Annotated in this window: 53 protein-coding genes and 1 other RNA gene (1 of these 54 only partly in view); 31 read left to right on the forward strand and 23 right to left on the reverse strand. The window is 64.2% G+C overall.

Annotated elements, in window-relative coordinates; genetic code table 11:
* On the reverse strand, positions 1-740 hold a 740-nt coding region (locus tag MTR66_RS03550), incomplete at its 3' end, for a TPM domain-containing protein (protein ID WP_243918004.1).
* Between the two features lie 4 nt (positions 741-744).
* Positions 745-1,365: a LemA family protein gene (locus MTR66_RS03555; RefSeq protein WP_243918005.1), complete on the reverse strand. Its 621-nt coding sequence runs from the start codon at positions 1,363-1,365 to the stop codon at positions 745-747.
* 146 nt (positions 1,366-1,511) lie between these two features.
* Between MTR66_RS03555 and mscL the strand changes: the two genes are divergently transcribed.
* Together mscL and ssrA are read left to right on the forward strand one after the other, a co-directional pair.
* Entirely contained in the window at positions 1,512-1,955 is a 444-nt protein-coding gene (mscL, locus tag MTR66_RS03560; RefSeq protein WP_243918006.1) for a large conductance mechanosensitive channel protein MscL, read from the forward strand.
* A 45-nt stretch (positions 1,956-2,000) separates the two neighbouring features.
* Positions 2,001-2,360, forward strand: a transfer-messenger RNA (tmRNA) gene (gene ssrA / locus MTR66_RS03565).
* Positions 2,361-2,731: 371 nt separating this feature from the next.
* Here the strand turns inward: ssrA and MTR66_RS03570 are convergent.
* Positions 2,732-3,010: a hypothetical protein gene (locus MTR66_RS03570; RefSeq protein ID WP_243918007.1), complete on the reverse strand. Its 279-nt coding sequence runs from the start codon at positions 3,008-3,010 to the stop codon at positions 2,732-2,734.
* Between the two features lie 279 nt (positions 3,011-3,289).
* On the opposite strand from MTR66_RS03570, the gene MTR66_RS03575 reads away from it, so the two are divergent.
* Both MTR66_RS03575 and MTR66_RS03580 read left to right on the forward strand, forming a co-directional pair.
* On the forward strand, positions 3,290-5,404 hold the full coding sequence (locus MTR66_RS03575) for a malate synthase G (protein WP_243918008.1): 2,115 nt from the start codon (positions 3,290-3,292) through the stop codon (positions 5,402-5,404).
* Between the two features lie 130 nt (positions 5,405-5,534).
* Positions 5,535-6,734: an NHL repeat-containing protein gene (locus tag MTR66_RS03580; protein ID WP_243918009.1), complete on the forward strand. Its 1,200-nt coding sequence runs from the start codon at positions 5,535-5,537 to the stop codon at positions 6,732-6,734.
* 1 nt (position 6,735) lies between these two features.
* Here MTR66_RS03580 and rsmA read toward each other — a convergent pair whose 3' ends face one another.
* From rsmA to MTR66_RS03600, 4 genes are all read right to left on the reverse strand, one after another.
* Complete coding sequence (rsmA, locus tag MTR66_RS03585; protein ID WP_243918011.1) at positions 6,736-7,554, reverse strand: 16S rRNA (adenine(1518)-N(6)/adenine(1519)-N(6))-dimethyltransferase RsmA; 819 nt, start codon at positions 7,552-7,554, stop codon at positions 6,736-6,738.
* Positions 7,555-7,681: 127 nt separating this feature from the next.
* Positions 7,682-8,695, reverse strand: coding sequence for a 4-hydroxythreonine-4-phosphate dehydrogenase PdxA (gene pdxA, locus MTR66_RS03590; protein ID WP_243918012.1), 1,014 nt, complete (start codon positions 8,693-8,695; stop codon positions 7,682-7,684).
* A gap of 23 nt (positions 8,696-8,718) precedes the next feature.
* Positions 8,719-10,080, reverse strand: coding sequence for a peptidylprolyl isomerase (locus tag MTR66_RS03595; protein ID WP_243918013.1), 1,362 nt, complete (start codon positions 10,078-10,080; stop codon positions 8,719-8,721).
* A 226-nt stretch (positions 10,081-10,306) separates the two neighbouring features.
* Entirely contained in the window at positions 10,307-12,604 is a 2,298-nt protein-coding gene (locus tag MTR66_RS03600) for an LPS-assembly protein LptD (protein WP_243918014.1), read from the reverse strand.
* Positions 12,605-12,699: 95 nt separating this feature from the next.
* Between MTR66_RS03600 and MTR66_RS03605 the strand changes: the two genes are divergently transcribed.
* The 5 genes from MTR66_RS03605 to MTR66_RS03625 all read left to right on the forward strand — a co-directional run bounded on the left by MTR66_RS03605 (position 12,700) and on the right by MTR66_RS03625 (position 16,399).
* Entirely contained in the window at positions 12,700-14,163 is a 1,464-nt protein-coding gene (locus MTR66_RS03605; protein ID WP_243918015.1) for a leucyl aminopeptidase, read from the forward strand.
* Positions 14,164-14,186: 23 nt separating this feature from the next.
* Entirely contained in the window at positions 14,187-14,624 is a 438-nt protein-coding gene (locus tag MTR66_RS03610; RefSeq protein WP_243918954.1) for a DNA polymerase III subunit chi, read from the forward strand.
* 401 nt (positions 14,625-15,025) lie between these two features.
* Positions 15,026-15,448 (forward strand): nucleoside-diphosphate kinase, encoded by a 423-nt coding sequence (gene ndk / locus MTR66_RS03615; protein ID WP_243918016.1) that lies wholly within the window; start codon positions 15,026-15,028, stop codon positions 15,446-15,448.
* Between the two features lie 363 nt (positions 15,449-15,811).
* Complete coding sequence (locus tag MTR66_RS03620; protein WP_243918017.1) at positions 15,812-16,057, forward strand: hypothetical protein; 246 nt, start codon at positions 15,812-15,814, stop codon at positions 16,055-16,057.
* 87 nt (positions 16,058-16,144) lie between these two features.
* On the forward strand, positions 16,145-16,399 hold the full coding sequence (locus MTR66_RS03625) for a YdcH family protein (protein ID WP_243918019.1): 255 nt from the start codon (positions 16,145-16,147) through the stop codon (positions 16,397-16,399).
* A 41-nt stretch (positions 16,400-16,440) separates the two neighbouring features.
* On the opposite strand, the gene purN is transcribed toward MTR66_RS03625, so the two are convergent.
* Complete coding sequence (gene purN / locus MTR66_RS03630; RefSeq protein WP_243918021.1) at positions 16,441-17,403, reverse strand: phosphoribosylglycinamide formyltransferase; 963 nt, start codon at positions 17,401-17,403, stop codon at positions 16,441-16,443.
* Positions 17,404-17,557: 154 nt separating this feature from the next.
* Here purN and MTR66_RS03635 point away from each other — a divergent pair, with 154 nt between their 5' ends.
* Positions 17,558-18,643, forward strand: a complete 1,086-nt coding sequence (locus MTR66_RS03635; protein WP_243918023.1) for an AI-2E family transporter — start codon at positions 17,558-17,560, stop codon at positions 18,641-18,643.
* 147 nt (positions 18,644-18,790) lie between these two features.
* Here MTR66_RS03635 and purM read toward each other — a convergent pair whose 3' ends face one another.
* Positions 18,791-19,894: a phosphoribosylformylglycinamidine cyclo-ligase gene (gene purM, locus MTR66_RS03640; RefSeq protein ID WP_243918025.1), complete on the reverse strand. Its 1,104-nt coding sequence runs from the start codon at positions 19,892-19,894 to the stop codon at positions 18,791-18,793.
* A 69-nt stretch (positions 19,895-19,963) separates the two neighbouring features.
* On the opposite strand from purM, the gene MTR66_RS03645 reads away from it, so the two are divergent.
* From MTR66_RS03645 to MTR66_RS03660, 4 genes are all read left to right on the forward strand, one after another.
* Complete coding sequence (locus MTR66_RS03645; RefSeq protein WP_243918027.1) at positions 19,964-21,250, forward strand: heavy-metal-associated domain-containing protein; 1,287 nt, start codon at positions 19,964-19,966, stop codon at positions 21,248-21,250.
* Between the two features lie 8 nt (positions 21,251-21,258).
* Complete coding sequence (locus MTR66_RS03650; RefSeq protein ID WP_243918029.1) at positions 21,259-21,882, forward strand: HdaA/DnaA family protein; 624 nt, start codon at positions 21,259-21,261, stop codon at positions 21,880-21,882.
* 77 nt (positions 21,883-21,959) lie between these two features.
* Complete coding sequence (epsC, locus tag MTR66_RS03655) at positions 21,960-22,667, forward strand: serine O-acetyltransferase EpsC (protein WP_243918031.1); 708 nt, start codon at positions 21,960-21,962, stop codon at positions 22,665-22,667.
* Positions 22,668-22,672: 5 nt separating this feature from the next.
* On the forward strand, positions 22,673-23,047 hold the full coding sequence (locus MTR66_RS03660; protein ID WP_243918033.1) for a DUF2794 domain-containing protein: 375 nt from the start codon (positions 22,673-22,675) through the stop codon (positions 23,045-23,047).
* 8 nt (positions 23,048-23,055) lie between these two features.
* Here the strand turns inward: MTR66_RS03660 and MTR66_RS03665 are convergent, their stop codons facing one another.
* Complete coding sequence (locus MTR66_RS03665; RefSeq protein ID WP_243918035.1) at positions 23,056-23,730, reverse strand: DUF4328 domain-containing protein; 675 nt, start codon at positions 23,728-23,730, stop codon at positions 23,056-23,058.
* A gap of 74 nt (positions 23,731-23,804) precedes the next feature.
* Positions 23,805-24,710: an SDR family NAD(P)-dependent oxidoreductase gene (locus MTR66_RS03670; RefSeq protein ID WP_243918038.1), complete on the reverse strand. Its 906-nt coding sequence runs from the start codon at positions 24,708-24,710 to the stop codon at positions 23,805-23,807.
* Positions 24,711-24,928: 218 nt separating this feature from the next.
* On the opposite strand from MTR66_RS03670, the gene purS reads away from it, so the two are divergent.
* Positions 24,929-25,165 carry a phosphoribosylformylglycinamidine synthase subunit PurS gene (gene purS / locus MTR66_RS03675; RefSeq protein ID WP_067736312.1) on the forward strand — a complete coding sequence of 79 codons (237 nt, stop codon included), beginning with the start codon at positions 24,929-24,931 and terminating at the stop codon, positions 25,163-25,165.
* Positions 25,165-25,842, forward strand: a complete 678-nt coding sequence (purQ, locus tag MTR66_RS03680; RefSeq protein ID WP_243918040.1) for a phosphoribosylformylglycinamidine synthase subunit PurQ — start codon at positions 25,165-25,167, stop codon at positions 25,840-25,842. The genes purS and purQ overlap by 1 nt, the downstream gene beginning before the upstream one ends.
* A 73-nt stretch (positions 25,843-25,915) precedes the next feature.
* Here the strand turns inward: purQ and glmS are convergent, their stop codons facing one another.
* The 3 genes from glmS to MTR66_RS03695 all read right to left on the reverse strand — a co-directional run bounded on the left by glmS (position 25,916) and on the right by MTR66_RS03695 (position 29,247).
* Positions 25,916-27,739 carry a glutamine--fructose-6-phosphate transaminase (isomerizing) gene (gene glmS, locus MTR66_RS03685; RefSeq protein ID WP_243918042.1) on the reverse strand — a complete coding sequence of 608 codons (1,824 nt, stop codon included), beginning with the start codon at positions 27,737-27,739 and terminating at the stop codon, positions 25,916-25,918.
* A gap of 237 nt (positions 27,740-27,976) precedes the next feature.
* A complete protein-coding gene (locus MTR66_RS03690; RefSeq protein ID WP_243918044.1) occupies positions 27,977-28,270 on the reverse strand; it encodes a hypothetical protein in 294 nt (97 codons plus the stop codon).
* A gap of 149 nt (positions 28,271-28,419) precedes the next feature.
* Positions 28,420-29,247: a TIGR00266 family protein gene (locus tag MTR66_RS03695; RefSeq protein ID WP_243918045.1), complete on the reverse strand. Its 828-nt coding sequence runs from the start codon at positions 29,245-29,247 to the stop codon at positions 28,420-28,422.
* A 385-nt stretch (positions 29,248-29,632) separates the two neighbouring features.
* On the opposite strand from MTR66_RS03695, the gene MTR66_RS03700 reads away from it, so the two are divergent.
* Positions 29,633-30,355, forward strand: a complete 723-nt coding sequence (locus MTR66_RS03700) for a tetratricopeptide repeat protein (RefSeq protein WP_243918048.1) — start codon at positions 29,633-29,635, stop codon at positions 30,353-30,355.
* A 30-nt stretch (positions 30,356-30,385) separates the two neighbouring features.
* Here the strand turns inward: MTR66_RS03700 and glmU are convergent, their stop codons facing one another.
* Positions 30,386-31,753 (reverse strand): bifunctional UDP-N-acetylglucosamine diphosphorylase/glucosamine-1-phosphate N-acetyltransferase GlmU, encoded by a 1,368-nt coding sequence (gene glmU / locus MTR66_RS03705; protein WP_243918050.1) that lies wholly within the window; start codon positions 31,751-31,753, stop codon positions 30,386-30,388.
* 59 nt (positions 31,754-31,812) lie between these two features.
* Between glmU and MTR66_RS03710 the strand changes: the two genes are divergently transcribed.
* The gene (locus MTR66_RS03710) at positions 31,813-32,484 is read left to right on the forward strand and encodes an HAD-IA family hydrolase (RefSeq protein WP_243918052.1); all 672 of its coding nucleotides are present in this window, start codon (positions 31,813-31,815) and stop codon (positions 32,482-32,484) included.
* An 861-nt stretch (positions 32,485-33,345) separates the two neighbouring features.
* Positions 33,346-34,221 (forward strand): isocitrate lyase/PEP mutase family protein, encoded by an 876-nt coding sequence (locus MTR66_RS03715; protein ID WP_243918054.1) that lies wholly within the window; start codon positions 33,346-33,348, stop codon positions 34,219-34,221.
* Positions 34,222-34,228: 7 nt separating this feature from the next.
* Here the strand turns inward: MTR66_RS03715 and MTR66_RS03720 are convergent, their stop codons facing one another.
* Both MTR66_RS03720 and purC read right to left on the reverse strand, forming a co-directional pair.
* Positions 34,229-37,078: a M16 family metallopeptidase gene (locus MTR66_RS03720; RefSeq protein ID WP_243918056.1), complete on the reverse strand. Its 2,850-nt coding sequence runs from the start codon at positions 37,076-37,078 to the stop codon at positions 34,229-34,231.
* A gap of 190 nt (positions 37,079-37,268) precedes the next feature.
* Positions 37,269-38,051, reverse strand: coding sequence for a phosphoribosylaminoimidazolesuccinocarboxamide synthase (gene purC / locus MTR66_RS03725; protein ID WP_243918058.1), 783 nt, complete (start codon positions 38,049-38,051; stop codon positions 37,269-37,271).
* A 170-nt stretch (positions 38,052-38,221) separates the two neighbouring features.
* Between purC and MTR66_RS03730 the strand changes: the two genes are divergently transcribed.
* The gene (locus MTR66_RS03730; protein WP_243918060.1) at positions 38,222-38,809 is read left to right on the forward strand and encodes a GNAT family N-acetyltransferase; all 588 of its coding nucleotides are present in this window, start codon (positions 38,222-38,224) and stop codon (positions 38,807-38,809) included.
* On the opposite strand, the gene MTR66_RS03735 is transcribed toward MTR66_RS03730, so the two are convergent.
* The gene (locus tag MTR66_RS03735; RefSeq protein ID WP_243918062.1) at positions 38,806-39,285 is read right to left on the reverse strand and encodes a low molecular weight protein-tyrosine-phosphatase; all 480 of its coding nucleotides are present in this window, start codon (positions 39,283-39,285) and stop codon (positions 38,806-38,808) included. The genes MTR66_RS03730 and MTR66_RS03735 overlap by 4 nt on opposite strands.
* A gap of 275 nt (positions 39,286-39,560) precedes the next feature.
* Between MTR66_RS03735 and MTR66_RS03740 the strand changes: the two genes are divergently transcribed.
* The 4 genes from MTR66_RS03740 (at position 39,561) to MTR66_RS03755 (ending at position 44,078) form a co-directional block, all read left to right on the forward strand.
* Complete coding sequence (locus MTR66_RS03740) at positions 39,561-41,552, forward strand: Tad domain-containing protein (protein ID WP_243918064.1); 1,992 nt, start codon at positions 39,561-39,563, stop codon at positions 41,550-41,552.
* The gene (locus tag MTR66_RS03745) at positions 41,552-42,169 is read left to right on the forward strand and encodes a TadE/TadG family type IV pilus assembly protein (protein WP_243918066.1); all 618 of its coding nucleotides are present in this window, start codon (positions 41,552-41,554) and stop codon (positions 42,167-42,169) included. The genes MTR66_RS03740 and MTR66_RS03745 overlap by 1 nt, the downstream gene beginning before the upstream one ends.
* Positions 42,169-42,825, forward strand: a complete 657-nt coding sequence (locus tag MTR66_RS03750) for a TadE/TadG family type IV pilus assembly protein (protein WP_243918068.1) — start codon at positions 42,169-42,171, stop codon at positions 42,823-42,825. Before MTR66_RS03745 ends, MTR66_RS03750 begins: the two co-directional genes overlap by 1 nt.
* Before the next feature lie 158 nt (positions 42,826-42,983).
* Complete coding sequence (locus MTR66_RS03755; protein WP_243918070.1) at positions 42,984-44,078, forward strand: TauD/TfdA family dioxygenase; 1,095 nt, start codon at positions 42,984-42,986, stop codon at positions 44,076-44,078.
* Between the two features lie 323 nt (positions 44,079-44,401).
* Here MTR66_RS03755 and MTR66_RS03760 read toward each other — a convergent pair whose 3' ends face one another.
* Positions 44,402-45,232, reverse strand: a complete 831-nt coding sequence (locus tag MTR66_RS03760; RefSeq protein ID WP_243918072.1) for an oxidoreductase — start codon at positions 45,230-45,232, stop codon at positions 44,402-44,404.
* A gap of 182 nt (positions 45,233-45,414) precedes the next feature.
* Here MTR66_RS03760 and MTR66_RS03765 point away from each other — a divergent pair, with 182 nt between their 5' ends.
* From MTR66_RS03765 to MTR66_RS03795, 7 genes are all read left to right on the forward strand, one after another.
* The gene (locus MTR66_RS03765) at positions 45,415-46,359 is read left to right on the forward strand and encodes a ribokinase (protein ID WP_243918074.1); all 945 of its coding nucleotides are present in this window, start codon (positions 45,415-45,417) and stop codon (positions 46,357-46,359) included.
* A gap of 39 nt (positions 46,360-46,398) precedes the next feature.
* A complete protein-coding gene (locus tag MTR66_RS03770; protein WP_243918075.1) occupies positions 46,399-47,523 on the forward strand; it encodes an LLM class flavin-dependent oxidoreductase in 1,125 nt (374 codons plus the stop codon).
* Complete coding sequence (locus tag MTR66_RS03775; protein WP_243918076.1) at positions 47,516-48,166, forward strand: cysteine hydrolase family protein; 651 nt, start codon at positions 47,516-47,518, stop codon at positions 48,164-48,166. The genes MTR66_RS03770 and MTR66_RS03775 overlap by 8 nt, the downstream gene beginning before the upstream one ends.
* The gene (locus MTR66_RS03780) at positions 48,163-49,398 is read left to right on the forward strand and encodes an MFS transporter (RefSeq protein WP_243918077.1); all 1,236 of its coding nucleotides are present in this window, start codon (positions 48,163-48,165) and stop codon (positions 49,396-49,398) included. Before MTR66_RS03775 ends, MTR66_RS03780 begins: the two co-directional genes overlap by 4 nt.
* A 34-nt stretch (positions 49,399-49,432) precedes the next feature.
* Complete coding sequence (locus MTR66_RS03785) at positions 49,433-50,833, forward strand: zinc-binding metallopeptidase family protein (RefSeq protein ID WP_243918078.1); 1,401 nt, start codon at positions 49,433-49,435, stop codon at positions 50,831-50,833.
* 119 nt (positions 50,834-50,952) lie between these two features.
* Positions 50,953-53,322 (forward strand): acetamidase/formamidase family protein, encoded by a 2,370-nt coding sequence (locus tag MTR66_RS03790; RefSeq protein ID WP_243918079.1) that lies wholly within the window; start codon positions 50,953-50,955, stop codon positions 53,320-53,322.
* Between the two features lie 149 nt (positions 53,323-53,471).
* A complete protein-coding gene (locus tag MTR66_RS03795; protein ID WP_243918080.1) occupies positions 53,472-53,738 on the forward strand; it encodes a hypothetical protein in 267 nt (88 codons plus the stop codon).
* A gap of 41 nt (positions 53,739-53,779) precedes the next feature.
* On the opposite strand, the gene MTR66_RS03800 is transcribed toward MTR66_RS03795, so the two are convergent.
* The 4 genes from MTR66_RS03800 to ygiD all read right to left on the reverse strand — a co-directional run.
* Positions 53,780-54,148 (reverse strand): hypothetical protein, encoded by a 369-nt coding sequence (locus tag MTR66_RS03800; protein ID WP_243918082.1) that lies wholly within the window; start codon positions 54,146-54,148, stop codon positions 53,780-53,782.
* A 96-nt stretch (positions 54,149-54,244) separates the two neighbouring features.
* Entirely contained in the window at positions 54,245-55,057 is an 813-nt protein-coding gene (locus tag MTR66_RS03805; protein WP_243918084.1) for a TauD/TfdA dioxygenase family protein, read from the reverse strand.
* Positions 55,058-55,125: 68 nt separating this feature from the next.
* The gene (locus MTR66_RS03810) at positions 55,126-56,220 is read right to left on the reverse strand and encodes an acetamidase/formamidase family protein (RefSeq protein ID WP_243918086.1); all 1,095 of its coding nucleotides are present in this window, start codon (positions 56,218-56,220) and stop codon (positions 55,126-55,128) included.
* 40 nt (positions 56,221-56,260) lie between these two features.
* Positions 56,261-56,529, reverse strand: the 3' end of a protein-coding gene (gene ygiD / locus MTR66_RS03815) for a 4,5-DOPA-extradiol-dioxygenase (protein ID WP_243918088.1). The gene runs 514 nt beyond the window's last position; 269 of the gene's 783 nt are visible here — the last part of the coding sequence; its start codon lies beyond the right edge, outside the window; it ends in the stop codon at positions 56,261-56,263.

A 56,529-nucleotide genomic window follows, 5' to 3' on the forward strand; every position in this document is an offset into this window, starting at 1 on the left:
CCTCCCCAGCCGCCGCCACCGCCCCAGTGGTCGTCGTCGCCGCCCCAGCCGCTGCCGGGGATCCAGATGAACCCGCCGCCGCTGCGCCTGCGCCGCCCGCCGCTGCGCGCCTCGTTGATCATCGGCATGACCACGAAGAACAGGATCACGAGGATGAACACCACCGTGCCCAGCGACACGCCGCCGCCGCGGCTCTGGCGCTGCTGATCGGCCTGTGCCGCGATCTTCTGCGCTTCTTCGGGCGGCAGGGTGATCTGTTTGATGATGGCATCGGTTCCGGCTGCGATGCCGCCGGGATAATCGTCCTTCTTGAAATAGGGGATGATGACCTTGTTGATGATCAGGAAGCTCATGCCGTCGGTCAGCACCGGCTCAAGGCCATAGCCGGCTTCGATGCGAACCTTGCGCTCATTGGGGGCGACGAGCAGCAGGACGCCGTTGTCCTTACCCTTCTGCCCGATCCCCCATGCGCGGCCCAGCTGATAGCCGTAGTCCGAAATCTCGTAGCCCTGCAGGCTGGGGACCGTCACCACCACCATCTGGCGGTTGGATTGCTTTTCCAGCGCGGCGAGCTTCTGCGTGAGCTGGGCTTCCTCGGCTTTGGGAATGATCCCGGCATCATCGACCACGCGGCCAGTCAGCTTGGGAAAGTCCGGCGCCGCCCACGCGGCCTGTGGCCCCGCGATCAGGGCGCACAGGACCAGCAGGAACGATGCGAACAGGGGCCGGTAACGATGCACCGGCTTACATTTTCCCTTCGAGGCTCGGCGCCACTTCAGCGCCCGGAGTCACCGCCTTGTAGGGCACCAGCGGATCGGCCCCGCGCAGGCGCGCGCCGATCATCGTCGGGAACGTGCGCACTTCGGTGTTATAGTCCTGCACGGCGGCGTTGTAGTCGCGGATGGAAATGCGGATGCGGTTTTCCTGGCCCTCAAGCTGGCTCTGCAGCATCTGGTAATTGGTGATGGACTTGAGGTCCGGATAGGCCTCGAAACTCGCCATCAGGCGGCCCAGGCCTTGCTGAAGCTGGCCTTGCGCGGCAGCGAACTGCTCCATCTTGGCCGGGTCCTGCAGGTCGTCTCCGGTGATCTGGATCGAAGTCGCCTTGGCGCGCGCTTCCATCACGCCGGTCAGGATCGCCTTTTCCTGCTCGGCCGCGCCCTTGGCGACGGCGGCGAGGTTGGGCACGAGATTGGCGCGTTCCTGGAACGCGGCCTCGACATCGGCCCACTTGGCCTTGGCGGCTTCCTGCTTGGTCGGCACCGAGTTGAAACCGCAGGCGGCCAGGCTCATCGCCGCCAGTGCCACAACGGCATAACGGCCAAGGCGCGAGACAAGGCCGCGCGGCGTGTTCGAAGCTGACATGATGTTTCCCTACTCCTCACCGGCCGCAATCGGCGGCCCATCGAGCCCTGAATGTAGCGGTGTACAGTGTCGGTTCAAGGACTTGCCCTTGCCCCATGGCCTTGCGATGACAGGTCATCACCCGAAATCGCATTCAGGAGGGGCGGATGTTTCAGGATTTCAAGAAATTCATTGCCAAGGGCAACGTCATGGATCTGGCGGTTGGTGTGATCATCGGCGCCGCGTTCGGGGCCATTGTCAAATCGTTGACCGATGAAGTGATCATGCCGGTGATTGGCGCCATCTTCGGCGGCGCGGACTTTTCGAATCATTTCGTCCTGCTGAGTACGCCCGATGGCTATACCGGCGCGCTGGACGACTATGCCGCGCTCAAGGAAGCGGGCGCGGCGATGATCGGCTACGGCGCGTTCGTCACCGCCATCATCAACTTCCTGATCCTGGCCTTCATCGTTTTCCTGATGGTGCGTTACGTCAACAAGCTGATGGAATCGATGGAAAAGAAGGAAGAGGAAGCCGCACCGCCGCCCGCCGGGCCGAGCGAGATCGATCTGCTCACCGAAATCCGCGACGAATTGAAGAAGCGAGGTTGAGGTTTGTCTGGAAGTGGGCCGGTGCAGCACTCGATAATACCCCGCTCACTTCACATTCACGTTTGAGGGCTTATATGGGGCTCTGCCGGTTCGCCGGCTATGACGATAAATTGCAACGTGCAATAGATGCAGCGGACCCGGGGGCGGTACCCGGCGGCTCCACCATCACCCGCCTTGAAAAGGGCAACCCTGTTGTCGCAGGGGTGATGACGGGGCCGAACTAGGATCGACGTGTGTTGAAAAGCGGTGTTTTCGTCCGGGCTGAGTAACCCGTTAAAGGCTCAAAACTCACAAGTGCCAACGACAACGAAGCACTCGCTCTCGCCGCGTAATTCTAGGGGCTAACGCCCTGAAGTTACAAAGCTAAAGCGCGGTTGGACCCACCGGGCAACAGAAGCGGATTCCAGGGGCCCGGGGTGAGCCTGGCAACAGAATCACCCCACCCTTTTTGCCGTGATTTGGCCCCTGCCGGGCTGCGAACGGCAGCCTGCTGCGCTTCCGGTGCTCACGTACTGAAGTACGCTGCGCGCCGGTTCTCGCAGACTACCATTCTCGCTCCGGCATGAACCAAATCCCGGCAACAAGGTCTGTGTTGGTTGGTGCGACCAAGCGGCCCGCGCTTTATCTACAGCACCACGCCCCGTTCGTGTCGAGCGAAGTCGAGACACGTAAAATCAGCGCTATCGTGTCTCGACTTCGAGCCTTTGGCTCGAAGTTTATCCTGAGCATGTCGAAGGGCTCGACACGAAGGGTGATGGTTCAGATTTCGGGTTCTCTCAGGCGGCTTGCTTCTGCTCGGCGTCCGGCGTGGATTCGGCCACTTGCGCGGCTTCGAGGCGGGCGGCTTTTTCGTATTTGATGCAGTCTAGGATCTTGGCGCCGGCCATGAACACCGCGCCGGTGCAAGCGAGGAACAGGAGCTTGCCGCCGAATCCGGGGAATCGGGTCAGATAGACGCTGCCGCGCTCCACCGCACCAAGCGCGAGGGCGTATATGATCATATAGGCCTCCCAATGCGACTTGATGACGAACAGGCGTGCGATTTTCCGAAGCATTCCCAACCTCTTGACCTGCCCCCTGTTACGCAACGTTCATGCCATCCGCCGGTTCCCGGGGATCACGATACTTAACATTTCCCGAAGTGTAAGCGATTCCGACGCGGGGTGTAAGGCAGGGCTTCGCATCTGATCCCGATTGGCACACTGCTCAACGGTTGCCATTCGTGCGGCCATGCGTCATAGGGCACAAATCCTTCCCCAGGGCAGTTTTACATTCGTCATTTGCGTTGCGTGCCGGAAAGCCCGGCGTGTGCGTTCGAACAAGTGCGAGGAAAGATGACTGACAGGGTTGAACGTTCCGGCCTTCGGGTCGATGCCGGTCTGGCGAAGTTCGTTGAGGAGCAGGTTCTGGCGCCGATCGGGCAGGACGCGGAGGCGTTTTGGGCCGGGTTCGCCGCGCTGGCAGCCGATCTGGCGCCGAAGAACCGGGCGCTGCTGGAAAAGCGCGAGGATCTGCAGGCGAAGATCGATGCCTGGCATGGCGAACGCGCGGGCAAGCCGGTCGAACAGGGCGAATATCAGGCCTTCCTGCGCGAGATCGGCTATCTGGTGCCGGAGCCGGAAGCCTTCGCCATCGGCACGAAAAACGTCGATCCCGAGATCGCGACGATGGCGGGGCCACAGCTCGTGGTGCCGGTGCTCAATGCCCGTTTCCTGCTCAATGCCGCCAATGCGCGCTGGGGCAGCCTCTACGATGCCTATTACGGCACCGATGCGCTCGATGCGCCGCCCGCGCAGGGCAAGGGTTACGATCCGGCACGCGGCGCGGCGGTGATCGCCGAGGGGCGCAAGTTCCTCGATGCGGCGCTGCCGCTGGCCTCGGGAAGCTGGACGGATGTGGACAGTGTGGACGTGACGCTGGCCGATCCTTCGCAATATGTCGGCACCACGCAAAAGGGGCGCATGTTCGCGTCAAACGGGCTCCACATCGAAGTGGTGGTCGATCCGTCGAGCCCGGTCGGCAGTACCGACAAGGCAGGCATTTCCGACGTCGTGCTCGAAGCCGCGATCACCACGATCTGCGACCTTGAGGATTCGATCGCGGCTGTCGATGCCGAGGACAAGACGGCCGCCTATGCCAACTGGCTGGGCGTGATCCGGGGCGACCTGACCGATACCTTCGAAAAGGGCGGGCAGACGATGACCCGCGCCTTGTCCGCGGACAAGGCGGTGATCCTCGAAAGCGGAGAGCAGGTGAGCCTGCCGGGCCGCAGCCTGCTGTTCGTGCGCAACGTCGGCCATCTGATGACCAACCCGGCGATCCTGCTGCCCGACGGCAGCGAGATCCCCGAAGGCATCATGGACGCCGTGATCACCAGCGCCATTTCCACGCAGGACGTGAAGGGCCTCACGAAATACGGCAACAGCCGAGAAGGCAGCATCTACATCGTCAAACCAAAGATGCACGGGCCGGAGGAATGCGGCTTTACCAATGTCTTGTTCGATGCTGTTGAGGACTTGCTGCAGCTTCCGCGCCACACCCTGAAAGTCGGCGTGATGGATGAGGAGCGGCGCACCTCTGCGAACCTTGCCGCCTGCATCCACGCGGTGAAGGACCGCATCGTCTTCATCAACACCGGCTTCCTCGATCGCACCGGGGACGAGATCCACACCTCGATGCGGGCCGGGCCGATGATGCGCAAGGGCGACATCAAGGGTTCCACCTGGATCGCCGCTTACGAGGCGCGCAATGTCGCCATCGGCTTGCAGCACGGCCTTTCGGGCAAGGCGCAGATCGGCAAGGGCATGTGGGCCGCGCCGGATAAGATGCACGACATGATGGCGCAGAAGATCGGCCACCCCAAGACCGGCGCCAACACCGCTTGGGTGCCGTCCCCCACGGCGGCGACACTGCACGCGACGCATTATCATCAGGTCGATGTCTTCGGGTTACGCGATGCGATTGCCGCCGAGCCGGTGCCCGGCCTCGACCTGCTGCTTTCGGTGCCGCTGGCCCAAGGCGTCAACTGGTCCGAAGCGGAAGTGCGCGAGGAGCTGGACAACAACGCGCAAGGGCTGCTGGGCTATGTCGTGCGCTGGATCGATCAGGGCGTCGGCTGTTCCAAGGTGCCGGACATCAACGATGTCGGCCTTATGGAAGACCGCGCGACGCTGCGCATTTCCAGTCAGCACATGGCCAACTGGCTGCTGCACGGCGTGTGCACGCAGGAACAGGTGATGGATTCGCTGCGGCGCATGGCGGCCAAGGTCGATGCGCAGAATGCGGGCGATCCGCTCTATGAGCCGATGGCAGGCAACTGGGACACCAGCTATGCCTTCAAGGCGGCCTGCGATCTGGTGTTCAAGGGCGTGGAGCAGCCCAGCGGCTATACCGAACCGTTGCTGCACGCCTGGCGCCGCAAGAAGAAGGCGGCGCTGGTCGACGCCTGAACGCTCATCCCCAGAGTGCCGTAAAGGCACAAGGACGGGCTCTTTCCTCGCGGAAAGGGCCCGTTCTGTATGCGGGGGCTACCCTGCCGCGCTGCCGTGCGGTAGTCCTGCCGCAGCACAGGAGAAAGCGATGTCCGAGCAGATGTTTCGTAACGTCCTATCATGGCTGGCGCTGGCCGGTGCCGGTTTCGCAGCGCCGGCGGGCGCGGAATCGCTGGTCCGGATCGAAAGCGAGCACCTCGCCCCCGATGTGCCGATGCCGCTGTTTCAGGCCGATGCCGAATGGCCGCGCCTTCCCGCCGACACGATTCTGGGGCAGGTGCCCGGCCTGTCCGTCGATGGCGAGGACAGGGTTTGGATCGTTCAGCGGCCCAATTCGCTGAACCAGCACGAGGCCGGGCTCGCGCAGGATCCGCCCACAACGCAAGGCTGCTGCCGCCCGGCACCGCACGTCATGCGCTTTTCCGCCGACGGGCAGTTGCTGGCGGCATGGGGCGGACCGGAACTGGCTCCTTCCAGAAACGGCGAGACGCAGTGGCCTTCCAACGTTCACGGCATCTTCGCGGCGCAGGACGGCACGGTGTGGATCGGCGGGAACGGGAAGGGCGATCATGTCGTCCTGAACTTCACGGCCGAGGGGCAGTATCTGCGCCAGATCGGAAAGCGCGGCCGCACCGCAGGCAATCTCAGCCGGGACAGTCTGGGCAATCCGGCGGATATCAGCCAGACCGGCGGCAAAGTGCTGGTCGCGGATGGCTATATCAACAAACGTATCGTCGCGTTCGATGCGGCGGACCTCTCGTTCGAGCGGACTTGGGGCGCCTATGGCGGTACGCCGGGCGCATCGGTGCGCGCGCAGCCGTTCGATCAGAGCCAGGCCGCCAGCACCCGCGATGGCGGCGCCGATCCGCAGGCGCGCGAGTTCGGCGATATCGTCCATTGCGTGGAGCGCGGCCCGGATGCGCTGATCTACGTCTGCGACCGGCGCAACAACCGCATACAGGTGTTCCGCGATGAGGGAGAAAAGCTGGAGTTCGTGCGCGATATCGTGATCGCGCCCGAAACCGGCGGGCTGCGCACGGCTTCCGATGTGGCCTTTTCGCCCGACGGCCAATTTCTCTACGTGGCGGATATGGCCAACGGCAAAGTCTGGGTCCTGCTGCGCGAGAGTGACCGGGTGATTGGCAGTTTCGGGCGCAACGGGCGCTATCCCGGCCAGTTCATCTGGCTCCACTCGGTAGAGACGGACAGCCTGGGCAATGTCTATACCAGCGAAGTGGGCACCGGGCGGCGCGTGCAGAAATTCGTGCTCACGGGCATGAGCGAATAGCTCAGGAAAGCGCGCGGGCCACGGCCACGAATTCGGCCACGCTCAGCGTTTCCGCGCGGCGCTGGGGATCGATGCCCAGCGTTTCGAGTGCCTCCAGAGCGCCGGGCACGCCTTTCAGGCTTTGGCGCAGCATCTTGCGGCGCTGGCCGAAGGCGGCCTCGGTCACGCGCTCCAGCACGCGCATGGATACGCCCTCCGGCGCTTTTCCCGGCACGACATGGACGATGGCGGACATCACTTTGGGCGGCGGAGTGAAGGCGCTGCGGTGGACTTTCAGTGCCAGCTTTGCAGTGGAGCGCCACTGTGCCAGCACGGCAAGGCGGCCATAGGCGGAAGTATTGGGCGCGGCGACGATGCGGCGGGCCACTTCCTCCTGAAACATCAGCGTCAGCGAGCGCCATTGCGGCGGCCAGTCCCCGCCCGAAAGCCAGCCGGTGAACAGCGCTGTGCCGACGTTGTAGGGCAGGTTCGCCACGATATGGTACGGGCCGTCGAACAGCGTGGCGGGCGCGATCTTCATCGCATCGCCTTCGATGACCTTGAGCTTGCCGGGAAATGCCGTTTCGACTTCGGCGAGGGCGGGCAGGCAGCGGCGGTCCATCTCGATGGCCGTGACTTGCGCACCGGCGCGCAGCAGGGCGCGGGTAAGGCCGCCGGGGCCGGGGCCGACTTCGAGCACTTGTGCGCCTTCCAGCGATCCGGGGATGGCGGCGATGCGATCGAGCAGCTGCTCGTCGAACAGGAAGTTCTGGCCGAGCGCCTTGCTGGCGGAAAGGCCGTGCCTTGCGATCACTTCGCGCAAGGGGGGCAGGGCGGTCATGCCGGGGAAACCTTGCGGTTCCCGTAACCGCTCATCCTGAGCTTGTCGAAGGATGGAAGGCATGCGCTGCGCCTCGTTCGTGCTTCGACAGGCTCAGCACGAGCGGGTGAGAGGGCCGTGTGCCGGATCATGCGGCCATCCTTGCCCGCCGCGCCGCGCATTCGCCGGCCATGCGGATGGCGGCGATCATCGCACCCGGGCTGGCAATGCCCTTGCCCGCGATGCCGAAGGCGGTGCCGTGGTCGGGCGAAGTGCGTACGATCGGCAGGCCCAGCGTGACGTTCACGCCCCGGTCGAAATCGAGCGTCTTGATCGGGACCAGCGCCTGATCGTGATACATGCATAACGCCACGTCGAACTTCTCGCGCTCATGCGCGGCGAAGAGGGCATCGGCGGGGTGCGGGCCGGTGACGGCGAGCCCTTCGGCCTGCAGCGCGGCGATGGCGGGGGCGATCGTTTCGATTTCCTCGCGCCCCATGCGCCCGTCCTCGCCTGCGTGGGGATTGAGGCCCGTTATGGCGATGCGCGGGGCCGTCAGTCCGAAATCGCGGGCCAGCGCGCGCGCGACGATCCGGGCTTTGCGCTCGATCAGATCGCGCGTGATCAGGCCCGGCACGGCCGAGAGCGCGACGTGGACGGTGAGCGGCACCGTGCGCAGCAGCGGCCCGGCCAGCATCATCACTGCATCTTCGGGTGGCACGCCGCAGGCATCGGCGCAGAATTCGGTCTGGCCGGGCTGGGTGAAGCCCACTTCGGCCAGTTTCGACTTGGCGATGGGGCCGGTCACGGCACCGCCCGCTTCGCCCGAAAGCGCCATCCGCGCGGCCTGGGTGAGCGAATGCAGCGCCAGACGGCCGCCTTCGTGCGTGGGCTCCCCAAAGGAGGGCGCGCAGTCTTCCGGGCCCAGAACCGGCAATCCGGCGGCAAAGGCAGCAACGGTTTCTCCGGCGGCGGCGATAGGCACCACCGGCAGATCGATCCCGCGCGTCGCGGCGGCGGCTTTGAGCAATCCTGCGCCGCCCACGACGAAGAACGGGGCAAGGTCCGCTTCCTCGCGCCGCATCCAGGCTTCGGCGATCAGTTCCGGGGCGGCACCTGCCGGATCGCCCAGGGAAACGGCAAGCGGAGCCGGGATCGTCATGTCACAGACCTTGCTGGATAGGGTCAGTCGTACTCGATGATGGCATCACGCCGCAGGTCGCGCAGGTACATCTGCGCGCGCTTGTTGATGCGGTCGTCTTCAAGCTGGGCCTGAAGCTGCTCGAAGCTGGGGCCCTGATCGGCCTGCTGCGGATCGTCGCGGCCGCACAGCATCAGGATGCGCACGCCGTCCTTCACCGAGCCGAACGGAGGCATCGTCTCGCCGGGCGAGAGCTGCAGGATGGCGTTCTGGATCGGGCCGGGCAGATCGCGCGCCTTCACCTGATCGTTGGTGACAACTTGTGCGCCGATACCCGAAGCGACCTTGTCCACGTCGCCGCAGCCCTTGGCCGCCTTGATCGCGTTCGCGAACGCCTCGGCTTTCTGTCCGGCCTGGGCTTCGGTGGTACCCTGGGGGAAGCTGATCGAGATCTGCTTGAGCGAGAGGATCGCATCGCGCGGATCGGCGGTCAGCACCTGGCGCTTGTCGATCAGATAGAGGATGTCAAAGCCGCCGGGAACCTCGATCGGGCCGACAAGCTGGCCAGGTTCCATTTCACGGGCCACGGTCGCCAGTTCGGGAGGGAGCTGAGCGAGCCGGATCCAGCCGAGATCGCCGCCGACCGCCGCCGTCGAGGCCTGCGAATACTGGCGGGCATAGGCAACGAAGCTGCCGCCCTGCTTGAGCTGATCGACGATCTGTGAAGCGTTCTGGTAAACCTGCTGGCGCGCGTCGGGCGTGGCCGAAAGGTAGATTTCGCCCAGGCGGTACTCGTCGGTGCCCTTGGCCGCCTTGAGGCGGGCCAGCATCTCGTTCACTTCGTCGTCGGAGACGTTGATGAAGGGCGAGATATTGCGCTGGAGCAGGGCGCGCCACGAAAGCTCGCCGCGAATCTGGCGTTTGAGCGATGCCGGTGAGGAGCCGATGCGCTTGAGATAGGCATCCATCGCCGAAGTGTTCTGGTTGAAGTTCTGCGCGGCGACGCGGGCGTAGGACTGATCGATCTCGGCCTGTGAGACATCGATCTCGGAGGCCTTGGCTTCCTGGATCTGCAGCGTCTCGTCGATCAGGTTGCGCAGCACCTGCAGGCGCAGGCGCTTCATTTCCTCTTCGCTGATCTTGCCTTTGTTGGCCGCGATGATGAGGGCAAGCCGCTGATCGACATCGGTGCCGGTGATGACATCGCCGTTTACCACGGCCGTGGCGCGGCGGACATTCGGATTGTCGTTGCCGAAAATCTTGACGTCGTCGGGGATGACGATCTGCCCCTGCGCGGAATTCTGGGCCATCGCGCCCGGCGCAGCCAGCGCTCCGGCCAGTGCGGCCAGGCTGCCGATAGTAATGAGCGCACGCTTGAAAGAGCTGCTGCGATTGACTGCTTGCACCGTGATCACAATCCCGTCTTCAACCGGCCGACGCCGGACAATTCATGGCTGGAAACCTGCCCAGCAAACCTGCTTTGCAGACCTTCCGCACCTAGGATGCAGGTCATGCCGCGTGGCGGCTTAACCGAAAATGAGCACACCCGATAGCGGCTTTGCACCGGCCTGCCAACGGGCGGAGGCCCTGGAAGCCCGTCCATCCCCGGATCAGGGCTGGACCGGCCGCGATTTACCGCAAGCCGATGTTCTTGAGGCTGAAGCGGATCTGGAAGGAGTCGCCCTTGCGCGCGTCGCCGGTCGTTTCGTAGTCGCGGCGCCAGGTGAGGGCGATCTGCATGCAGTCATCCTCGTAAGCGGCGCCGATGCGGGTGCGCAGCGGCTGGAAACCGTCCGAGCCGTAGATCGGATCTTCCTTGCGATCGGTCAGATTGACGACGGCAGAGCCGAACAGCGACCAGTACCGGGCGAACGCCACACGGCCCGCAGCCCGCACTTCCTCACGGTCCTGCAAATCCTCGATGCTGCGGGAAATGCCGCGGTTGAGCTTGGTATAGCCGATCTCGGCATAGGTTCTGGTATTGCCGATCACCGCGTCGAATTCGTTGCGGCGGATCGCCAGGCTGTCCTTGTCGAGGCGGAAGCGGTGAATGACGTTGATGAAATCGCGGTAGCGCACTTCGGTGCGGCCGACGATGTCGGAGGTCTTGTTGGTAAGGCCCGTGCCATCTGGCAGCAGCGTGGGCTTGTTGTTCAGACGTACCGACTGGCCGATCGTGGTCATGATCCGCCAGCGTGGCGCCTCGAACTTCCAGTCGAAACCGTATGTGAAGCGCACCCCGTCCTCGATCCGGTCGTAGCCGGGGAAGCGGTTGAGCGAGAACAGGTTGCTGGTTTCCAGCTCTATCGCGCGCGAATCCTCGTTGGGAACGGCCAGGTTGCGGATCGTGGGGCTGGCGACGAGCTGAATGCGCGGGGTGAAGACTTGCGTGCCGCCCAGCGCGGCGCCGACCAGCGGCCATTTCACGTCGATGGCGGCCAGCGCGATGGCGCGGCTCTGCCAGCCCGGATCGCCGCGATAGATCACCGTGCTGGTCGCGCCGTTCTCGTCGGAATGGTACACGTCGCCGCGGGCCAGGCCGGTCAGCACCACTTCCTGTCCCATGCCGGTGATCTTGCGCAGCGTCCATTGCGTGCTGGCGAAGGCGCGCTGGGTGTCCTGGCCATCGGTGCGGGTGATGCCCAGCGTGTTGACCTGGGTTTCGATCTTGCCGCCCAACACCGGATCAGCGAATCGCCTGCGATAGTCGAGCACCGGAAAGGCCACCGGGATCAGCCCCTGATCGCGGCTGGCCTGCAGGGTTTGCGTGGCATAACCCGCGAACGAGAAGTAGCTGTCCTCATCGATGCGCTGGACATCGATCATCGAGCGCAGCCGGTCATCGCGGCTGATGTCGTAGCGGCGCAGGAATGTGCGGTCGGTCGCGCGCCGGATCGATCCGGTCACGCTCCAGTGCTCGTCGAGCTGGAACTTGCCGTTGGCGAACACATAGCCGCGAAAGGCGCTTACGCTGTCGTTTTCGGGCGAGGTGTTGGAGCCGAAGATCGGGATCTTGTTGCTGGCCGTGGCATAGCCGGTGATCTGGTAGGCGCCATGGCCCGTCAGCGCACGGTATTCGATCGAGGCCATGGGCGCGGCCTTGGTGAAGGCGGAGAGGCCTGCCGTCAGATCGCGGTTCTCGTCGATCTTCCAGTAGTACGATTCGCCGATCTGGACACCGTTGGACGGGGTCGATTGCAGGTCGGGGATCATGAAGCCCGATACCGCGTGCCCGTCGGTGCTGACAGTCAGCCCCAGCAGCGGCACCTGCACCGCCCCGAACAGTTCCAGCCGCGCATTCTTGAAACGGATGCGGCGGCGTTCCTCGCTGTAGATCACGCTCTTGGCGATGACCCGCCAGGAAGGCTTCTTGGGGCAGCCATCGGTATTCACGACGTCGCAGCCGGTATAGGCCGCCTGGTTGAGAATGACATCGCCATTGGCAATGCGCTCACCTTTGAGTGCGGCCAGCCTGCCGCCCTCCCGCATGACCAGCAGGAGATTCTCCATCATGCCGGTCTTGAGTTCGTCGGTCAGTTCGATGCGGTCCGTGAACAGCCGGTTGCCGTCCTGATCGAGCAGGCGCACATCGCCGGTGGCGACGATCTGGCCGGTCTTGCGGTCCCAGGTGACGGTATCCGCGCGCACTGACTGATCGCCCCGCCGCAGCAGAACATCGCCCTCGGCGGTCACTTCTTCGGTATTTTCGTTGTAATCGACGGTATCGGCATCGAAGGCGATATGTTCGCCTTCGGCCGCGGGATCCCCGCTTTCGGTGGGCTGAGGCTTGGCGGCGGGAGGCGGCACGTCCTGCGCCTGCGCGGTGTAAGGCGCGGCGAAGGCGGTCAGGCCAAGGGCCAGCGCGCTCAGCGAGAGGAAGCGCGAATGGTCAGGCAGCGCGCGGGAAAGGATCTGCACGGCAGGGAGCATGGCTTGCCTATCGCACCGCCTGTGCCTAACTGCAATCCAGTGTTGCGGTGAAGCGCACAAGTTGGACGTTTCATCGCGAAGATCCAGGAGATTTCATGCAGATCCAGTTCCTTGACGCGCCGGTTGCCAGTTCCGCGCGTCTTGCCGCCCGCCTCGTAAACCAGGATGCCGTGCCCGCCGATCTTGAGCCGGTGCTGGCCGAAGCCGCGAAGATGGCCCGGTTTTCCGGCAAGGCCGGGCAGATGTTCGAAGGCTTTGCAGAGCGTGACGGCAAGGTCGTGCGCGTGGTGCTGGCCGGGATCGGCGCCGCCGACGCCAAGGACCGCAAGGGCGCGATCGAGAAGGCGGGCGCCGCGATTGTCGCGAAATACCTGACTTCGGGCGAAACTGCGCTGACGCTGGACGTGACTGGCGCGGGCCTTTCCGCGGAAGAGGCTGCCGCGGCGCTGCTCGGCGCGGTGCTGCGCGCTTGGCGCCACGATGTCTATCGGACCAAGCTGACCGACGACAAGAAGCCGAGCCTTAGCGAAATCGCGCTCGCGGGCGCGCCCGAAGGCACCAAGGCGCTGTGGGCGGTCGAGCAGGCGGTGGCCGCCGGTGTGGCCTTCACCCGCGAACTCGTTACCGAACCGGCGAACACGATCTATCCCGAGACGTTCGTGGAACGCTGCCAGGCGAAGACGGAAGGCACCGGCCTCAAGATCCGCGTGCTCGACGAAAAGGAGATGGCCGCGCTCGGCATGGGCTCGCTGCTCGGCGTGGCGCAGGGCTCGGTGCGTCCCGCGCGCCTGCTGGTGATGGAATGGCTGGGCGGCGCCGAGGGTGAAAAGCCCGTCGCGTTCGTCGGCAAGGGCGTGACCTTCGACACCGGCGGCATCAGCCTCAAGCAGCCAGCGGGCATGGAAGACATGAAGTGGGACATGGGCGGCGCCGGTGCGGTGGCCGGAACCATGCTCGCGCTCGCGCTGCGCAAGGCGAAGGCCAATGTCATCGGCGTGTGCGGTCTCGTGGAGAACATGCCGGACGGCAAGGCCCAGCGCCCGGGCGACGTCGTCACCTCGATGTCGGGCCAGACCATCGAAGTCATCAACACCGATGCCGAAGGCCGTCTGGTGCTGTGCGACGCGCTCACCTGGGTGCAGCGCGAATATAGCCCGGCGAAGATCGTCGATCTCGCGACGCTGACGGGCGCCATCATCGCCTCGCTCGCCCACGAATACGCGGGCTTGTTCTCGAACAACGATGATCTCGCCGCTGCACTGAGCGCCGCGGGCGATGCTTCGGGCGACCGCCTGTGGCGCTTCCCGATGGGCCCGGCTTACGACAAGCAGCTCGACAGCGCGATTGCCGACATGAAGAACGTCGGTTCGCGCTTCGGCGGTTCGATCACGGCGGCGCAGTTCCTCCAGCGCTTCATCGAGAACGGCACCCCCTGGGCGCACCTCGACATTGCCGGGACCGTCTGGTCTGACAAGCCGGGCGCGACGTGGGATAAGGGCGCGACCGGCTTCGGCGTGCGCCTGCTCGACCGCTTCGTGCGCGACACCGCCGAAGGTTGAGAACGAAAGCGGGGACGCGGCTGATGCGCGTGGACTTCTACCAGCTCAGCCGCGATCCTGCCGAGGCGGCGCTGCCCCTCATCGCGCGCAACGTGATGAAAGTGGGCGAGCGCCTCCTCGTCGTCTCGGCCGATCCGAAGCAGCGCCAGCGCCTGTGTCAGGCGCTGTGGTCGCTGGGTGAGGACACGTTTCTCGCCAACGGCATGGCCGGGGAAGGGCACGAGGACCGTCAGCCGATTCTGCTGTCCGAAGCGCCGCAGCCGCTCAACGGCGCGAACTTCCTCGCCATTGCTGACGGCCAGTGGCGCGAGGGCGAAACGCCTTTCGTGCGCACCTTCTTCCTGTTCGACGACAGCACCATCCAGCATGCGCGCGACACCTGGCGCATGCTGCGCGGGCGCGAAGGGGTGGAACACTATCACTGGAAGCAGGAAGGCGGCCGCTGGATTCAGGCGGCTTAGGGGCTTTGGCAAAGGTTGCATCCAAAAACAGATGCGCCGTTTCAAAATCGTCCCCCTGAACTTGTTTCAGGGTCCATCAGGCGGTTCGTCCTGCTCTGGGTGCCGGGGGGCGCCACCCTCCGCCAGACTCTCAAATCGGCAAGGATAGAGCGCCATTTGCAGGTCTGGCTGCGCTGTACGATGGATGCTGAAGCAAGTTCAGCATGACGGGCTTGAGGCGCGGGGGCTGAAATGTCCGTTTGCCTAGGCTTTTCCCCACGAGCCTTCTGCAAATCCTCGCCGGGCCCAGCAGGCCTTCGGCGCGGCGCATGCGCGTGCGGCCCGGCTTGCCGCGCGGCGCAAACCCGGCTAGGGGCGCGCGCAACAAGTAACAACACCCTCCACTTCGCAAGGAATACATCATGGCGGTCACCCGCACCTTCTCGATCATCAAGCCCGACGCCACCCGCCGCAACCTGACCGGTGGCGTGACCAAGATGCTGGAAGAAGCCGGTCTGCGCGTAGTCGCTTCCAAGCGCATCCAGATGACCAAGGAGCAGGCCGAAGGCTTCTATGCAGTCCACAAGGAACGCCCGTTTTTCAACGACCTCGTCTCGTTCATGATTTCGGGCCCGGTCGTCGTGCAGGCGCTTGAAGGCGAAGACGCCGTGAAGCGCAACCGCGACGTGATGGGCGCCACCAACCCGGCCGATGCCGCCGAAGGCACCATCCGCAAGACCTATGCGGAATCGATCGAAGCCAACTCGGTCCACGGTTCGGACTCCGACGAAAACGCCGCGATCGAAATCGCTTACTTCTTCAAGCCGGAAGAAATCGTCGGCTGAGCCGCGATTAATTCTTGTTAAAGATGGTTAAGGCCGCCGGTTTCGGCGGCCTTTTCCTTTGGTGCGACTCGTTTCTGCCCTTTATTATCCCCGCAGGTATTCTGGACGGGCGCCGCTTATTTTCGGCGGTGCGGCGATCCGGTTCCAAAGGCAGCAGCCGGGGGGCAGCGTTCACATGATTAGCAAGACGATCCTTGTCGCCGTGTCGGTCTCTTTCGTGGGAGCCATGCTGACATCGCTGATGGCGCATGCCGCGCATATGTAGCCCGCTTGCGATATCGCGTCCCCGGCGCATCGGCCCGGGATTCCATTTGATGCACCTTGTATCGTTGCGGTAGTCTTTCCGCGAAGAGGAGACGCGCAATGCAAGGCATGGGTGAGGAAGGGGAAGTCTGCCCCTTCGAATTCAATTTCGACGAAAAGACGTTCAAGACCGGCGATACCGTCAGCTTTCGCGTCAACGGCAGCCTGGAGGGGTTTCCGTTCGTCGGGACGCTTGTCGAAGTGCATGACGACTACGTGATCATCGCCGGGGATCCGAACGAGCCCGAGAAGCGTTATCGCGGCACGCGCGAAAGCCGTCCGATGGTGGACTATTCGGAAATCTGAAGGGCTGGTATACCCTTGATCCAGCGCAACGCATGGGCCGTGCGCCGAGGCTAGATTCGGCGCATCTCAATAACGGGAGAAGCCTGAATGTCGCACAAGCTCCACGAACTCGCAGCCGAATTTCCCGACGACGTCGATCTGATGCACCGCCTCAAGGCGACCAAGGGGCATTTTGCCGCGCTGGCGGACCGGTATCAGGAAGTGAACCACACCATCACGCGGATCGAGGCCGAGCTCGATGCTTCGTCCGACGAGCGGGTTGAGGAACTGAAGAAGGAACGGCTTTCGCTGCTCGACCGGATCGCCGAAGTCCTGCGCGAGGCACGGCATACGGCGGCCTGAGCAGCTCCGGCGATTCCGCCCTGACCGTGGCCGCCGCGTCCTCAGAATGCGTCGGCCGCGTCCAGCAGCACCGTCAACCGCCTCGGCGCGATGGTCCGCCACGAACGGGCCAGCCATTCGCTGACCGAATCCCAGTCGTGGCTGCCGGTATCCAGACGGATGCCGATCCAGGTGTCGCCGAAATAGGCGGGGCGGAAATAGGCGTCTTCATCCTGTTCGATCAGCATCGCCTGCTCGTCCACGCCGCTGATCTTCACGATCAGCGCGATCCGGCCGTCGCCGTGGTTGCCGGTGGAGAAATAGGCGAATTTCTTGCCCTTGATCACGCCGAAGCACGGCATGCCATGGCTGCTCACTTCGTCTGTTTCGGGCAGGGCCATGGCCCGGCTGCGGACCTGCTCCAGCAGCCATTCCGGATCGCGTTCGCGTGTCACCAGTTTCGCCAGGCAGCGCGAATAGAGCTGGTGTTCGGCGATCAGCACGCGCGCGGCCAGGGCCTCGGCCGTATCGCCGGGCAGGATCGCCACCGGCGTCTGGCCCAGCACCGGCCCTTCGTCGAGCTCCGCGGTCACGAGGTGAACCGTCACTCCGCCATGGCTGTCGCCAGCCTCAATGGCGCGTTCGTGCGTGTGCAGGCCGGTGTACTTGGGCAGCAGGGAAGGGTGGATGTTGACCATACGGCCTTCCCACTTGCCCACGAAGTCCGGCGTCAGGATGCGCATGTAACCGGCCAGTGCGACCCATTCCGCGCCAGCATTGCGGATCGCTGCATCCATCGCCGCGTCGTGTTCGGAACGTGTCATGCCTTTGTGCGAAAGGGCGAACGTGGGCACGCCTTCCGCTGCGGCCAGACGCAGGCCCTTCGCTTCCGGATCGTTGGCGGCAACCAGTACGATTTCATAGGGGCAGTCTTCAGCGCGGCTGGCATAGAGCAGCGCGGCCATATTGGTGCCGCTGCCCGAAATCATCACCGCCACTTTGGCCCGCACCTGCGTCATGCTCATCTTTCCGGTTTTCCACGCCGCCCGAAACGGCAGCGCGGGGACTTGCGGCGGGGCAGCGCGCGTTCGGCCCGAATGACGGCTGCCTGCCTGTACTCGCTTGCGAACATCCCCTATGCGTTCGGCAGCGCGCGAGCAACCGCGGGGTGAATTGCACGTGACGACAAACGCGCCTTTCAGGCCCAACCCGGACGATGCCGGATACTTGCGCCGCCTGGCGTGGACAGTGCTGGCCGCCGGTGCCGTGCTCGTCGCGTGGCGCGCGGCGGACCTGCTGCTGCTGGCTTTCGGTTCGGTTCTGGGCGCGGTCGCCTTTCGCAGTACCGCGCGGATGCTGCAGGGCTTCGGGCTGAAAAGCTGGCGCGTGGCGCTGCCGCTGGGAACATTGCTGGTGCTCGCGCTGTTCGGAGCTATCGGCTATTTGCTGACAGTGCAATTCGGCGCGGAGATCGCGGGAATGCTCGGCAATCTGCCGGGCACCTTGGCGCAAGTGGAGCAGGGGCTTTCTACTACGCCGGTCGGCCGGGCCATCGTTCAGGCCTCGGAAGCGGCGGCGGGCGGCAGCACGATTGCCAACCGCCTCAGCGATCTGGCTTCGGGGGCAGGGCAGTTCCTCGTCAACCTGCTGATCGTTCTGGTCGGCGCCCTGTTTATTGCGGGCAATCCCGGGCCCTACCGGCGCGCGGTGATTCTGCTGACGCCGCCGCCCGCGCGGCCGACGATGGAGCGGGCGCTGACGGCCATTTCGGCGGCGCTGCGGCTGTGGCTCAAGGCGAAGCTCGTCACCATGATTGCGATGAGCGTGATCATCGGCGGATCGCTGTGGCTGGCCGGGCTCGAATCCTGGGCGGCGCTGGGTCTGCTTGGCGGACTGTCCGAATTCGTGCCCTATGTCGGCCCGGCAGTGGCGATGCTGCCTTCGATCGGGCTGGCGGCAGCGGCGGGCGGGGACGTGCTGTGGCGCACGGTCGCGGCCTATCTGGCGGTGCGCGTGGTGGAAGGGTGGATGCTGACGCCGGTGATCAACCGCCGTGTCGTCAACATTCCGCCCGCGCTCACGCTGTTCACGATTCTGGGCGTGGGTGCGGTGTTCGGCGTCTATGGCGTGTTCTTCGCCGGGGCGCTGCTGGTGGTGGCTTTCGTGGGCGTGCGCGAATTCTATCTGCGCGACACGCTGGGCGAGGATATCGACGCCGTCCCGGGAAAGGACGGGCCGGAGGAAGCTGGACCGCCTGAGGTCTGAGATCAAGCCGGGTGCGGAATATCTGCGCTACCTCCGCTCGTCCTGAGCCTGTCGAAGCCTGCCCTGAGCGGCTGCTGCAAGCAGCCAGCCGAAGGGGACGCTTCGACAGGCTCAGGACGAGCGGGGCGCGATTCAGCTTCGCGGGTCTCAGCCGAGGTGAACGGCTTCCCATGCCTCGCGCGCGGACCAGTCGTCTGCGCTGCCCTGCACGGTGCAGCCCTTGTCGCCCGGCTCGATCGCGCCGATCACGAAGACTTCCTCGCCCGCCGCTTCCAGTTCGGTCTTGAGCGCTCCGGCATCCAGCGCGTTGACGGCGAGCACCATGCCGATGCCGCAGTTGAAGGTGCGGGCCATCTCGGCGGGTTCGATGTGCCCCTGTGCCTGCAGGAAGGCCATCAGGCGCGGCTGCACCCAGGCTCCGGCATCGATCCGGGCATGCAGGCCTTCGGGCAGCACGCGCGGCACGTTTTCCAGCAGTCCGCCGCCGGTGATGTGGGCAAGCGCATGGATGCGCCCGGCGCGGATGAAGGGCAGCAGGCTCTTCACATAAATACGCGTGGGCGCGATCAGCGCGTCGATCAGCAGTGTGTCCTGATCGAACAGCGCCGGGCGGTCCAGCTTCCAGCCCTTGTCTGCCGCCAGCCGCCGCACCAGCGAATAGCCGTTCGAATGCACGCCCGAGGAGGCAAGGCCCAGCAGCACGTCGCCCGCCGCGACCCGCTCTCCGGTCAGTTGTTCGCCGCGCTCGACAGCGCCGACGCAGAAACCGGCCAGATCGTAATCGTCCTGCGCATACATGCCCGGCATTTCCGCCGTCTCGCCGCCGATCAGCGCGCAGCCCGCCATGCGGCACCCTTCGGCAATGCCCGCGACGACGCGCTCGGCGACGCCGTTCTCCAGCTTGCCGGTGGCGAAATAGTCGAGGAAGAACAGCGGCTCCGCGCCCTGCACGATCAGATCGTTCACGCACATGGCGACAAGGTCGATGCCGATGTGGTCGTGCCGGTCATGATCGATGGCGAGCTTCACTTTGGTGCCCACGCCATCGTTGGCGGCGACCAGCAGCGGATCGGTGTACCCCGCCGCGCGCGGATCGAAGAAACCGCCAAAGCCGCCCAGCTCGGCGCCGGCGCCTGGACGGGCGGTCGATTTCGCGAGCGGGGCAATGGCCTTGACCAGCGCGTTTCCGGCGGCGATCGAGACGCCGGCCTGCTCGTAGGAGTAGCTCTTCGGAGAGTTATCGTCGGACATTCGCGCCGCCTAGCGCTTTACGTCTTGGATTTCCATCGCCGTTTGGGCAAAAGGCCCCCGGTTTCGACAATGGTGTTCACTATCTCCCCCAAATTCCTGCGGCCAGCCCGCAAAGGACTGGCCCTCAACGGGCAGACAAAGCGCGCTGCGGCGGTGCTTGCGGCTTCGGTGACGCTCGCGGCTCTGGCTGCTGGCGGTGTGCGACTCGCGGCGCAGATCGATGGCGATCGCGGCATTGCCCCGCTGGCCAGTTCTCAGGACATTCAGGTTGACGGCATCGCCGTGGACGTTTCCGCCAAGACCGGCGCCGAAGCGCGCCTTGAAGGCTGGAAGCAGGCCGAAAAGCTGGCATGGAAGAAGCTGGGCGGACCGGCCATGCCGTTTGGCGCGATCGACGCGATGGTCTCTTCCGTGGTGATCGAGCACGAGCAGGTGGGCCCCCGCCGCTATGTCGCCAAGCTGGGCGTAGTGTTCGACAAGGCCAAGGCCGGGCAGTTCGTGGGCGGACAGGGCGCGGGCGTGCCCCGTTCGGCGCCGATGCTGGTGATTCCGGTGCTCTATTCGGGCGGCGTGCGCCAGGTGTTCGAAGTGCGCAATCCCTGGCAGCGCGCCTGGGCCGAATTTCAGGCCGCCGCCAGCCCGGTGGACTATGTCCGTCCTTCCGGTTCGGGCGGTGATTCGCTGGTTCTGACCGCGGGCCAGCCCGGCCGCCGCAGCCGCCTGTGGTGGCGCACGCTGCTGAGCCAGTTCGATGCCGCCGATGTTGTCATTCCGGCCGCGCGGCTGGAGCGGCAGTGGCCGGGCGGTCCGGTCAAGGGCACGTTTACGGCCCGCTATGGTCTCGATAACACGTTCCTCGGTAGTTTCACTCTGACCGCGAAGGGTGAGGACGATCTGCCGGGCATGCTGGACAAGGCGGTGGAGCGGATCGACGGGCTTTACCGCGATGCGCTGGCGCAGGGTAAGCTCAAGCCCGACCCGACGCTCAATACCGGCCGTGCCGCGCTGGACCGGGCATTCGCCCAGTTGCGCGCCGAATTGATGCCGAAGGGCGACGATCCGGCCGTGGCGCCGCAGCCAGGGCCGGTGGTCCCGGCCGAGAATGTTTCCGGTGTGGCGGCGGAAACCGTTTCCGTCCAGTTCGCGACGCCCGATGCGGCGGCCGTCGATGCTGCACTGGCCGCCGTGCGCGGTGTGCCCGGTGTCCAGGGGGCGGCGACCGTCAGCCTTGCCATCGGCGGCACTTCCGTCATGCGCGTTACCGTGTCGGGCGGCGCGGAGCGTCTCGCCGCGGCCTTGCGCGGACAAGGCTGGAAAGTTTCTAGCGGCGGCGGTACGTTGAAGATCAGCCGCTAGGTCTGACTATGAGACAGATTGCCCTTCCGCTGTCCGCTGCGAGCGACAGTCCGCCCCGCATTGTCGTGGGCAGTGCCAATGCGGGCGTTCTCGATGCGTTGATGGAGCCGGAAAAGTGGCCGTTCCGCACGGCGATCCTCACCGGGCCGCCGCGCTCGGGCAAGTCTTTGCTGGCCCGCTGGTTCGTCGAATCGGGGCAGGGTGACGCGGTGGACAATGCCGACTCGCTGGATGAGGATGTTCTGTTCCACCGCTGGAACCGCGCGCAGGAAAGCGGGCGCCCGCTGCTGATCGTGGCCAACCGGCCGCGCGGTGCGGGGGAGGGCTGCTGGCAAGTGCGCCTGCCCGATCTCGCCTCGCGTCTCGGCGCTGCGCTGGACCTCGAAATCGGCGAACCCGATGATGAGATGCTGGCCGGGCTGATGGAAGTTCATGCCGAGATGCGCGGGCTGGTTCTGGACGATTCCGCAACGCAATATCTTGCAGGACGGTGCGAGCGTAGCCATGTGGACGTAGAACGTCTGGTCGCCGCGATCGACCGGCTCAGTCTGGAGCGCAAGCAACCGCCGACAATGGCGATCTGGCGTGAGGCTCTGGCCGAGACACAAGGCGGCGGCCTCAGGGAGGAGTGAGCGCCGCACCGGCTCCAAAACGTGCCCGTTTCGGGCAAAAGGTTGCATCGCGGCCCGATTGATGGGAATTACGGAACATGATGGGTAACCTGATCCGCTATCTGGACTCCGTCGTGGCACGCGATCCCGCGCCGCGCTCGCGCTGGGAAGTGCTGCTCTATCCGGGCGTATGGGCGCTGTTCTGGCACCGGATCGCGCATGCCCTGTTCAACGCGCGCCTGTTTTTCCTGGCACGCGCGGTGAACCATTTTTCCCGCTTCCTGACCTCGATCGACATCCATCCGGGTGCCACCATCGGCAAGGACTTCTTTATCGACCACGGTTTCACCGTGATCGGCGAGACGGCGCACATCGGTGACAATGTCACGATCTACCAGTGCGTCACGCTGGGCGGTTCGAACCCCACCAACGGCGTGGGCGGCAAGCGCCACCCGACGCTGGAGGACAACGTGATCGTCGGCTCGGGCGCGCAGATCATCGGCCCGGTCACGGTGGGTAAGCGCGCGCGCGTCGGCGCCAGTGCGGTCGTGACCGAAGACGTGCCCGAAGGCGCGACGATGATCGGCGTCAAGGCGCGCTCCACGCTGATGAAGGCGGAGACTTACGCCAAGGAATTCATGCCCTACGGCACACCCTGCAAGGAACCGTGCGAACCGGTGGGCAACCAGCGCGTGGACGATTTGGAAGATCAGGTCGCCGCCCTGCGCGAACAGGTCGAGGCACTGCTGGCCGCTCAGGCGGAACCGGAGCGCGAGGCTGACAAGCCCGCCTGCAAGGGCGTTTAAGCTGCATGGCGGCAGGCCCGGCCGGTTCGGCGAATCCCGCTTCCGCCAGTGTCGTTGCCTTTCCCGGCCGCAAACCGCTGCAAGTGGGGTTTGACCGGCTGGAGCTTCAACGCATTCTCGACCTCTACGGCCGCATGGTCGCTGCCGGGTTCTGGCGCGACTATGCGATGGATTTCGGCAAGGACGCAGCCAATTTCAGCGCCTTCCGCCGCGCCGCCGAACGCCCCCAGGCCCGCATCGAAAAACGCCCCAGCCTGCGCGGCAAACAAGGCATGTGGACGCTGTTCGGCGAATCCGGGCAAGTGCTCAAGCGCGGGCACGAACTGACAGGCGTGCTCAGCCCGCTGGAGCGCAAGCTGCTGAAAGTGGTGGAGGGGTGAGCTGAGCCTCAGGCGAAAGTCGCTCTCTCGTCTGAAAGCGCCTGCTGGGCATTCGACACGTTCGCGATGATGCGCAGCAGAAACAGGGCCGACACGATCCACAGGCAAACGCCGCTCAGGTTAAGGGCATGATTGACCCCCATCGGGGTTATGATCTTCAGGTTCGTGAAATAGTTGAAGATCCCGATGACGCTGATGAAGCTGACCAGCAGTGTGCCTGCCAGAAGACAGGTCCACCAGATGGAAACCTCAGACACGCTGGCTTTTGCCTGCCATTCGTCCTCTCCATGGCTGCGGTTCCACAATTCGCGCATGGCCGTGAAGGGAATGAAGAGATTGGCCACCGGCACGAAGAAGCTCGCGGTTGTCCATGTCGGCCTTGCGGTAAGGCCGGTCAGCCCCGCCTCGTGGAGGTTCGACAAGGCCTTGTTGAACCACATGAGAAATGGCGGCAGGCAGATCAGGAAGATGATAAAGCCCAGAAGACCGATGATGCCGCGCAGCCCAAGGGTCATCATCCAGACCGGCCCATATGTCTTGCCCATGAAAACAAGGCTCAAGAGCCATCCGCTGGCGAGTGCATATGCCCCCCAGACCGCGATATAAATCCAGATCACGCCGCGCATGAAGCGCGAAAGTGTCAGCAGCCGGGCGTTGTCGCGCCTGTCCAGATAGCTTTGCATGCTGTTTGCCCCGAGTTTGCCCGAAGGGACGATGCCGCGTTCGGCATGAGGCGTCAATTCACGATTGCGAAGTGTTAACCCTGCGATTTCAGCAACATCGACAGCGCATGGTGCGATTGCTCCATGCCGTTTTCCAATACGTGATCGCCCGTGCATTCGCGGATTGCCGGCCAGGCCTTGGCGAAACCTTCCACGGAGCATTCGCTCTGCGGCAGCAGCACGCCGTCGTTCATGGTGATGAAGGCGCTCTGGAACACGCCGCCGCCAGCAGCGACGATGGCGTCGGTAGGCGCCTCCTTCGAGACCAGGAACAGCGCCGCGGGCACAACGCTTTCCGGCTGGAAGGCGTTGTAGGCCTCGTCGGGAAAAATGTCGGCGGTCATGCGGGTGCCGGCGGTGGGGGCGATGCAGTTCACGCGGATGTCGTGCTTGGCGCCTTCCAGCCGCAGGGTGCGGGCGAGGCCCAGCACGCCCGCCTTGCCCGCGCCGTAGTTGGCCTGTCCGAAATTGCCGCCGAGCCCGGTGGAGGACGTCGTCATCAGCACGCGACCATAATTCTGCGCGCGCATCGTGTTCCACACCGCCTTGGTGGCAAAGGCGCTGCCGAGCAGGTGGACGCGCAGGACCAGCTCGAAATCGGCCGGGTCCATCTTGGCGAACGTGCGGTCGCGCAGGATGCCCGCGTTGTTGATCAGGATGTGGATGCCGCCCCATTCCGAAACGGCGCGCGCGGCCATCGCTTCCATTTGGGCGAAATCGGAGACGTCGCCGCCGTCGGCCATCGCCTCGCCGCCCGTGGCGCGGATTTCCTCGACGACGGCGAGCGCCGCGTCGGAATGGCCAGTGCCGTCGCGCGCGGCGCCGAGGTCGTTCACCACCACTTTCGCGCCGCGCCGCGCCAGTTCCAGCGCATAGGCGCGGCCGAGGCCATGGCCCGCCCCCGTGACCACCGCGACCTGACCGGCGAAGGAAATCGACATGTTACGCTCCGTTTCGAGTCTGCGCGGGATGGCAGGTTGCGGCAGTGCGTTCAATCGGGACTTTCGCGCGTGACTGTGCACAGGCCTTTGCGCGCAAGATCGCGGACAATCCCAAGCACAATCCCAAACAAGGCGAATCGCGCGGCTTGCCCCGGCGCCTCTCAGGAGTCATAGGCGCTGCAAACGAATCTGCCGCCCGCAAGCGAAAGGCCCAGCGAATGAAAGTGCGCGTCCACGTCAGCCTCAAGCCCGGTGTTCTCGATCCGCAGGGCCGGGCGATCCACCATTCGCTCGAAGGGCTGGGCTTTTCCGGCGTCAACGATGTGCGCGCCGGGCGCCTGTTCGAACTCGACGTGGCCGACAGCACCAGCGACGAAGCGCTCGACGACATGTGCCGCAAGCTGCTCGCCAACATGGTGATCGAGAATTACCGTATCGAGAAGGTGGCCGCCTGATGGCTTTCCGCTCCGCCGTCATCACTTTTCCCGGCTCCAACTGCGACCGCGACATGGCGGAGGCTCTGGGCAAGATCTCGGGAACCCCGGCGCTGCGCGTGTGGCACGGCGATCATGACCTGCCCGAGGGGCTGGACTTCATCGCTCTGCCCGGCGGTTTTTCTTATGGCGACTATCTGCGCTGCGGCGCCATCGCCTCGCGCTCGCCGGTGATGCAGGCGGTGGTGGCCGCGGCCGAGCGCGGCGTGCCGGTGCTCGGCGTGTGCAACGGCTTTCAGGTGCTGACCGAAAGCGGGCTGCTGCCCGGCGCGCTGCTGCGCAATTCGGTGATCCGCTTCGTCTGCCGCGACGTGGCGCTGAAGGTGGAGAACGCGCAGTCGCTGTTTACCGCCGGGTACGCGGCCGGGCAGGAAATCTCCATCCCCGTCGCCCACCACGACGGCAATTACTTCGCCGACGATGCAACGCTGGACCGTCTGGAAGGCGAGGGCCGGGTGGCCTTCCGCTATGGGGACGAGGTCAACGGCTCGGCCCGGCGGATCGCGGGCGTGCTCAACGCGGCGGGCAATGTGCTGGGCATGATGCCGCACCCCGAACGCGCCGTCGAAACCACTCACGGCGGCACCGACGGCCGCGCGCTGTTCGAAAGCGCGATCAAGGGGCTGGTCGGGGCCTAAGCCGAAGTTCAGTTCCCGTTCGTACCGAGCGAACGGGAGCTTGCGCAGATGAGCCCGCCCTTGCGGTTACGGCCTATTCGACCGTAACGCTCTTGGCGAGGTTGCGCGGCTGATCGACGTCGGTGCCTTTCACGCAGGCCACGTGATAGGCCAGCAACTGCACCGGCACGGCATAGACCAGCGGCGCGATCAGCGGGTGGACTTTGGGCATCTCGATCGTGGCGATGCAGCCTTCGCCCGCCTCGGCAATGCCTTGCGCATCGGAAATCAGCACCACCTTGCCGCCGCGCGCGCGCACTTCCTGCATGTTCGAGACGGTCTTTTCGAACAGCGGGCCCGACGGGGCGAGGACGATGACCGGCACCGCCTCGTCGATCAGTGCGATGGGCCCGTGCTTCATTTCGCCCGAGGCATAGCCCTCGGCGTGGATATAGCTGATTTCCTTGAGTTTCAGGGCCCCTTCCAGCGCCAGCGGATAGTCCAGCCCCCGGCCGAGATAGAGCACGTCGCGGGCAGGTGCGATCAGATGGGCCATCGCCGCGATCTCCTCGTCATGAGCGAGGGCGGCATTGAGGCAGGCCGGGGTCTCGACGAGGTGGCGCACCACCGCCATTTCCTCCTCCCGGTCCATGCGCCCGCGCTTGACGGCCAGATGCGCGGCGAGGGCGGCCAGCACGGCGAGCTGGCAGGAGAAGGCCTTGGTTGAGGCGACGCCGATTTCCGGCCCGGCGTGGGTGGGCAGCAGCAGATCGGCCTCGCGCGCCATCGTGCTGGTGGGCACGTTGACGACGACGGCGATGGTCTGCCCTTGCGCCTTGCAGTGGCGCAGCGCGGCGAGCGTGTCCGCCGTCTCGCCCGATTGCGAGATGAACAGGGCAAGCCCGCCCGGCTCCAGCACCGGATCGCGGTAGCGGAACTCGGAAGCGACATCGATATCGACGGGCAGGCGCGCGAACTGCTCGATCCAGTATTTCGCGACCATGCCCGCGTAGAAGCTGGTGCCGCAGGCGACGATAGTGATGCGGTTGACCGCCGAAAGGTCGAAATCGATCTGGGGCAGGGCCACCGACTGATCGACCGGCCGCACATAGCTGTGCAGCGTTTGGGCGACCACGGTGGGCTGCTCGAAGATCTCCTTCTGCATGAAGTGGCGGTAATTGCCCTTTTCGATCGCCACCGCCGATGCGCCGGACGTGACCACTTCGCGTGTCACATGCCGGTTCTGCGCATCGAAGATCTGCGCGCCGTCGCGGGTCACGACGACCCAGTCGCCTTCCTCCAGATAGCTGATCTTCTGGGTCAGCGGGGCGAGCGCCAGCGCGTCCGATCCCAGATAGGTCTCGCCTTCGCCATAGCCCACCACCAGCGGCGAGCCGAGGCGGGCGCCGATCAGCATGTCCGGAAAGCGGCGGAAGGCGATGGCGAGCGCGAAGGCGCCGCGAAGCTGGGGCAGCACCGTCTTCATCGCCTCCTGCGGCGAGACCCCGGCCTCGATCTGCTCCGACACCAGGTGGGCGACCACTTCGGTATCGGTCTGGCTCTCGAACGTGCGCCCGCGCGCTTCGAGCCCATCGCGCAAGGGGCGGAAATTCTCGATAATGCCGTTGTGGACGAGCGCCAGTTCCTCCGTCGCATGCGGGTGGGCGTTGGCGGCGGTGGGGGCGCCGTGGGTGGCCCAGCGGGTATGGGCGATGCCGGTCATGCCCGGTGCGGGATCGACCGCCAGTTCCTTGACGAGATGAAGCAGCTTGCCCTGCGCGCGGCGGCGAATCAGCGCGCCTTGGTGGACGGTGCAGACCCCGGCGCTGTCATAGCCCCGGTATTCCATGCGCCGGAGGCCGTCGACCAGCCGGTCCGCCACGTCTTCCTTGCCGACGATCCCGATAATTCCGCACATTCGCTTTTCGATACCCTGATTACTGGACGGCGCGCAGGCCGCGCTCCGTTGCCTCTACCCTGTAATGGTTGGCACTTCGTGTCGCGAGTGTGAATAGGCGGAAAATGGTAACGGGCCAGTTTGTCCTTGGCCGAAGCGATCCTTGGCGGCGTGGACAGATTCAATCTTGAATGAGAGGCCGATTTCGGCATGGCCGAACGTGCCTCTGAATGGCAGGAAAGTCGGGGTGAGCGGACTTCAGCCGATAAGGATGTCATCCATTGTCAGGCCGGACCTTCCATTCGCGAGAGCAAATGTTTCGAAACTATCGGCATGTGCTTCGTCAAGAGGATGATTGGATCGCCAAATTGAGTCGCATTCGTCACAATAAAAAACGCCCTCTCCTGTTTCTGTTATCGTTGCTGAAATTAGATCGCCTTCAGATTCAAGTGGACAGCGGTGATGCAGCTCGCTGCCCCAAACTTGCTTGAGATATAACACCTCTTGTTCTCGAATTTTGTTGAAATACTCTCGCCGAGAATTGTCTATCATACTTCACCCAATCCTTCGCGAAGTGCGCTGACGAGTATATCAGAACGAAACAGTAAAGTCCGCAATGCCGGCGTGCCCGAAAATTCCGTTTTAGGGTGAAAACCCTGAAAAGCAGTCATGGAAGCCTGCGCTAGAATTTGTCCACGCTCTCAGTCGCCGTCAATCAGATCGCCGAAGCCGCCCAGGATCGAGCCTTCGCCGCGCCGCTGTCCGCCGGGCAGGGCGGCCGAGAGCATGCGTCCGGCGAGGCGCGAGAAGGGCAGCGACTGGATCCAGACTTTGCCCGGTCCGCGCAGCCGGGCGAAGAACACGCCTTCGCCGCCGAAGATCATCGACTTTACCGATCCGGCGCGCACCACATCGAATTCCACGCCGGAAGTGAAGGCGGCGACGCAGCCGGTGTCGATATGCAGTTCCTCGCCGGGGCGCAGGTCTCGCTCGATCACCGTGCCGCCCATCTGCACGAAGACCCAGCCGTCGCCTTCCAGCTTCTGCATGATGAAGCCTTCGCCGCCGAACAGGCCGGTCATGATCCGCTGCTGGAAGTGAATGCCGATCGAAACCCCGCGCGCGGCGCACAGGAACGCGTCTTTCTGGCAGATCAGGCGGCCGCCCACATCGTCCAGCTTGATCGGCAGGATCGAGCCCGGGATCGGCGCGGCAAAGGCGACGCGGGCCTTGCTGTGGCCGTGATGGGTAAAGACGGTGGTGAACAGGCTCTCGCCGGTGACGAGCCGCTTGCCCGCCCCCAGCAGCTTGCCCATGAAGCCGCCGCTATCGTTGTGCGAACCGTCGCCGAACACGGTCGACATTTCGATGTCCGAATCCTTCCAGACCATCGCCCCCGCCTCGGCCACCGCGCTCTCGCCGGGATCGAGCTCGATTTCGACGAACTGAAGTTCCTGCCCCTTGATCTCGAAATCGACATCGTCGGCGATCGAGGAACTGCGGGTGTGGCTCCAGGGGCTGGTGGACATCGGGTACTCCATGCTGCGGGTCTGTGTGGATTCAGGTCATACGGGCCTGCGAACGGCGGCTTTCTGCGCTTCCGGTGCTCACGTACATAAAGTACGCTGCGCTCCGGTTCTCAAAATCCACCATTCTCGGCTCCGTCTGACCTGAATCCACACAGACCCATAAGGGATGAACCGTCATCGGTTCGTTCCATGACGATGTGATTTCCCAGTCATGACTTGTCAAACTACGCCGATCCGATATTCTATGCGCTTCGACGAACACTGTCTGACGAACAGGGCCCACTCATAAGGGCCATCAGAAGAACCCGGCACAGACCGGCGCAGTATCGGTGTTTTGGGGAGAGGATAGACGCCGATGCGCCGTACAGTTGCATTCGCAGGATTAGTGGGTCTTTTCTTGGCCGGGAGCGCGCAGGCCGCTTCGGTGGCGGAACGGGCTTCGGCCGGTGCCGTGCCGCCGTCCGCCGCGCTGGCCGTGGCGTTCAGTCGCGATATCCGGCCGGAGGCGAAGTTTGACGCCAGCGCCGGTGTTCAGGTGGACAAGGCCTTCGATCTGATCCGCAGCGGCAGGCAGGCCAAGGCCGTGCGTCTGTTCGACAAGGTGATCGCTTCGGCCGACCGTTCGCTGGCCGGAGACAGCCGTGCGCGGCTGTGCCGTTCGGACCGGACCGTGTCAGCCGCGCATCCCGATCATGTGGTGCTGGTCGACAGCGCCCTGTGCGATGCGCATTTCGGCAAGGGCTACGCGCTGATCGATCTCGGGCGCGGGGATCTCGCCGAAGGCGAATTGCGCAAGGCGATGCAGATGGCGCCGGGCAACGCCCACTTTGCCAACGAATATGCCGAACTCTTCAAGTCCCGCCGCGAATGGCAGAAGAGCTACGATGCTTTCGCTCACGCCTGGGCTATTGCGGACAAGGACAAGGCCGGTCCCGATGCGGACCTGGCCGCGCGCGCCTTGCGCGGCATGGGCTACACCAGAATGCAGATGGGCGATCTGGAAGCGGCGAAGCGGCTGTTCGTGCAGTCGCAGAGCTACGCTCCGGATAGCCAGGCGGCGAAGATCGAACTCGGCACCATTGCCCGCAAGCTGGCGATCGGTTCGTAAGCTTCCCGGAGGGTAAAAGCGGGCCGAGCCTTACTTCTTCTGCTCGGCCTTCTTCTTTTTCATGGCGTCGTGGAAGCGGTCGGCCCAACCGGGCTTGACCAGTTGCTCGCCGCGCACCAGCCGCAATTCGCCATCGGCGACATCGCGCGTGACGGCGCTGCCCGCTGCGACGATAGCATCCGCGCCGATCTTCACCGGGGCGACCAGAGCGCTGTTGGAACCGATGAAGGCGCGCTCGCCGATCACGGTCTTGTGCTTGAAATAGCCGTCGTAATTGCAGGTGATCGTGCCTGCGCCGATATTGGCCTTGGCGCCCACTTCGGCATCGCCGAGGTACGTGAGGTGATTGGCCTTGGCGCCTTCGCCCAGCACCGCGTTCTTCATTTCCACGAAGTTGCCGATCTTCGATCCCTGCCGGAGCACCGCGCCCGGGCGCAGGCGGGCATAGGGGCCGATCGAGGTGCCGCTTTCCAGCACTGCGCCTTCAAGGTGCGAGAACGCATGGATCACCACATCGTCGGCAATGGTCACGCCGGGGCCGAAGACCACGTTGGGCTCGATCGTCACGTCGCGGCCAAGCTGCGTGTCCCAGGCGAAGAACACGGTTTCGGGCGCGATCAGGGTTACGCCGTCAGCCATCGCCTGCTCGCGGCGGCGGGCCTGCCAGCGCGCTTCGGCGGCGGCGAGTTCGCCGCGGCTGTTGATGCCGCCCACTTCATCGGGATCGTCGGTCACGATCACCGCGCAAGTGCGCCCTTCGAGCGCGGCGATGTTGACGATATCGACAAGGTAATATTCGCCCGCCGCATTGTCGTTGCCGACTTTGCCCAGCAGCTCGAACAGGTCGGCGGACTTCACCGCCATCAGCCCGGAATTGCACAGGCGGCAGGCGCGCTGTTCCTCGCTGGCGTCCTTGTATTCGACCATCATCGCGATGCGCCCGTCGTCATGCGCGAGCACGCGGCCATATTGCAGCGGGTCTTCCGGTTCGAAGCCCAGAACCACGGCGGCGGGCGAGTCGGAGGCATGGAGCCGTTCGATCATCGCGCGCATCGTCTCCGCCCGCACAAACGGCACATCGCCATAGAGAATGAGCACGTCGCCCTCGAAGCCGGAGAGCGCCTGCTCGGCCTGCTGCACGGCATGGCCGGTGCCGAGCTGCGGTTCCTGCACCGCGATCGCCGCGCGGCCGCCCATCGCCTCTTCAAGCTGTTCGCGCCCGTGTCCGGCGACCAGAACCTGCCGTTCGGGCGCCAGTTCCTGCGCGCTGGCCAGCAAGTGTTCGATCATCGGCCGTCCGGCAATGGGGTGGAGCACCTTGTGCAGGCTGCTCTTCATGCGCGTGCCTTTTCCGGCGGCGAGGACGACGATGGCGAGAGGGGTGCTGGCGGAAGTCATGAAGCCCGTCTGCCAGCAAATTGTTGCGGTTTCCACTCCAAGCGGCCACTGGAGCGCGGATGGACAAATTTCCTTTCCAGATCGTCGGCTTCGACCTCGACGGAACCCTGCTCGACAGCCATGGCGACCTCGCCCATGCGGTCAATCACGCGCTGGCGCTGGAAGGGCGCGCGGCGATCCCGGCGGCCGAAGTGCGCGATCTGATCGGGGGCGGCGCGAAACCGATGTTGGAAAAGGCGCTGAATGTTACTGGAGGGGCCGTGCCCGAGGCGCGTTTCGACGAACTGCACCGCGCGCTTCTGGCCTTCTACGAAGAGCATATCGCCGTCGAAACCCGGCTGTTCCCCGGCGGCGAGGCGATGCTGGACGGTCTGGCCGCGCGCGGCGTGAAAGTGGCAGTCGTCACCAACAAGATCGAACGTTTCGCGGTGAAGATCTTCAAGGAACTGGGCCTGACGGACCGGTTCGTCACTGTAATCGGCGGCGATACGCTGGGCCGCGACAGGGCCAAGCCCAAGCCGGACCTGCTGCACCTGATGCTGGAGCGCGCCGGTGCGGGCCGGGCCGCCTATGTGGGCGACACCACGTACGACACCGGCGCGGCCGCTGCTGCCGGACTGCCGTGTGTGGCGGTGAGCTTCGGGTTCAACGACCTGCCGTCCGCGCAGCTTGGCGCGGCGGCGGTGATCGATCATTTCGATGAGCTGATCCCGGTGCTGGAGCGTCTTTAAGCCGGGCGGCCGAACCAACCTGAACGGTCGACTGGGTTTAGGAAGCCGCGAATGTGTATCGAACGGCAAAATTGTCGGGGGGAGCGGACATCATTTGCCGAGCCCCGGCATTCCCATTGTATCGCGCCAGAATGCCATGTTGGAATCCTTGGCCATCGGGTAGAACCTGTATTGTTTGATGCCTGTCACCTCCAAACCGTGCTTTCGAATATGACCTGACAAGAGAACCTTCATTGCGCCTTCTCGGAACCTACTGTGATGCAGGGCGGATTCGAATTGGTCTGATGCGGGCGTTGGCGGAAGTTGAATTATAGGAATCCCATGCCGAGAGCCGCACTCGCCCGCGAAGAACATTCCGTGGGGTGAGGCGTCAACGACTACACCGCGCCAACGAACCTTCTCCCCTTCCCATTGCGCAAGGTCTTCCGGTTGTATGTCGCAAATGGTCGCCGGAGGTGGGGCTTGGCCTGAGCAGCCCCAAAGGGCTGCAACGAAAAATATCGGGCAAAGACGGATCATCTGTCTTGGATAGCAGATTGCTCAATGACAGCTATGTCGGCGTATCCGGAATGGCAGCTTTCGGACAGAGATTTTGAAATATCGCCGCTGATGCCCTCACTGGAACTTGGCCTCGCGGCTTAGGAGTGTCTCCTCAGTACTTCTCCGTTCATCCTGAGCTTGTCGAAGGATGCTGGCGCCGCCCGTTTCGATGAGGGCAGGGGGGGAAGTGCCACCGTTCACAAGCTCACATGGTTCGTTCCACACCGCCCACCCGATAACCGCCTCAGGCAAGCGCCATGGCTTGCCTCGCGCGCGCACTCGTGCAAGCCCTGTCACCCACATGCGTTAGGGAGACCATAGATGCCGGGACCAGGAGAGAAACTGCGCGCGCTGATCGAGGCGGGCGAGCACTTTGTGTGCGGCGATGTCTTCTCCGCGATTACCGGTCGCATTGTCGAGCATGTCGGCTTTCCCGCTGCCTATCTGGGCGGCCATGCCTGTTCCGCGTTTCACTACGCGGTGCCGGACAATGGCGTATACAGCCAGGTCGAGCAGATCGAGCAGGCCGCGCGGATCGCGCAGGTCATGACGATCCCGCTGATCGCGGATGCCGATACGCTGGGCGAGACGGTCGCCGATGCCTATCATTTCACGCGCCGCTACATCCAGCAGGGCATTGCCGGCATCCATGTCGAAGATGAGCGCAATCCCAAGCATTCGAAACACGTCAACGGCCTGTGCTCGATCGAGGACCAGCAGGCGCGGATCGATGCGGCCCGGCGGGCGCAGCGCGACAGCGGGCAAGATTTCGTCATCATCGCGCGGTGCGATGAGCTTTATACCAGCGAGATGGGCGGTGGCGGCACCGGCAGCATGGACGAGGCCGTCAAGCGCGGGCACGCCTATATGGAGGCGGGCGCGGACGTGGTGTTCTATCCCCCGCGGCCCAACTGGGTAGCGGATCTGGTCGAGGCTTTCGGCGCGAAGATACCGGTCGCGACCATGGGGTTCAGCCTTCCCGGCACCGCCTTCAACATGGCGACCGGCGGCTGGGTGACGGCGGCGGCCAACCACCTCAAGCTCATGCGCGAGCTCAAGGAGGAGGGCCGCATGCTGTCGGGCAATTTCGACTTCCCCGAAAAGTACGACCTGATCGACCAGCCGCTCTATGATGGCCTGATCGAGGAATGGGCGGAGAAGACTGGCCGCCCAACGCGCCCCAACCACGCGCCCTGATTCTCTCCTATTCAGGCACGGGCACGCCTTCTGGCAGGACCAGAACTTCCAGTCCGCCGCCGGGCGTGAGGTAACGCCGGGCCATGACTTCGACATCGGCGGGCGTCAGGGCGAGCAAGCGTTCCCGCGCTTTTTCGAAACGCGTGATGCGTTCGGCTTCGGTCTGCGCGCGGCCGGTCAGCGAGAGCCAGCCGCCATTGCTCTTGAGCGCGTTCTGCAGCGCTTCGAGCAGCGGCTGGCGCGCGCGCTGGAAGATGTCTTCGCTGACAGGCGCGGTGTTCAGCCCCGTCACGACCTTGCGGATTGCCGCGCGGGTGGCGTCAACGTCGGCCACGTCGATGGAGGCATTCACCGAGAACAGGCCGTATCCCTTCCAGTGGCGCGAAAGCGAACTGCTGGCGGAGGGCGAATAGGCCTTGCCCAGAGCCTCGCGCACTTCATCGATCAGTTCGACGCGCATGATCCGTTCGAGCATTTCCAGCGTGAGCGCGGCCACCGGATCGCTGTCATCGCGCGTGGGCCAGACGATCTGCAGCAGCGCTTGATCGGCTGCCCCGGTATGCCGGATTACGCGCGGGGAGCGGTTGTTCGTGAACGTGCGCGGGGGCTGGCTGTCGTAGCTGCGAAAGGCCGGTTCGCGCGGGGGCAGGGCGCCCAGCGTCTTGGCCACTAGGGCAATGGCGCGATCCTCGTCGACATCGCCGACGATGCCCACTTCGATAGCGCCGTGGGCCAGCCGTCCACCGATGTCCTTGCGCAATTTGGCATAGGTCAGTTGGCGGTAGGCCTCTGCCGGTTGCAGGCTGAAGCGCGGGTCATTGTCCGAAATGATGGCGCCCAGATCGGCACGGAGGGCCGAAGCGGGCGTGGAGCGCAGCCGCGCGAAGTAGTTGTTCACCGACTGGCGGTATTGCACTTCGCCTTCCTTGCGGTAGCCGGGATCGGTGATCAGCGCGGTCATCAGATCGAGCTGCAGTTCCAGATCGGTTGGGGTAGTCCGGGCGCCGGAACGGAACGCAGCCTGTCCGCGCGAAAAATTGAGGTTCAGCGTGTGCCCGGCCAGGATCGAATCGAGATCGTCGCGGCTGTGCTGCCCAAGCCCGCCTTCATCAAGATAGGGCGCCATTTCACTGGCGAGCGGATCGGCCTTGGTATCGAGCATGTCGCCGCCGTCGATCGCGAGGCTGATCCGGACCGTATCCTTTTCGATGGCGGTGTGTTTGATGTTGAGCATCACCCCGTTGGCGAAACGCACTTCGCGGATGCCCAGTTCCGGTTCGCGGGTGTCGCTGGCGACGGTGCCCGGAGTGCCGAAGCTGGTATAGGCGAACTTGGCCGTGCTGGCGGCGGTTTCCCGGGCAATGGTCCCGCGCATGGCCTCTTGCCATGCGGTGCGCAGTGCTTCCTTGCCGCCCACCGGCGCGGCGCGGCCCTGAAAGCGGATCAGCGGCTGATTCAACGGCAGGGCTTCGCGCTTCAGGGCTGCCAGCACGGCTTGCGGCGTGACATGCGGTGCGAAAGCCTCAAAGCGTTGCAGCACCGATGCGGGGGTGGAGGGCACAAGGCCGTCATCCACGAGCGCCATCGCCGATGCTGCCAGCGCCGCGTTGGAGCGGGTCTGCGCGGAATTGGCCGCAGCGGTGATCGCGGCGCGCAACTCGGCAAGCTGTTCGGCCACTTCGCCAGCGGTAAACCCATGGGCAAGCGCGCGCCGGTATTCGCGGGCGGCCGCTTCCAGCCCGGCTTTCCACTTGCCATCCACGGTATCGACGATCAGCCGGGTGGCGCGGCCGGTTTCGAATACGTCGCCGGTCCCGAATCCGGCGCCGCGAAACGGCGGCTGGGCGCTGCGGGCCAGACGCTGCAAGCGGCGGTTGACGATGGCATAGCCGACCGAGCGCAGCAGGTTCTGCTGCCGTTCGGCCACGGAATCGGGCCGGTCGAGATAGCGGCCGTTGCGCAGTACGGTCACGCGCTCGGACAGCGCGGGATCGATGTAGATCTCGGTGCGGTTCTTGTCCTTGGGGTCTACGGGGCCTGCATCGGGCTGTTCTTCCGCCGGGGCGGGGGCCCAGCCGTTGAAATGGCGTATGATGCCTGCCTCGACCGCGGCGGGATCGAAATCGCCCACCACTACCAGAGTGACATGGGCAGGCACGTATTCGCGTTTGTAGAACGCACGCAGCGAAGCGCTGGTGGCAGCGTCCAGAGTTTCCCGGGTACCGATGGCGAACCGGTTGCCGTAACGCGCCCGGGGATAGAAGAAATGCGTGGAATCCACGGCATTGCGGAAAGCCCAGGTGTTGCGATCGCGCATTTCCGACAGCACGACGCCGCGTTCGCGGTCCACCGCGCCTTGCGAGATGGTGAGATTGCTCGCCGTCTCGCGCATCAGCATCAGCGCGGTATCGAGCAGGGCCGGATCGTTGCGCGGCAGGTTCAGCTTGTAGACCGTCTGGTCGAAACTGGTGGAGGCGTTGGTGTCGGCGCCGAAGGCGAGCCCGTCGCGCTCCAGCAGCTTGACCATTTCCCCTTCGGGCACGCGCTTGGAGCCGTTGAAGGCCATGTGCTCCAGGAAATGGGCATAGCCCTGTTCGCTGTCACTCTCGTCCAGAGATCCCACCGCCACGTCCATTCGCACCACGGCCGTGCCCTTGGGCGTGGCGTTGTGGCGGATGATGTAGCGCATTCCGTTGGCGAGCTTGCCGAAACGGAAATCCGGATCGACGGGAATATCGCTTTTCTCGAAGGTCCAGCGAGGATCTTCAGGGTAGGTGGCGTGAGGGGAAGGGGTGGACCTCGCGGCGAGCGGCGCGGGTGCCAGCACGACGAGGAGGGCAATCAGGGAGGCTCTCATGGCGCAGGAGTGCCCGAGAGGGGCGCGCATAACAAGCGGTAACAAGAGAGAAAATCCTCCCTGTCCCCGCAGGGGATGGGGAGGAGGACCGCCCGCGCAGCGGGTAGTGGAGGGGGGTCAAAACCCTTCCGTCATTCACTATGAGAATGCCACCTCCCCATTGGTTTCGCCAACAGGGAGGATTATCCGTTTACTTGCCGCGCAGCTTGCGGTGCTTCGAGAGGTCGAAGACTTCGCTCGGACCGTTATCGTCCTGCAGCAGGCCGAGGCGGCGGGCCACTTCCTGATAGGCTTCTTCCTCGCCGCCCAGATCGCGGCGGAAGCGGTCCTTGTCGAGCTTTTCGCCTGTGTGCATGTCCCACAGGCGGCAGCCGTCGGGGCTGATCTCGTCGGCCAGGATCACGCGGCTGAAATCGCCGTCCCAGATGCGGCCGAATTCCAGCTTGAAGTCGATCAGGCGGATATCGATCGCCGCGAACATGCCGCACATGAAATCGTTCACGCGGATTGCCATGTCGGCGATGTCCTGCATCTCGTCATGCCCGGCCCAGCCGAAGCAGCGGATGTGTTCCTCGGCGATCATCGGATCGCCCAGCGCATCGTCCTTGTAATAGTATTCGATCAGCGTGTGCGGCAGCATGTCGCCTTCGGGAATGCCAAGGCGCTTGGAGATCGAACCGGCCGCCACGTTGCGCACCACGACTTCGATCGGGATGATCTCCACCTGCCGCACGAGCTGTTCGCGCATGTTCAGGCGGCGGATGAAGTGGTTGGGCACGCCGATGTGATTGAGGCGCGTGAAAACATACTCGCTGATGCGGTTGTTGATGACGCCCTTGCCCTGGATCGTGCCTTTCTTCTGCGCGTTGAACGCAGTGGCATCGTCCTTGAAATACTGGATCAGCGTGCCGGGCTCCGGACCCTCGTAGAGGATCTTGGCCTTGCCTTCGTAGATCTGGCGGCGACGGGACATGGCTTTCGTCCTTCAAACGGCAAAAAGGGCAAGCCCCGGCCTGTCGAGTCTCGGGCGAGGGCTGGGCCGGGGAATTTTGGCGGCCATATAGTGAAAGCCGGATCAAAAGCAAACTGCGCTCTGTGTCATTTGGTGGACATGTGGCTTGCCTGCTGCCTATCAGGCCGGTCATGAGCATTACTGTCACAGCCCTGACCGGGAGCCAGATTCTGGCCGCGATCGGCGATCTGGCCGAGCTGCGCATGACGGTCTTTGCCGAGTGGCCCTACCTCTACGATGGCGATGCGGCTTACGAAGCGGCGTACTTGCGCGAATTCACCGGTGCGCGGGACGGCATTCTTGTGGCGGCCCTCGATGGAGACAGACTGGTGGGCGCTGCCACGGCTTCCCCGATGGAGGCGCAGAAGGCTGAGTTCCGGGCGCCTTTCGAAGCACGCGGGCTCGATGTCTCGCGGCTGTTCTACTTCGGCGAATCCGTCTTGCTGCCTGCATACCGCGGGCAGGGCATTGGCCATGCCTTTTTCGATCACCGGGAAGCGCAGGCCCGGAAATGCGGGGCGGAGGCCGCGGTGTTCGCGGCTGTGGTGCGTCCTGTGGATCATCCGGACCGGCCGAAGGATTACGTCCCTCTGGACGGGTTCTGGCGCAAGCGGGGTTATGCGCCGATGGACGGCTTTGTCACGCAACTGGAATGGAAAGACCATCGGGATGCAGGCGAAACGCCAAAGCCGATGCAGTACTGGCTGCGGCGGTTTTAGGCCTGCTCCCGCTGAATCGTGCCGGTGAGGTGACGCGCGGCCTCGTGCACTTGCCGCCAGGTTTCCATGAACCCTTCCGCCCCGCCGAAATAGGGATCGGCAACGTCTTGTCCGGCCATGCCGGGGATATGATCGAGCAGCAAGGAAAGGTGCGCACGCGGTGATGGTGGGGCGATCCGTTCAAGGTCGGCCAGGTTCTGGCTGTCCAGCGCGATGATCCGGTCGAAACGCGCGAAATCGCCTTGATCGACTTGCCGGGCCCGGTATCCGGTGATGTCGATCCCGTGGCGCAGGGCTTCCTTGCAGGCTCTGGGATCCGGCGGATTTCCGATGTGCCATGAGCCGGTGCCTGCGGAATCCACCAGCAGTTCCAGTCCCGCTTCCTGCGCCTGGTGGCGCAGCGCCGCTTCGGCAAGCGGGGAGCGGCAGATGTTGCCCAGGCAGACGAACAGAACCGAAGGAAGAGAAGTGGTCATGCCTGCTTCTCTAGCCGCGCGCATTCCCGGCGTCATCAGGCTGTTCGGCAGTATGGCATGCTTATCGCTTGTTTAACCAATAGGGTGCGAAAAGAGCCAAGCGCGGAAGGGGGCGCATACAGCGGGCGCCGACTTTTTCGGTAAAGTTTCATTAACGCAAGCTCCCAAGGCTTTGTCGACCATTGTCAGTCAATGTCGTGGGTAATTCGTTAAGGGGTTGGCGATATCCTTCCGCAAAATCGGCCGATTTTTCACCGGACTAGCGTGGTTAACCGATGCAGACAGTCAAAGGCTTTCTGAGCCGCCTGACCCGCGATACTGCGGGTAATATCCTGCCCTTGGCGGCAGTAGGTGTGGTCGTGGCTGCTGCAATCGTCGGTTCGGCGATCGATATGAGCCAGGCCTACCGTGTCGACAACCGTCTGCAGGCTGCTTGCGACGCGGCCGTGCTGGCAGGGCGGCACGCGGTGACCACCAATGGCTTCGACAACACGGCGAAGACGGCGGCCGAAAACTTCTTCGCCACCAACTACAGCGACGATGTCGAACACACGACGGGGACAGCGTTTGTGCCGACGTCGGACGACAACGGCGTAACGGTGAAGGGTGTTGCGACGACGACCTATTCCACGCTGGTCATGCGGCTGTTTGGCTATAACACGATCCCGCTGTCGGCTTCGTGCACATCATCGATGGGCGTTGGCAATTCGGACGTGGTGCTGGTGCTCGATAACACCGGGTCCATGGATTACGACCTGACTGACGGACAGACCCGTCTTCAGGCGCTGCAGGCCGCGATGAAGAACTTCTATACGACGCTCTCCACTGCCACTTCGGGGTCCAACGCGCGCATCCGTTACGGCTTTGTGCCGTACAGCACGACAGTGAATGTGGGGCATCTGCTTTACGATCAGAATCCGGACATGATCGCGGACAAGCACACCTATTCGTCGCGGAAGGCTGTGTACAAGACCGTCGTTACCGATGATCCGACGTACAGTAATGAGCAAACCGGCAGCAGTTGGGTGGATTACTCCGGTGGAAGCGGTTGGTACTGGCAGCAAAGTTCCTGCGAGGCAGACCTTCCAGCAGCGGGAGGAGCCTATGCCGACTATGGCTCTTCAAGCACCTCGGACTCTTCGACGAGCACTAACAGTTCTGGCCAGACGGTAACGGTCGAAACGGTCACACAGCAGCAACGCCAGACAGCGGCTGCGCAGTGTGTGTCCCGTACCGGGTATTACTATGGCGGATCGTATACGTATTATATTATTCAGGTGAAATACAATACGCGTGACAAAACTGCGGTCACTACGACGACATATGGCTATGAAGCCGGTGCAGGCAGCGTGTTCGATCACTTTGATTACATGCCGGTTGAATACGACACCAGCACGTACAAGACCTTTGCATCGGTTACAACGCCGACTGGTGATGCCTGGAGCGGCGCAAGCCAACCAGGTATGGTGACTTCGACCTGGAATGGTTGCATCCACGAACGCAAGACCGCGGCCGAATCGGCGAGCAATTTCAGCTACTCGTCCCTCTTCGGGGTTTCTCCATCTGATGCGCTTGATATCGATATCGACACCGCACCCGACGTAAATGACGACGATACAAAGTGGGCACCGATGTGGCCGCAGATCGTCTATCAGCGGAGTGTCAGGACAGGGACGGACTATTGGGGCAATCCGACCTATACCGAGACTACCGGCATAGGCGACAGTGGCAGACGGGCTTCTTCTCCTTGCCCTGTTCGCGCTCAGGGGCTGAAGTCTATGAGCAAGGATGCCTTCGATGACTATGCGGATTCGCTCAACGCCACGGGTAACACGTATCTCGACATCGGCATGATCTGGGGCGGGCGCCTGCTTTCGCCGAATGGCATCTTTTCGAGCACCGTCAACGAAGCGCCCTCAAACGGCGGTAAAGTGTCACGCCACATCGTGTTCATGACCGATGGTGTTATGCAACCGAACAACTCGATCAATGAGGCCTGGGGGCTGGAATGGTGGGACCGTAAGGTCACCGATGACGGCAGCAGCAACGATACCGCGCGCCACACTGCCCGCTTCCTGACGGCCTGCTCGGCGATCAAGTCCAAGGGGATCCGGATCTGGGTGATTGCGTTCACCTCGGGCCTGTCGAACGATCTGAAGACCTGCGCGTCGGACGACAGTTCGTTTACGGCCAGCGACGCGGGCGAACTCAACAAGGCGTTCCAGGAAATCGCCAAGCAGGTCGGCGAACTGCGAGTGACGTCCTGATGGCCGTTGCGCTGCCATCGAAGGGGCGTCTGCGCCGGTGCCTTGCGGAACTGCGCAAGGCCCGGGACGGCGCGGCGATCGTCGAATTCGCATTGGCCGCGCCGGTGTTCCTGATGGCGCTGATCGGCATCTTCGACGTCGGATACATGGCCTACGCGACGGCTGTCTTGCATGGTGCGGTGCAGCAGGCAGGGCGCAGTTCCTCGCTGGAAACCGGCGATACCTCGGCAGCCGATGCCTATGTCACAGGGGTCGTGCAGACGGTTCTTCCCGGCGCCAAAGTGACGACATCGCGCAAGAGCTATTTCGATTTCAGCAACATCGCACGGCCGGAGGCATGGAACGATGCCAACAACAACGGCAGATGCGATAACGGCGAGAGCTATACCGACGAGAACGACAACGGCCAATGGGATGCCGATGTGGGCAAATCGGGCAACGGCGGGGCCAGCGATGTGGTGGTCTATACTGTGGACGTCACGTATGATCCCATCTTCCCGAACCCGTTCCTCGACGGATCGAACGGAAAGCGCAGCCTGAGCGCGTCGACGGTAAAGAAAAACCAGCCTTTCGCGAACCAGAACGCGCTCGGCTCTTCCGCCGGGACATGCGACTGATGCGTGCGCTGAAAGCCGTCCTCCGCCGTTTACGGCGCGATACGCGCGGCATCTCGCTGGTGGAGCTTGCCGTCGCGATGCCGGTCATGCTTTCGCTGGGGCTTTACGGCACCGAAGTGGCTTACATGACGGTGGTCAACATGGAAGTCAGCCAGATCGCGATTTCGGTGGCGGACAATGCCTCGCGCCTTGGCCAGACAGACAACACGTCGGTGATGCCGACCGTCAACGAAACGCAGATCGATTCGGTGATGGCGGGTGCGTTGGTTGAGGGGAACTCGTTCGATTTCAACGCGCACGGGCGGATCATCCTCTCCAGCCTGGAGATGAATAAAGACACGCGGCAACAGTACATCCACTGGCAGCGTTGCAGCGGGGATCTTGGGGTCGGGTCCGCTTATGGCACGGCCGGGACGACGCTGGCCGGGATGGGGCCAGCCGCTCATCTGATCAAGGCACCCGATAGCAGCACCGCCGTGATGTTCGTGGAGGTCTATTACAATTATCAGCCTCTGTTCGGGAACGTGTTCGTGAAGAACACCATGTTTCACCGTGAAGCGACCTTCATCGTCAGGGATAACAGGAATCTGACGCCGAACGGTTCGCCAGACGGTATCACCGCAGGGTCAAGCGCGCCCAAGTCGCATTGCAGCTGATTTCGCGGGACTGACTGATGGGCGCCTCTGAAACGGCCAGTCCTGCGCCGCGTTCGCCGTGCGAAAAACTTTATGCCATGGGGCGACAAGTCGCCCGGGGTGCCGCCGCGTAAGCTGCTGCCACAGGTATAGCGTTCTTGCACGAAAAGGATCCGTTCATGGCCAGCAATCCCGGCGTATCGTTGGAAGCCGTTCCGCCCGTCACCACGGAAGCGGCCTGGCGCGGGGATGCGCTGGAAAAGACCGGCGAATGGGTCTTTCTGCTCTCGCCCGAACAGATCGCCGAACTTGAGACGCTGGGCGCGCGCTTTCTGGAAGAGAACCCGGATCTGCGCACGGTTCGGGCTGAGGATTATCCGCTGGCCGCCTGCGCCGATGCGGTGAAGGCATGGGGCCGCGATGTCGATTACGGGCGCGGTTTCGTGCTGGTGCGGGGGCTGCGCACGCATCTCTATTCGGATGCGTTGTCCTCCGCGATCTATTACATCCTCGGCCTGCACATGGGCGATCCGATCCGCCAGAACGAGATGGGCGATCTGATCGATCACGTCTACGCCACGTCTGACAAGACCATGGACGATCCCACCGCGCTCTCCGCGAAAGTGCGGGACAAGCTGGTCTATCATTCGGACAGTTCGGATGTCGTTTCGCTGATGTGCCTGCGCCCGGCGAAGGAAGGGGGGCTCTCATGCCTCGTTTCGGGCGCGCAGATATACAACGAGATCCTCCAGCGCCGCCCGGACCTCGCGCCGCTGCTGCTGGAGCCGTTCCACTGGGACTGGCGCAAGCAGGACCACAGCGCGCCGGCCGATACCTATACGTCGCCGATCGTCAGCCTCGTGGACGGGGTGTTCTCGATGTATGCGGGCTCGCTCTACATCCTCACTGCGCAGGAATACGAAGGCGTGCCCAGGCTGACGCCCGAGCAGATCGAGGTGCTCGAACTCTTCGACAAGATCACGTATGAAGAAGGCATGGCGATCACGATGGATTTCCGCCCCGGCGACATCCAGTGGCTGTCCAACTATGCCGCGCTCCATGCCCGCACCACGTTCTGGGACTGGCCCGAGCCGCAGCGCCGCCGCCACCTGCTGCGCCTGTGGCTGAGCCGCGATGCGGGCCGCCCGGTGGTGGAAGGCTTCGGCAAGAACGGCGTGGTGCAGGTCCGCTCGGCGCCGCGCGACGGGGCGCAGGAACACCCGGACGCGCATTTCGATATCTACTCGGTCTCTGTGCCTCGCCTCATGTCGTAACAGGGCGCGGCGCTGGTTCGCCGCGTCGGAGTCTGTTCGAAAAAGCTAATGTGGGCTTTTCAATGCGGCACCAGCCCGCTCCCCCTACCCGGCCTCCCACAGGATACTGGCGATGGGCGGCCGAGTGGAGGACTGGACTGATGCTGCGAAATTCGGTTCTACTGCCGTGGAAACGAAGTATACCTCCCCATTCGTCGCCCCCGCGAAGGCGGGGGCCCCGCTGCCCTTTTTGGGCACTATGCTGCCAAAAGCGGGATCCCCGCTTACGCGGGGATGACGAGGAATAGTGATGCGAACTTCAGTTTCACCATACTAGCGAATTCTCACTCCTCTTCGAAAGCAATCGATAGCGAGAGCGCTTCCCACTGCCGGATCTGTGCGGCGACGAAGGCGTGCTGGTCCATGGCGTAGTGCAGGGCATCTTCGCCCAGCAGCAGGTTCAGCGGCGGTTCGGGCGCGTCGAGTGCGGTCAGGATCGCGGCGGCGGCGCGGCGGGGATCGCCCTTTTCCTTGCCCGCATTCTCAGTGAGCGAGCGGCGCGCGAAATGCGCGACTTCGTCGTACTCGGCGATGTCCTTTTGCGCGATGCGCAGGCCCGCCGCGGCAAACCCGGTGCGCATCCCGCCCGGCGCGACATTGGTGACGCGAATGTTCATCGGCGCCACTTCCTGCGCCAGCGTCTGGCCGAGGCATTCCAGCGCATATTTGCTGGCGCCGTAGACCCCGGTTCCCGCCCAGGGCGCATGGCCGCTGACCGAAGTGATATTGACGATGTGCCCGGCCCGGCGCGCCCGCATCGCGGGCAGCACGGCCTGGATCATGCGCATCGCGCCGAAGACGTTCACCTCGAACAGCGCCTGAGCTTCGGCGATGGAGACTTCCTCGATCGCGCCGACAAGGCCGTACCCCGCATTGTTGACGAGGCGGTCTATCCCGCCGGTCAGGTCTTCGGCCCGGGCCACGGCTTCGCGCGCGCTGACCTCGTCGCTCATGTCCAGGCCGAGCACATGGGCGCGGCCCGGCGCGAGCGCCGTAAAGGCCTCGTCGGCGGCGCGGCGCGATGTCCCGACAACCGTGTCGCCGCGCGCAAGCGCCGCTTCCGCCAGCGCCCGGCCGAGGCCGCCGCCGATTCCCGTGATGAGCCAATTCGTCATATTCGCCGCCTTCCGGTGAAACTTTGCTACGCCTGCAGGCTAGGGGGCACGAGCAATTCCACTCTTGGCGCTGGCGACCGCAAATGTTGCGGCAGGGCGCACGCGGGCCGCTCGTGGCTTGACCGGCCGGGCAGGCCCGTGGTCCACCGGGAGCCTTCATTGCGGAATGACGGGGCCCAGACTTGACCGTTCACATCGTCGGTTCGATCAATCTCGATATTATCACTTCCCTCGAACGCCTGCCGTTGCCGGGCGAAACTGTACTGGCGCGGGCGGCGGCGCGGCTGCCGGGCGGCAAGGGCGCCAATCAGGCGGTGGCGGCCGCGCGCATGGGCGCACAGGCACGCATGATCGGCGCTGTCGGCGAAGGCGATGCCGGGCGCTGGATGCGCGACAGGCTGGCCGCCGAAGGCATCGATGTCTCGGGCATTGCGGTGCTGGAAGGGCGCGAGACGGGCACGGCCTATATCGCCGTCGATGCGCGGGGCGAGAACCAGATCATCGTCGTCTCCGGCGCCAATGTGCTGCTGTCCGGCGTGGCGCCGGTGAGCGATGGCGTCCTGCTGTCGCAGCTTGAAGTGCCGGTTCCGGCGCTGCTGCCGGTCTTCGCGCAATCGAAGGCGGTGCGCATCCTCAACACCGCACCTGCCGTGGCCGGGGCGCGGTGCCTGTTCGATCATGTCGATATTCTGGTGCTCAACCAGCCCGAACTCGCGCTCTATACCGGCGGTGCGGGCGAAGGTGGTGCAGGCGAAAACGGCACGCTGGAGCGGGCGCGCAGCCTGCTGACCCGGCCCGAACAGGCGGTGGTGGTCACGCTGGGGGCGGAAGGGGCGCTCGCGGTGCAGCGGGACCGCCATGTCCATGTGCCCGCCGTGCCGGTGGTGCCGGTCGATACCGTTGGCGCGGGTGATTGTTTCTGCGGCTCGCTGGCGGCGCTGCTGGATGAGGGCTATTGCCTTACCGAGGCTCTGCCGAAGGCAAACGCCGCCGCGGCGCTCAGCACGCTGGGGCAGGGCGCCGCGCCGTCCATGCCCTCGCGCGCGGCGGTCGAGGATCTGCTTTCGGGGGCGGCAACAGAACATGCGCCGCCAATCAAGAACCCGCACGCCGGAGTCCTAAGCTGAGGCGCAATTGCATGGCCGCGAAATTTGGGGATCTGAAAGATGAGCGATTTTGCACCCACGCCCTTTGATATTCCGTCGGACGCCGGCGGCAAGGATCTCGGCATCTTCCTGCCCATTGCCAATGGCGGCTGGATTCTCTCGAAGAACAAGCCCGAGCTGGATGGCTCCTATGCTTATAACCGCCAGTGCGCGGTGCTGGCCGAAGAGGCCGGTTTCGATTTCGTCATGTCGATGTCCAAGTTTCGCGGCTACGGCGGCGAGACGCACCACTGGGACAGCTCGCTCGATCCCGTGGTACTGATGGCCGCGCTTTCCGAAGTGACGAGCAAGGTGAAGTGCTGGACCACGGTCCACACGATCCTGCAGAACCCGGCCGTGGTGGCCAAGATGCTGGCAACGCTCGATCAGGTTTCGAACGGGCGCAGCGGCCTCAATGTCGTGACCGGCTCCTACAAGGGCGAATTCTCGCAGATGGGCGCCTGGCCCGAAGGCGTCGATCACGATGCCCGCTATGATCTTGCGCAGGAATGGATCACCGCGATCAAGCGCCTCTGGAAAGAGGACTCGGTGACGATGGACGGCAAGTATTTCCAGCTTGAGGATTGCCAGTCCTGGCCCAAGCCGGAAAAGCGGCCCTTTCTGGTCTGCGCCGGGTCTTCGCAGCGCGGCATGCGCTTCACTTCTGAGGAGATGGACGCCATCTTCCTGAGCGGCGCCGAGCCGGAAGAGCTGGCCAGGGCCAGCCACGAGGCCAAGGCCGATGCCGCCAGTCTGGGCCGCTATGTGCGGACCTATTCGATGATGACGGTGGTTTTCGGCGATACCGACGAAGAAGCCGAAGCGACCGCGAAGCACTATGCCGAGGGGTTCGACGAAGGCGCTTTGCACGGCATGATGCGCGCCTATGGCTTCCTCGATGCCGAAATCGGCAAGGAGAATGCCTTTACCAAGAAGGCGCGTTCCAGCTTTATGGCGGCTTACGTCGCCGGTTCCTCGCAGACAGTGATCGACAAGCTGACCGAGCTGTTCTCGGTCGCCGAAACCGATGGGCTGATGCTGATCTTCCCCGATTACATGACCGGCATTCCCAAGTTCGGCCGCGAAGTGCTCCCGGTGCTGCGCGAGCGCTTTCCCGGCAAAGTGAAAGTCGGCAACCATGGCTGAGGCCGCCGCTCTGCCACACGTCGCGCCGGGCGATCTGAGGGCGATGCTGCCCGCCGGATCGACGGCGCTCGTGGTGGTGGACGTGCAGACCGACTTTGCCGCGCCCGGGGGGCTGATGGGCCGTTTCGGCGTGGACCTGGCCCCGGCCGAAGCCGCGATCGACAGGATCGAGGCACTGATCGCCGCCGCGCGCAAGGCCGGTGTGGCGGTGGCCTTTATGCGGGTGGTGACACGGCCCGAAACCGATCCGCCAGCGCTCAAGACACTGATGGTCCGGCGCGGCATGCCCGGCGGCGAGGCGATCTGCCGCGCGGACGAGGGCGGCGCGGACTATTACCGTGTGGCCCCCGAACCCGGCGATATCGAGATCGAGAAGCTGCTGTTCGACAGTTTCCACGGCACCGATCTCGACGCGCAACTGAAAGCGCGCGGGATCGATACTGTGGTGATGACGGGGCTCACCACCGAATGCTGCGTCGATTCCACGGCGCGCGCGGCTTTCCATCACGGCTATAACGTCTTCGTCGTCTCCGATGCCTGCGCGGCTTACGAGCCGGACCTGCACAGCGGCGCGCTCAAGGTGCTGGAACAGAACGTGGCGCTGCTCACCACGGCCCACGCGGTGGCCGCCGCGTGGGCGTGAGGTCGCTGGCGAAGGGCACGCCCGCAGGCGTTCTGGCCGCCTGCACTCTGGGCAATGCGGTGAGCGTGACGCCTGCGGTCCATGCCGTGTTCGGGCTGTTTCTGGTGCCTCTGTCCGAACAGTTCGGCTGGGCGCGCGCATCGATTTCCGGAGTGCTGGGCGTGCTCGCGCTGGTCGGCGCGGTCGCCTATCCGGTGATCGGGCGCTATGTGGACCGGCACGGGGCGCGGCCCACGCTGCTGGCGGGCGTGTTCGGGCTCGCGCTTTCGATCGGTGCGCTTTCCTTGACCAGCGCCAGTTTGATCCAGTTCTACGCGACTTTCGCCGTGCTTGCCGTGTTCGGGGCCATGGCGGGCACGCCGATATTCCAGAAAGTCATCGCGGACTGGTTCGATCGCAACAGGGGCACGGCGCTGGGCGTCAGCGCCGGTGGCGGGAACGGGCTGGGCTCGGTCGTGCTGCCGGTGCTGGCTGCCGTGCTGGTGCAGGGCTGGGGCTGGCGCGCGGGCTATCTGGGTATCAGCGCGTTCATGCTGATCGTGGCGCTGCCGCTGCTCTGGCTGCTGCTGCGTGACCGCAGCGGGCAGGCCGCGCATGGCGAAGAGGCGGAGCGCGAAGGGCTCACGCTCTCGCAAGCCGCGCGCACGCCCGCCTTCTGGCTGGTGCTGATCGCGGTGGCGGCCGGTGCGGGCGGGACGACAGCGGTGTTCAGCCATGTCGTACCGATCCTCAGCGACCGGGGCTTTTCGGTGGCGACCGGCACGGCCGTGGTCAGCGTCTTCGCACTGGTGACCTCCGGCTGGCAGATCGCGACCGGGCGGATCATGGACCGGATACCCTCGCCGCGCGTGGCAGTGCCGATGTACCTCATGGCGGTGGCCGGGCTGGTGCTGCTGGAAACGGGGCAGGGTATGGCCGTGCTGGTGACGGGCGGCGCGCTGCTGGGCATTGGCCTGGGCGGCCAGTTCGGAGCCTTGCCCTACTTCGTCGCGCGCTATTTCGGGGTGCGCCATTTCGGCTCGATCATTGGCGCCATGTATTCGGCGGTGATCGCGGCGCAGGGGACGACGCCGATCCTGCTCGATGCCGTGTTCGACGCGCAGCATTCCTATCGCCCGGCCATTGCCGGTGTGGGCGTCGTGCTGCTGGCGGGCGCGCTGCTGCTGACGCTGCTGCCGCGCTACAACCGCGACGATGCGGCGAACGAAGGCTTGCTGGCGGCAAGCCACTGAGCCATGCAGCCCATTGCATTCCGGGGAGATTTCCGTGGCTGACTATTCGCAAACCGCACCGGGCGCGGCCTTCGCCGATCCGGCCAAGGCGCCCTATGCCGTCAGCGAGGACGAGCGCGAAGCCATCGCGGCGGCCATCGACAGCGAGGAACTGGTCGATCTGGCGCTGACGCTGGGCAATATCCCCAGCCGCTCGCGCGAGGAACGGGCGGCGGCCGAATTCGTCCACGGCTGGATGGCGCGCGAGGGGTTCCGTCCGCGCAAAGTGGGCGCCACGCCCGAGCGGCCCAATGTGATCGGCGAATATGGCGGCACCGGGCGCGGGGCGAACCTGCTGTTCACCGCGCATCTCGATACCGAAAGCCCTACCGGCATGATCGAGCATGACAGGTTCCGCTACCGCGAAAGCACGCTGGCCGACCCGGAATGGACGCAGTGCTGGCTGGATGAGGAGGGCAGGATCCACGGCTATCCCGTCACCAATGACCGGGGCCCGATGTCCTGCTTCCTCATTGCCGCCAAGGCGCTGCGCAAGGCGGGGATCGGCCTTGCGGGCAAGACCTGGCTCACCGCCTGCCCGGGCGAGATCGGCCCCGAACCGATCGAGGAATTTTCCGGCATCGGCTGGAACGGCAAGGATATCGGCGCGCATTACCTGTTCCACCACGGCGGCGTCGCGCCCGACTATGCGATTGCCGCCGAAGGGACCGATTTCGGCCTGACCTGGCAGGGCTGCGGCTATGCGCTGTTTCGCATCCGCATCTTCGGGCAGGGCATGTTCTCGCCGATCCTCGATGCACCGGTTGACCCGCACCGGCATCCCAACCCGATCTACCGGCTCGGCCCGGTGATCGATGCGCTGCACGCCTGGGGCCTTGCCTATGAGCGCGGCAGCGTGATGGAGACCGCCAGCGGCAAAGTCATGCCCAAAGTGCAGCTTGCCTCGGTGCGCGGCGGCATGCCGATCGATTTCGGCGCGGGCACCGAAGTCTGCGCGCTCTATCTCGAAGTCTCGCTCAATCCCCGCCAGAAGGCCGCCGATGCCTGGCACGGTATTGTCGATGCGATGCGCGGCGTGGACGTGGAGGATTTCGATGTCGAGCCGGTCGTCGTGCGCCATGGTTTCGAGGCCGGGCCGGACGAGGTGGCCCCGCTCGCGGGCGCCGTCGATGCGGCGACGCGGCTGGCGCGCGGCGCGCCGCTGGAACAGGCGCACCCTGTCTTCTCCAGCATGTGGCGCGATCACAACGTGTTCAACATGCACCGGATTCCCGCCGTGACCACCGGCATGCCGCGCTGGCGGCCGACGGCGCAGGACATGGCGTCGAGCGCGCTGGTCTATGCCTTGACGATGCTGGCGGTCTGCGGCCGGGGAGAGGCGCCTGCCGCTCTGGACGGCGCCACCAGCGTGTATGGGAACGAGACACCCTTCTGACCGGAGCCGGACGGACCCTTGCCGATTGCGGCTGCGCCGCATAGACCGGGTGCAAGGTTGCCAAGTTAAAAGATGTTCAGGTTCTGGGAAGGGTGCCGCCAGCCGAGGGTGGTTCTCGATTGCGAATAACAACAAACGTCTACCCCAAGGAACAGCGCCGCGACGCCTGGCGCTTTGCCCTGAAACGCCAGTCGATTACGCTCGACGAGGCGGATGAGGCGACGCTTTACGGCGAGCTGATCCAGTTCCGCTCCAGCACCAACATCGATTTCATCCGCATCACCGGCACACCGCAGTCGTGGTCGATCGACTTCCGCGAAAAGCCGCAGACCTACTGGCTGGCGATGATCCTCGACGGCGGCGCGATGATGCGCGATTCCGGGCAGGAGCTTCGGCTGGGCGACGGCGACATCATTTGCGGGCGCGGCGATTCCCCGGTCCATCTGACGTTCGGCGGAGATAACCGCAGCCTGATCGTGCAGGTCCCGCACAGCGAACTGTCGATGCGGCTCAAGACGCCGATCGGCGGCGCCCCGCGCAAGATCGCCACCGAAAGCGGCACCGCGCGGGTATTCGCGGGCATGCTGCGCTCGCTCGCCGATACGATCAACGACATCACGCCCGATCAGGCCCGCCCGGTCGAGCTGGCGTTCCCCGAATTCCTCGTCACCAGCCTGCTCGACAATGCGCCTGCCAAGGCCATGGGCGGCGCGGCGGGCATGCGCGCCGCGCTGCTGGAGCGGATATTCCAGACCATCGAAATCCGCCTTTCGGACCCGAACCTCAATTACCAGCAAGTGGCCGCCGAACACGGCATCTCGCCGCGCTATCTCCAGAAGCTGTTCGAATCGATCAACGATTCCTTCGGCCACTATGTGAAAGTGCGCCGTCTGGAGCGCTGCCGTCTCGACTTGCGCAGCCCGCTCCACGTGCAGAAGTCGATCTCGGACATCCTGTTCGAATGGGGCTTCAACGATTCCGCCTCGTTCAGCCGCGCCTTTCGCGAGCAGTACGGCATTTCCCCGCGCGAATACCGCAAGGCCCAGCCGCAGGAGCAGGAAGCCGTCGAACTGCTGCGCCGCGGCCGCCCCGCGCGCGGCGAGCGGGCCAATGCCAAACCCGATGCCGAAGCGGAAGAGGCGGGCCCGGAGACGGAAATCGAGAGTCCGGCGGGAACAGATGGCGATGAGGACGCGCTGCCGGCCGCGCCGATGGAGCCGCAAGGCTTCGCCGATGGCCAGCCCGTGCGGCACCATCACTTGCCGGTCTCTCCCGAAACGGTCCACTGGGGCTATCTCAGCAAGGACATCAAGCCGGTGCTCCACGTCCGTTCGGGCGACTTTGTTACCATCGAGACGCTGACGCACCACGCCAACGACGATCCCGAGCGCATGGTGCAGGGCGATGCAGGCGCGGAAAGCGTCTACCGCTGGGACGAGAGCGGCAAGGCGGTGGACCGCCGCGGTGCCGGGCCGATGGATGCCTCCGCCGTCGGGCGCGGGCCGGGCGAGGGCTTCGGCGTGCACATCTGCACCGGGCCCATCGCGCTCGAAGGGGCGATGCCGGGCGACCTCATCGAAGTGCGCATCCTCGACCTCAAACCGCGCCCCAGCGGCAATGCGCGCTTTGCGGGCAAGTGCTTCGGATCGAACGCGGCCACGTTCTGGGGCTTTCACTACCACGACCTGCTGACCGAGCCGAAAGGCCGCGAGGTCGTGACGATCTACGAAGTCGAGGCCACCGGCGCCCGCCCGCCGATTGCCCATGCGGTCTATTCCTACCGCTGGACCCAGCAGACCGATCCCTCGGGCCGCGCGCACGCCCGCTACGACTATCCGGGCGTGCCGGTCGATCCCGAAACCATCGAGCGCAATTACGACGTGCTGCGCAATGTCGAAATCCCGATCCGGCCGCACTTCGGCGTGATCGCGGTGGCTCCGGCGGCGGACGGGCTGGTGGACTCGGTGCCGCCCGCCTCGTTCGGCGGCAACCTCGACAACTGGCGCACCGGCCCGGGCGCGCGGGTGTTCCTGCCGGTGCAGGTTGCGGGCGCGCTGCTCTCGCTCGGCGATCCTCATGCCTCGCAGGGGGACAGCGAGCTGTGCGGCACGGCCATCGAATGCTCGATGACGGCGCTGATCCAGGTCGTCCACCACCCGGCCTCGGGCCTGATGGAGCAGCTCAAGGATGTCGATTACCCGCTGATCGAGACCGAGACCGAGTGGGTGATCATGGGCTTCAGCCACCCGGACTACCTCAAGGAACTCGGCCCGGACGCGCAGAGCGAGGTCTACAAGCAAAGCTCGATCGATTCCGCCATGCGCGACGCTTTCCGCAAGGCGAGGCGCTTCCTGATGACCGCCAAGCAATTGAGCGAGGACGAGGCGATCTCGCTGCTGTCCGTGGGCGTGGATTTCGGGGTGAGCCAGGTGGTGAACGGCAATTTCGGCGTGCACACGGTGATCAGGAAGGCGCTGTTTACGAGTTGAGGGTGCTCGCAATTTTTTTTGGGGGGGCTTGGCGATTGACGGCAGCTGTTCATTGGTTTTTTCGCAAAAGCGGACTAACCGGACACGCCGACTTTGCGGACATGTGCTTCGTCCTGTAAACGCACCTCGCCACCGACAGGAAAAACGCCGTGAACGATTTAGCTGATGCCGGGAAAGCAGACCGTTACCTAAAACCCGGCACGCGCGTTCGGCTCGACAGCTTTGTCAACGACGATGATCACACGACCTCTGAGTTCGGGGTGGTCGTCCATTGCTGGCTAGATGATGAAATCGGGATGTTCGACTGCTATGTCGCTTTCTTTGGGGACGAACTGTGCGCCGGCAAACCCGCCGCAGTCCCCTATGTGCTTAGATATGGCGCAATTTCGCTAACCGTTCTGCGGGATGCGAATTGAAATCGATTCCGCTGCCGCCGACATAGTTGACGACGCAAACATCAGGCGTCCGACGGTAGTTCCTTCTCGTAGGTCACCATTGAACTGCCAAATTGAATGGCATCTTCCAACGCATCGCGGAGATACTGTTCCTCAAGCTCGGAAGGCTGGGCGGTCACCTCTGCTCCGTTGTGCAAATTGACATGAAGCCAGCCATTGTCGGTAGCGATCTGATGGGCGAACTTCTCAGCATCTGCGATGCTTCTTGCCCGGGCGAACACCATCAGGGTGTGACGCGCGCCTTGCCTATAGTTGAGGGCCTGCCAAGCCACCCCTTCGCCTTTGAACGCGTAAATGCTGTCTCCCATATTGAGAGCTTCGCAGTTTTCTGTGCCCAGAGCAATGTCCGCTCGCCCCGACTTTCCAGACATTCAGCTATCCCGATGCCCGTTTCGATAGTCGCCGCTCATTCAGTATCGGAAGTTGTCGATGCAGACTGAGGCTGGAGATAGCAGCCTACATCCGCCTCAATACGGCTTGTCCCCCGCAATCGTCACCCGATAGCCCGAGCGCGTTTCGGGAAAGTAGTCCCACACTGCGAAGTGCTGGGTGCAGCGGTTGTCCCAGAATGCCACCGAGTGCGGCCGCCAGCGGAAGCGGACGTGGAAGTTCGGGTCTTTCACATGCGCATAGAGGAAGGCCAGCACCGCATCGCTCTCGGCCTTGGGCAGTTCGGGGATGCGCGTGGTGTAGGAGGAATTGACGAAGAGCAGCTTGCGCCCGGTTTCCGGATGCGTGCGCACGATGGGGTGGGTGTTGCACTCATAGGTCTTGTCCACGTCGGGGAAGATCGCCTTGTAGACCGGGTTGGCGTCGTGGATCGCGGTTAGCGGATCGAGGAAGGCCTTCATCGGCTCCGAAAGCGCCTCGTAGGCCGCGTACATGCTGGCAAAGAGCGTGTCGCCGCCCGCTTCGGGCATCGTATGCATGTAGAGGATCGAGCCCATCGGCGGTTCGGGATCGCAGGACAAGTCCGAGTGCCAGTTGTCGCCCGCGATATATTTGCTGTCCGCGTCGGCGTGGATTTTCACCACTTCGGGATAGTCGTCGAGCCCTTTCACGGCCGAATGGCGGTGCAGCTTGCCGAAGGCCCGGCCGAGGGCGAGGTGCGCTTCGTGATCGATTTCCTGATCGCGGAAGAACACGACCTGATGGCGCATCAGCGCCTCGCGGATTTCCGCATAGGCCTGATTGCCGAGCGGCTTCGTCAGGTCGACGCCGAAGATCTCGGCGCCGATCCGCTTGGTCACCGGCTTCACATCGATCCGTTCATAGCCCATCGGGTCTTATCCTTCGCCTTGGCGGGGCGTGCCGGGCGGTTGGGACGGCGCCCGGCACGCGGCCCTTTTTATTCCGGATCTTTGACCGTGCCCTTGTCCGGAAAAATGCGCCGTTCGATGCGGCAGTGAATGCCCTGCGTGCCGTCCACCACTTGCGTCACGCCGAAGTCCGCGGCGACGCTCATCAGCGAATAGCCGTCGTTGCGGGAGAGGCCCTGATGCTCGGTGAGCAGGTGCAGCATGTCCATCGAGGCGCCCTTCATCGCCTGATCGAGGTCTTCGCCGAAGCCGTGGACGATCCAGCAGTCGGGCGTTTCCAGCAGCGGCGAGGGGAAGGAAAAGTCCTTGCGCAGGATGATCTGGAACAGCACGTCGAGCGAGGATTCGATGGCCGTGCCGCTGATCTCGCCATCGCCCTGGCTGACGTGCGGATCGCCGATCGAGAACAGACCGCCCTTGACCTGCACCGGATAGTACATCGTCGCGCCCGCGCCGATGCGCCAGTTGTCGATATTGCCGCCGTGCAGGCCCGGCGGGATCGTGCTGACCGGCGCGTTGACCGCAGGGGCGACACCGGCGGTGCCGAGGTGCGGGCGGGCGGGCAGAGTGATGCCGGGGAGCGCCGGCGAGCGGTCGCATTCCGGGCAATGGGTGATGCGGCCGGGCACGACGTATTTCTCGTCGACATCGTAAGCATAGAGCGCGCTCGCCGTGTTGGCGTTGGGATCGATCTTGTAGATCGTCACGCGCTCGGTCTCGCCGAATTCCTCGTAGAGGTGGCCCCAGTTGGCTTGCAGGTTGGAGCCGTAATTCATGCGCGGGCGCATTTCGAAATAGCGCACTTCCAGCATGTCACCGGGCTCGGCGCCTTCCACGAAGATCGGCCCGGTCATGATGTGGCAGCCGGGCGCGCGGGTGGCGGGATCGATCTCGGTGAAGATGCGCTGGATGTCCTCGTCGAACATCAGGTCCGGATCGTCGCCCGCGTGGTGGGTCACGGCCTGCGCCTGGATCAGATCGCCGCTCTTCACGGTCAGCGCGGGTTTGATTTCGGGCGAGAAATAGCCCCAGTGCACGGTTTCAGGCGTCGCCCTGAGATGATGCAGCGCGCTCGGCTGAACGGCGGCCTTGGCGGAATCGGGCTTTAGACTGACCAGTGCCATTTGAACTCCTGTGACGCAGGTGAAAGTGCGGGGCTCGAAGTCATGCGGCGCCGATAAGGGCGCTCGTCATGCTGAGCGATTTGTGATGGATGAAATGCGGGTTGAGCTGCGCCCTCTCGCCCTCGTGCCGGGCGCCGAGGACGTAGAGCAGCGGCAGGAAATGGTCGGGGCTAGGCACCGAAAGCCGTGCGGCATCGCCCAGTGCCTGATAGTCGATCACGGCTTGCGGGGTATCGGCGGTGACGGCTTTGCACATCGCCGCATTGAACTGATCGGCCCAGGGATAGGGCGGCGCATCGGGGTTGCCCC

It is taken from the genome of Novosphingobium beihaiense (assembly GCF_022832375.1).
GTDB classification, from domain to species: domain Bacteria; phylum Pseudomonadota; class Alphaproteobacteria; order Sphingomonadales; family Sphingomonadaceae; genus Novosphingobium; species Novosphingobium beihaiensis.

Bases quoted from the DNA above. Each gene is read 5' to 3' on its own strand.
- MTR66_RS03555 (WP_243918005.1), bottom strand. From the start codon at position 1,365: ATGTCAGCTTCGAACACGCCGCGCGGCCTTGTCTCGCGCCTTGGCCGT.
- mscL (WP_243918006.1), top strand. From the start codon at position 1,512: ATGTTTCAGGATTTCAAGAAATTCATTGCCAAGGGCAACGTCATGGAT.
- MTR66_RS03570 (WP_243918007.1), bottom strand. From the start codon at position 3,010: ATGCTTCGGAAAATCGCACGCCTGTTCGTCATCAAGTCGCATTGGGAG.
- MTR66_RS03575 (WP_243918008.1), top strand. From the start codon at position 3,290: ATGACTGACAGGGTTGAACGTTCCGGCCTTCGGGTCGATGCCGGTCTG.
- MTR66_RS03580 (WP_243918009.1), top strand. From the start codon at position 5,535: ATGTCCGAGCAGATGTTTCGTAACGTCCTATCATGGCTGGCGCTGGCC.
- rsmA (WP_243918011.1), bottom strand. From the start codon at position 7,554: ATGACCGCCCTGCCCCCCTTGCGCGAAGTGATCGCAAGGCACGGCCTT.
- pdxA (WP_243918012.1), bottom strand. From the start codon at position 8,695: ATGACGATCCCGGCTCCGCTTGCCGTTTCCCTGGGCGATCCGGCAGGT.
- MTR66_RS03600 (WP_243918014.1), bottom strand. From the start codon at position 12,604: ATGCTCCCTGCCGTGCAGATCCTTTCCCGCGCGCTGCCTGACCATTCG.
- MTR66_RS03605 (WP_243918015.1), top strand. From the start codon at position 12,700: ATGCAGATCCAGTTCCTTGACGCGCCGGTTGCCAGTTCCGCGCGTCTT.
- MTR66_RS03610 (WP_243918954.1), top strand. From the start codon at position 14,187: ATGCGCGTGGACTTCTACCAGCTCAGCCGCGATCCTGCCGAGGCGGCG.
- ndk (WP_243918016.1), top strand. From the start codon at position 15,026: ATGGCGGTCACCCGCACCTTCTCGATCATCAAGCCCGACGCCACCCGC.
- MTR66_RS03620 (WP_243918017.1), top strand. From the start codon at position 15,812: ATGCAAGGCATGGGTGAGGAAGGGGAAGTCTGCCCCTTCGAATTCAAT.
- MTR66_RS03625 (WP_243918019.1), top strand. From the start codon at position 16,145: ATGTCGCACAAGCTCCACGAACTCGCAGCCGAATTTCCCGACGACGTC.
- purN (WP_243918021.1), bottom strand. From the start codon at position 17,403: ATGAGCATGACGCAGGTGCGGGCCAAAGTGGCGGTGATGATTTCGGGC.
- purM (WP_243918025.1), bottom strand. From the start codon at position 19,894: ATGTCCGACGATAACTCTCCGAAGAGCTACTCCTACGAGCAGGCCGGC.
- MTR66_RS03645 (WP_243918027.1), top strand. From the start codon at position 19,964: ATGGTGTTCACTATCTCCCCCAAATTCCTGCGGCCAGCCCGCAAAGGA.
- MTR66_RS03650 (WP_243918029.1), top strand. From the start codon at position 21,259: ATGAGACAGATTGCCCTTCCGCTGTCCGCTGCGAGCGACAGTCCGCCC.
- epsC (WP_243918031.1), top strand. From the start codon at position 21,960: ATGATGGGTAACCTGATCCGCTATCTGGACTCCGTCGTGGCACGCGAT.
- MTR66_RS03660 (WP_243918033.1), top strand. From the start codon at position 22,673: ATGGCGGCAGGCCCGGCCGGTTCGGCGAATCCCGCTTCCGCCAGTGTC.
- MTR66_RS03665 (WP_243918035.1), bottom strand. From the start codon at position 23,730: ATGCAAAGCTATCTGGACAGGCGCGACAACGCCCGGCTGCTGACACTT.
- MTR66_RS03670 (WP_243918038.1), bottom strand. From the start codon at position 24,710: ATGTCGATTTCCTTCGCCGGTCAGGTCGCGGTGGTCACGGGGGCGGGC.
- purS (WP_067736312.1), top strand. From the start codon at position 24,929: ATGAAAGTGCGCGTCCACGTCAGCCTCAAGCCCGGTGTTCTCGATCCG.
- purQ (WP_243918040.1), top strand. From the start codon at position 25,165: ATGGCTTTCCGCTCCGCCGTCATCACTTTTCCCGGCTCCAACTGCGAC.
- glmS (WP_243918042.1), bottom strand. From the start codon at position 27,739: ATGTGCGGAATTATCGGGATCGTCGGCAAGGAAGACGTGGCGGACCGG.
- MTR66_RS03690 (WP_243918044.1), bottom strand. From the start codon at position 28,270: ATGATAGACAATTCTCGGCGAGAGTATTTCAACAAAATTCGAGAACAA.
- MTR66_RS03695 (WP_243918045.1), bottom strand. From the start codon at position 29,247: ATGTCCACCAGCCCCTGGAGCCACACCCGCAGTTCCTCGATCGCCGAC.
- glmU (WP_243918050.1), bottom strand. From the start codon at position 31,753: ATGACTTCCGCCAGCACCCCTCTCGCCATCGTCGTCCTCGCCGCCGGA.
- MTR66_RS03710 (WP_243918052.1), top strand. From the start codon at position 31,813: ATGGACAAATTTCCTTTCCAGATCGTCGGCTTCGACCTCGACGGAACC.
- MTR66_RS03715 (WP_243918054.1), top strand. From the start codon at position 33,346: ATGCCGGGACCAGGAGAGAAACTGCGCGCGCTGATCGAGGCGGGCGAG.
- MTR66_RS03720 (WP_243918056.1), bottom strand. From the start codon at position 37,078: ATGAGAGCCTCCCTGATTGCCCTCCTCGTCGTGCTGGCACCCGCGCCG.
- purC (WP_243918058.1), bottom strand. From the start codon at position 38,051: ATGTCCCGTCGCCGCCAGATCTACGAAGGCAAGGCCAAGATCCTCTAC.
- MTR66_RS03730 (WP_243918060.1), top strand. From the start codon at position 38,222: ATGAGCATTACTGTCACAGCCCTGACCGGGAGCCAGATTCTGGCCGCG.
- MTR66_RS03735 (WP_243918062.1), bottom strand. From the start codon at position 39,285: ATGACCACTTCTCTTCCTTCGGTTCTGTTCGTCTGCCTGGGCAACATC.
- MTR66_RS03740 (WP_243918064.1), top strand. From the start codon at position 39,561: ATGCAGACAGTCAAAGGCTTTCTGAGCCGCCTGACCCGCGATACTGCG.
- MTR66_RS03745 (WP_243918066.1), top strand. From the start codon at position 41,552: ATGGCCGTTGCGCTGCCATCGAAGGGGCGTCTGCGCCGGTGCCTTGCG.
- MTR66_RS03750 (WP_243918068.1), top strand. From the start codon at position 42,169: ATGCGTGCGCTGAAAGCCGTCCTCCGCCGTTTACGGCGCGATACGCGC.
- MTR66_RS03755 (WP_243918070.1), top strand. From the start codon at position 42,984: ATGGCCAGCAATCCCGGCGTATCGTTGGAAGCCGTTCCGCCCGTCACC.
- MTR66_RS03760 (WP_243918072.1), bottom strand. From the start codon at position 45,232: ATGACGAATTGGCTCATCACGGGAATCGGCGGCGGCCTCGGCCGGGCG.
- MTR66_RS03770 (WP_243918075.1), top strand. From the start codon at position 46,399: ATGAGCGATTTTGCACCCACGCCCTTTGATATTCCGTCGGACGCCGGC.
- MTR66_RS03775 (WP_243918076.1), top strand. From the start codon at position 47,516: ATGGCTGAGGCCGCCGCTCTGCCACACGTCGCGCCGGGCGATCTGAGG.
- MTR66_RS03800 (WP_243918082.1), bottom strand. From the start codon at position 54,148: ATGTCTGGAAAGTCGGGGCGAGCGGACATTGCTCTGGGCACAGAAAAC.
- MTR66_RS03805 (WP_243918084.1), bottom strand. From the start codon at position 55,057: ATGGGCTATGAACGGATCGATGTGAAGCCGGTGACCAAGCGGATCGGC.
- MTR66_RS03810 (WP_243918086.1), bottom strand. From the start codon at position 56,220: ATGGCACTGGTCAGTCTAAAGCCCGATTCCGCCAAGGCCGCCGTTCAG.